The sequence below is a fragment of the Nitrosomonas europaea genome, assembly GCF_900167395.1.
GTDB classification, from domain to species: Bacteria; Pseudomonadota; Gammaproteobacteria; order Burkholderiales; family Nitrosomonadaceae; genus Nitrosomonas; species Nitrosomonas europaea.
This window is the reverse complement of sequence record NZ_FUWK01000017.1, coordinates 1-47,410: the sequence shown is the minus strand read 5'-3', so window position 1 is coordinate 47,410 and position 47,410 is coordinate 1. Positions and strand designations below refer to the sequence as shown.

Sequence of the window (47,410 nt, the reverse complement as noted above, 5' to 3'; positions counted from 1 at the left end):
CGAATATCTTTTCCCAAATACCGGCCTGTGCCCACCGCGTAAAGCGTTTGTGAGCAGTTTTCCATTTGCCATACCGCTCCGGCAGGTCATGCCAGTGCGCACCAGAGCGTAAAACCCATAAAACACCATTTATAAACAATAGATTATCCGCGCCATGTCGGCCACGATCCCCAATTTTACCCGGTATAAACGGCTCTATTCGACGCCATTGCTCCCTGTTCAATTCATAGCGTTTCATACATTCCTCACTGAAAATGTTAAACCTCTTTCAGTAAAGCAAAAATTATAGATGTTGGAAATCCGTAAATGTCGATTTGCCTTAATAATTCTTAAGATAGCAAAGAACGTGATAACAAAAACAGAAATTAAAATTCTTATTTATTTAACCTATTGGTCAGAGCACCATAAAAAACTAAATGTGTGTATATGAAGATCGTTTTATTAAAGATTCAGCAGGGATACCCAGCTCATGGTGAAGTCTCTGAATCATTCTGAGTGTCAGGGAACGTTTGCGGTTTAGAACTTCGTATACGCGATTACTTTTTCCAATCATGGGTTCCAGATCTTTTACAGTCAGGCCTTTCTGTTCCATTTCAAATTTGATGGCTTCAACAGGATCAGGCAGATCAAGTGGGAAATGTTTTTGTTCGTAGGCTTCGATCAGTGTTACCAGAATATCCAGTTTGTCACCTTCGGGTGTGTTGGGTTCTGCAGTCATAAGCATTTCGACTTCCTTTAGTGCTGTGCGGTAGTCGGTGTCTGTTCTGATTGGTTTGATATCCATGGTCTTCTCCATTGAATCAGATAGTTTGCGCATCGATCCGATCATATTGGGCATGGGTGCCTATAAATCGGATATACACAATTTTATAAGGGTAATTAATCCATACCACCAACCGATATTTGTTTCCGGCAATATTGAATACCGCCCTGCCATCTTTAAGGATACTGGCATTCTTGAAGTCTGCTTTGACCTCCGCAGGTAATGACCAGTCAGCCTTCAGTGCATGTCTGTGCCATGCAAGCGTTGGTTGAATTGCATCTGCACGAGACGAGTCGTTTTCCCAAAACACCTTCAACGTAGACAAAGCAATTACTCTCATAAAGGAATATTAGTCCCATTATGGGATTTTGACTATTAATTCGATAAAGGAATCCCACACTCATAGATTTCTCAGATCTGCCTCCAATCTTTATGTCCCATCTACTGAGTGATCCAAAGGGAGCGCTGACTTTTCAGGCTTATGTCTTCGCTCGCCACCCGTTACTCCAGAATCATTTGATGACGACAACCCGAATTATCAGCAAATCAACAAGTCAAAAATCCAGAATCGATGACGCTTGTTATACTTATTTTCTTGATTCACGACTTGACCTCGATCATGCGGGCAGCGCAGCATAACTGTTCTCGTCAGAATAAAGCGGCAAGCCAGTCAGGAAACCGTGGTCTCTCTCCTATTGTTTCCCGCTTTCCTTACGAATGCTTGAGATCGCGATAGAAATTTTCGTGCGATCCGATTGCTTCGAGATACACCAGATACACAGCCTCATCGATACTGTAGCTGAGCAGATATAATTGATCCTGGCTGTGGAATTTATAGACCAGGAGCCTCCGCCAGATCTCCTTTTTTGCGCTCACCTATTGCCGGCCTGGCTGCCACAACCTCAATCGCAGCATCGACATCCCGCGCTACATTATCGTGTCATTTTTGATTTGGGAATGGAATTACTACAAATGTAGAAAGATTGAATCCAGGGGTTAGATTGCTTTGTGCTTTTGGCATATCATGATGACAAAATGGCTGTCCTTGTGAGGAGGCTGCAGACCGACGCAGCAACCTAGTCTCTCACTGTCATTACGAAACGGCGAAGCTGGTGAAGCAATCCAATGCCTTCGTCATCATCACCGCTCGCTTAATTCTGGTGGGTTGATCCCAATAGGTGTCTTGGCGCGATTCATCGCAGCCATGATTTGAAGAAACGGGTGTAATCGGCTACTGCAAACGGAGAGCATGTTCCAAAACCGGGCGGCTCGCACCGCCATGGATTCCTTTACTCACCTGACTCCAGCCGGCTAACGGGTGCCCCCTATTATTACTCAATCTCTTTCTCGTCCCTCACGAACCGCAGAAACGATCTCACGCTGACTCAGATCGAGCGGTACAGCTTCTACCGCCAACGGCGAAGAGCTATCCCCCACCGGCTGGATAATAAAGATTCTCCCATCACGACGCATGATCCGAACCGCACCCTCCTTCTGAGCATTGTCGAGCACTGCAGCAAAGTTTTGCCGGGCCTCAGAGAGTGAATGGACTTTCATGACCTCAACCTCCAGAGTTTCGATATCCAGTGTGCCTCGGCATGGACCTTGAGCACCTCATCCAACGTTCTTCCAGGGCGACAGGCGGAGTCATCGCCGCTTGCTTGATCTTGACGGATATCTCCCATTATTTTCAACGATATCGAGGTGATAAACCGGTTTTTTAGCTGCTACGTTGACTCGCAGAGAGTGCGAATGCGATATCTGGAAACATCCTTAGCAATTTACCGTCCATCGTTACCAGCTTCGCACCCAGCTTTATTGCCAGTGCAACAAATTCGCAGTCATGAGCTGAGCATTCGCTGTCACGCACCAACTCCAGAATACTGAATGAATTCACTTCATACTCAGCGCCAGCGAGTAAATCCTCTGCCTCACACTGGAGATTATATGCCTGCAAGAATGTCAGGCTTCCGCGCCTGAGATACCCGGCCAGAATGTTTCGAAACTCACTTCGCCACAAAACTGGTGCTACCCAATCAGGATCATGTTCAAACAAGGCTTCTGCAGCGGCGGTGTATTCGCCGGGCAGATAAAAATAAGCCAGTACATTTGAATCCACGACAATCATGGGCGCCCCTGTCTTTTCATAACGTCAATATCGCATGCCTGAAATTTTTCGGAGTTCAGCCCAGCCCGTAACTGACGGGCGCGCTCCAGTCGTTCGCCGGGGGAGATTCTGGTTGGCATGAGCACGGTCTCAAGGCACACAATGATTTCACTGTTGAGGCTGCGGCGGTGCATTTCTGCGGCAACTTTGAGCCGTTCGTACACATCATCCGGAATATTTTTCAGTGTTAAGGTTGTAGGCATGGCGTTTCTAAGTTTTCCAATTGAAATGGAACCATAATGGTTCCATTGTATAGTCAACCTCCTGGCCGGGCAAGTTATAGGCTAAACCGATGAAATCAGGTAATAGTGGAAAAGCGGTTGCCCAATGATCTGGCGAAGATTCTGGCGATACTCATACCGTACAAGTATGGATCAAGCGCAATGCGGTCAAATGACTGCTCGATTTCATCCAGAAACCGCGCGCCTAATCGGGATAGGAAGGCACCTTGAATTTTCTCCTCCCACACCACGGGCATACGGATCACGTACCACGGCGCTTCACATAGTTGGGGTCATACATAAAATCCCCGTCTAGGTGCATCGTATTCCGGCTAAAACACCAAACAGGATGGGCTTTGTGGTTCAGTCCGGTGGTTTGGCGCTTCAGAAAATTGCATGGGGTTGTGATCACTTCGCTCAAATCAAGCAATCAAAGGGGCAGATCCAGAATCAATAACGCTTGCTGTACTTATTTTCTTGATACCAGACCTGACCCCAACTATGTGCATTCAACAACCGGCTCATAGCGTGGTTTGCTTTGCAGTCACGACATAGCCTTAACGTTATGTTCGACTTTTCCACTGATGCGGATTTCGGCTGCCATGCATTACCGCAACCACGATGATTGTTGCTTTCTTTACTTGAAAATAGATACCAAAAGGAAACCGTCTGATAACTGCGCGTCTTGTACCGCGATGAACATTCGGGTATGCCAGCGGGGTTTCTGCAATATTCGATAACGTTGTCGTCACTTCATCGAGAAATTTGTGACCCAGTCCTTGCCGCTGCTCTTCATACCAAGCCGCCGCATCTGCCAGATCCTGCTCTGCTTCCGGCCGGAGTCGAACTTCACAGGTCACAAATTACGCCGAATTTCTGCGATAGCCTCCAACGCTGATCGGCCTGGGTTTTTATCGACTTCATAGGCGTTTAGACGTCTATCGAGTTCAGCCTTTTGTTCAGTGGTAAGTCGCAGCATCTTTTGATCAGACGCGATGCTATCCCATAAATCCTCAACAAGCTGTATGCGCTCGTCAATTGGCAATTCGGTGAGCTTTCTATTCATCATGATTGCTTTATCCGACTGTAATACTTTCATAAAGAAATGCAGAATAGCGCATAACGTAAATTTATACGATAGTAGTCAGACAACGAAGATGGGACTGGCAACGAAGATATAATCGTGTAAACCCAATCCACTGACAAAGCAGCACGTCCACCGACGTCAGCATTTCCCGGTAAAGACACCGGACTTTCCGCCCGATTCAGGGAAAATCACAAAAAGCTGTTTCCAGAGAACCCGGAGCCGGGCTTGTTCACCGACCGGTTCATGGCGCAGTTTACTTCGCGCTGCGCGTTCGCAAAGACGTGGCTTTCAGTCAAACGCTCAAACAACCGCCAATTTCCCTTTCAGTTCCCGCCTTCATTGTTTAAAAAAGAAAACCTGTTTTCCCTGCTTATTTTGCTAAACCTTTCCCCGGGTTGTCCGTTTACTGCTCTCAACGGCGGTTGAAAATTCTGCAAACACTGAAAGCAGATCAGAGCCGGAAAACGTCGGTGGCACAGGCGCCACAACACTTTAAAAAGTAGTACCACTCTGAAGGAGAAACTGAAATGCCACAAGTTATCAATACCAACATTGCGTCACTCAATGCACAACGTAACCTGAATGTATCCCAGAACTCATTGAGCACCGCCTTGCAGCGTTTATCCAGCGGCTTGCGCATCAACAGCGCCAAGGATGATGCTGCCGGGCTCGCGATTTCCGAGCGCATGACCTCACAAATCCGGGGTATGAACCAGGCTGCGCGTAATGCCAATGATGGTATTTCACTAGCACAAACGGCTGAAGGCGCACTGGTCGAAATTGGCAATAACTTACAGCGTATTCGCGAGCTGGCAGTGCAATCGGCTAATGCCACCAATTCAGAAGATGATCGTGAAGCGCTACAAAAAGAAGTCACCCAGTTGATTGATGAAATTCAACGCGTGGGTGAGCAGACCAGTTTTAACGGTACCAAGCTGCTGGATGGCTCCTTCGCAAGTCAGATATTCCAAGTGGGAGCCAATGAAGGTGAAACTATCGATTTTACCGATATAGCTGATGTTACAGCGAGCGGATTAAGTGTCGATAGCGTTGATATTACTGGTACTGATGGTACTGCTGCTGCGAGTGTAATTACAACCATAGATGACGCCCTCAAAATCGTCAATAGCACTCGTGCAGATTTGGGTGCTATCCAGAATCGTTTTAGTTCTGCAATAGCCAATCTGCAAACTTCAGCTGAAAATCTGTCTGCTTCCCGCAGCCGGATTCAGGACGCAGACTTCGCTGCTGAAACCGCTGCACTGACTCGTGCGCAGATCCTGCAGCAAGCCGGGGTGGCCATGCTGTCACAAGCCAATGCATTGCCGAACAATGTGTTGTCGCTGTTGAGATAAGCACTGCGTTCGTCATCGCGAGGAACAACATGACGTGGCAATCCAGCACTCTGGTAACTGACTGGATTGCCACGGCGGTTTACAACCGCCTCGCAAGACAGTACCCCTCGTCATCGCGATGATAAGTCAGCCAGGCAAAAACTGATCAGGTAGATTAAAAGGAGATTGACATGAATATCAACGCAGTAACTGCTGAACTATTTCAGGCTACAGCACCCGTTCAGCCGGCAATGCCTGCCGCCCGGACAGGAGAGCGCGAGATGGCGCCTGCTGCCCAGCCTCCGGCTGAAACCAGCGACATCAAACCGGAACAGGTGAAAGAGGCGGTAAATCAGATTCAGCAGTTCACACAAGCATTAACGCAGAACCTGAAATTTTCGATCGACGAAGATACCGGCAAAACCGTGGTCAAGATTGTTGATGCGCAAACACAGGAAGTCATTCGGCAGATGCCTTCGGAAGAAGCAATCAAGATTGCCAGCGCGCTGGGAAAGATACAGGGATTGCTGTTCAACGGCCAGGCCTGAGAAAATGCTGCAAAATTGTTGCAACTCACGCCGCTCTCCAGAGCCTTTCCGGTTATTTGATTATTTTCACACTATTTCTCAAAGTTCACCGCTGTCCAGCCGTAAACAGAAACAACAGGTAATAAATAATTTCACCCACAGACAGGGAAGAGGAAACACATCATGATTTCAGCACCGGGAATCGGCTCAGGACTGGATGTCAGCGGAATCATCAGTAAACTGATGGAGATCGAGCAGCAGCCACTGACGCAGCTCAACACCAAGGAAGCAAAACAGCAGGCGCAGCTCTCTGCCTTTGGCAGCCTGAAAAGCGTGCTCTCAACGTTTCAGGACAGTGTGAAGGCGCTGGCCAAACCTGCGCTGTTCAATGGCTACAAAGCCACACTGGCAGATACGACTGCAGCCACGGTAAGCACTTCATCCAGTGCTTCGGCCGGCACGCATGACATCGAAGTGCAATCACTGGCGCAAGCGCAGAAAATCAAGTCAGAAGCATTTGCTACCACCGATACCGTGATCGGCAGCGGCACACTGACAATCGAATTCGGCACATATAACGAAGATGGCACGTTTACCGCCAATGCAGAGAAAACAGCCAAAACCATCACGATCGACCCGGCCAAATCGACCCTGGCAGATATTCGCAGTGCCATCAACGAAGCGAATGCGGGGGTGACAGCCAGTATCGTCAACGATGGCAGCGGCAACCGGCTGGTGATTTCTTCCAAAGATAGCGGGCTGGCCAATGCGCTGAAGATCAGCGTGAACGATACCGATGGCAACCACACGGATAACGCCGGGTTATCGAAGCTGGCATTTGATGCTTCGACTGGCGGCGTCAGCAACATGACCGAAACCGTAGCAGCCAGAAATGCAGTCATGGTGATCGACGGCATTCCAGTGACGAAGTCATCCAATACCATCAACGATGCGCTGGAAGGGGTGACGTTCAACCTGCTCAAGGCCAACCCTGGCACAACGACCACGCTGACAGTGGAGAAGGACAAAAGCAACGTTGAGGCAGCAGTCAATGCGTTTGTAAAAGCGTATAACGATCTGGAAAAAACGATCGGCAATCTTTCCCGTTACGATGCGGCCAACAAGCAGGCATCGGTGCTGACCGGGGATTCCACCATGCGCATGATACAAAACCGGATGCGCGCCATGCTGGGCGGCAATCAATCCGCTGCCGGCGGAATCAACTCGCTGTCCGAGCTGGGTATCAGCTTTCAGAAGGATGGCACACTGGCGCTGGATAACAACAAACTGAGCGCCGTGCTGAATAATCCGGACAAGAATATTGCGGCGTTTTTCACTACCCAGGGAGGAGATGACACAACCTCTGTCGAAGGTTTCGCTTCCCGATTGAGTGAGCTGATCGATGGCATGACTCGCAGCGATGGCTTGATCAGCAGCCGCATGGATGGCATCAACAGTACGATCAAAGGAATCGGCAAACAGCGTGAAGCGTTGGAATTCCGGCTGGAAAGTGTGGAAAAACGCCTGCGCGCGCAGTTCACCGCGCTGGATACGATGATTGCCAGCATGAACCAGACCAGTAACTATTTGCAGCAACAACTGGCGAATCTGCCAAAGATCGGTGAATAAATAGCCGATAGCGTAACTGCACACTCATTTCTGAAAAGGAGAACTCATGTTTACTGAATCCCCCAGCCGCGCGATCAGCAGTTATCAGCGAGTGGGCGTCGAATCCGGCGTGGTATCCGCCGATCCGCACAAGCTGATCCTGATGCTGTTCGAAGGCGCGCGCCAGGCATTGGACTGCAGCCTGCTGTATATACAGCAGAACAGGATTGCCGCCAAAGGGGAAATGATTTCCAAAGCGATCATGATCATCGACCATGGCCTCAAAGCCAGTCTCGACAAAACAGCCGGCGGAGAACTGGCCAACCGGCTGGAGCAGCTGTATGACTACATGACCGCCCGGCTGCTTACGGCCAATCTGCAGAACGATGCCGTGATCATCGAGGAAATCAGCTGCCTGCTGGGCGAGCTGCATGAAGCGTGGGCATCGATTGGAAATCAGCCTGCCGGAAAAACAGATGTACAGACAGCAACCAGAAATACGATCGAGGACACGGCCGGTACAGGTGCAATGGCATGAAGCCCGACACCTCATCCGGATATTCACCCGAAGACAATAAAAACGGTATGCAGATCATCACCACATATGAAGCCATACTGGCAATCACTGACCAGATGCTGCAAGCGGCAAAAAACAGCGACTGGGACAAGCTGGTAGCATTGGAACAGGATTGTAAACGCCTGACCACCTGGCTGATGGAACAGCACACTTACGAGCAGTTGAGCGAAGAACAGAAGAAAAAAAAGATCAGCCTCATCCACGGCATACTGGAACGTGATGCCGAAATCCGTGCCATTACCGAACCCTGGATGGCACAACTGCAAAACAAACTGACCAGCTACGGCCACAAACGAAAACTGGGACAGACTTATCAAACTGATTCGTAAAACCGGATCACCACGTTTCGCAACACAGCGCTCACTGTCACTCTATGCCTGAACACTCATCTGAATAAACATATTTTAGTCGAGGAAGAGAAGGGATAGAAGCCGGTTCCATCTTTGACTATTGAGGCTGTTCGCAATGTGGATCACCCTTTTCCAGTCTGACCATGAATGGACAGTTCATCACGAGCCCCCGGGGCCGTAGCGATTCAGAAGAGTTGCGCGGCGTCCCGGCACGAATATCATAAGCGAAAATTTATAGAGCCAGGGAAGCGCATGGGGAGTCAGAACAAGGAATTCTTCTTGCAGAATTTCACAGGATGAACAGAAGGTAATTTTCTACCTTCAGCAATATCACTGAAATCTATATGCTCCAGCATCTTCGATACGAATCGTCATCCCTCAATGGTAATCAACTATTTCAACATCAAGCACATCACCTGCCCCAAACCGGGAAAATAGAATTCATACGGTTAACAGCATTCAATATAGTGTGATTAATAATACGTATAATAGCAGCTTGTAACAGACGATTAAAAGGTTATAAATGAATACTATTAATGCAAACGACCTCAAGACCAGAGGAATTGCGGCGATTGAAGCGCAACTGGAGGAACAACCGGAAGCGATTATTGCTGTGCGAGGCAAGGATCGCTATGTCGTCATGCAGCTGGAACATTACTATTATTTACGAGAGTGTGAACTGACTGCCGCACTGGCAGAAACACGGGCAGATCTTGCTGCCGGACGTTGTGAGCAGGAATCGCCGGAAGCGCATCTTGCACGGCTGGATACGCTGAAGTAAAAAATGGGCTATTCGCTGATCTTTACGGATGCTTATAACCAGCGGGCGGCACGCTGGTTGAGGCGTCACCCTGATTTGCGTACACAATATCTGAGAACGCTGCAAATTCTCCAAACTAATCCCTATCATCCTTCCCTGCGATTACATGTATTAAGCGGCAAACTTCAGGGGATATATGCAATTTCAATTAATCTTTCTTATCGGATTACGCTGGAATTCCTGATCGAGGATAAGCAAATTATCCCGATCAATATTGGAAGCCACGATGTTGTTTATTAACTTGCGAATGAGATGGCCCGGTAATTTCCGAGAGACCTGAATCATTCTTTTGTTAATGGTTTGAACAAATAGATAAGCGGTTAGAATCGTTAGCCACTCGATCGATCGCTTTATGGTCTGCTCATTTGCCGCCACGCTGATGGTAAGGGGACTGGTTGTGGCCGCTATCCGGTTTTTACCCTGATCCTGAAAAACACCTGGCGACGTTCACAAAAACGGCAGTAGCGGTGCGGTTGGTTATATCAGCAATCGAGCGGCTAAGAAACCTCTGCAAAACATTGCCATCACTGCGTTTTTCAGAAGTTCCCTAACTGCTGCCTATTTCATGAACCGCTTGACGGTATCCAGCAGCAGTTCATTTTCAGGATGTTCTTCCAGCGCCGACTGCCAGATTTTTTCGGCATCTTCCTTTGCACCGTTCATCCAGAGCAATTCGCCGTAGTGTGCTGCAATTTCAGGATCGGAGCGAGTGTCGAAGGCAAGCTTCAGGTAATTGACCCCTTTTTTCAGATCACCCATACGGTAATAAACCCAACCAAGGCTGTCCATGATGTAGGGATCATCGGGAGAAAGTTCGATGGCTTTCTGGATCAGTGCCAATGCTTCCGGCAGTTGCAGACCACGCTCAGCCAGGCTGTAGCCCAACGCATTATAGGCATGGGCGTTATCCGGTCTCAACTCAATCAGTTTGCGCAAATCCTGTTCCAGTACATCCAGCTTGCCGATCTTGTCAGCCATCAGTGCCCGGTCGTACAGCAGTTCGACCTGATCCGGATACTTTCTGAGATAAGCATCCAGCAGATCATACGCGCCACGAAACTCGCCACTATCCCGCAGCAGCTGTGCTTCAGAAATCAGCAACTGTGTACGCTGCTGTTCATTTTCAACCTGAACGGTTTTCAGATATCTTCTGGCAGCGGCTATTCCATCCCGCTTTGCCAGCAAGAAAGCATAGCGCACCCGGGCAGCAATATAACGTTCCCCACCCGTCACCCTGAGGTAGGCATCCATTGCTTCAGCATTGTGCTGTGCAATTTCATGGATACGCCCCAGATTGAAATGAATTGTGTTGGTGTCCTCAAACCCGAGTTGCAGTGCACGTTTGAAATACTTTTCTGCACTCCCCAGGTCATCCAGCTCGGCAGATAAAAGGCCGATCGCCAGCGCAATATCAGGGTTGGAGGGGTTTACCTGCTCCAGTTTCTGGAACTGCTCACGCCCCCGGTCAAATTCTCTCTCCTCCATGAGCATGCGGATATAGGCAATCCGTATATCATTGGCTCTGGGAAATCGGTCGAGATACTGATCGTAAAAAGACAATGCCTTGTCTTTATCAATTTTCTGCAGAATCTGCCCCTGATGCACGGCGGCCATTTCCCATTCCGGCCGTAATTCGAGCGCTTGATTCATGGCTTTTGCCGCGAGTTTGAATTCATTGGCAGACCATGCAGCCTGGGATACAGCAAAATGGGCTTCCGGCAAATCAGGGTAGGATGCTGCAAGCTGCTGCACCAGTTTCAGCACGGCTTCTCTGTCTGAATGATGAGACAGGAGTTTGTTGATCTGCATGAACGCTTTATCGACGGTTTCCGGCTCCAGCTTCAACAACTGTTCAACGTGGGGACGGACATTATCGAGCTGACCGTTCGCAACGAACAGCGCTACTGCCGCCTGGCGCGCATGCATGGAATCAGGTTCCAGTGCTACCCATAAATCGATGGCCTCTTTTGCCTCCCCGAAATGACGCGTCCGCAGTGCGATATCAGTCGCATGTTCTGCGATCCTCGGGTTGCGTGTTTCTCTTGCCAGCCGGATGAAACTTTCCACTGCAACGTCTGGCATATTTCGCTGCAGGGCCGTTTCTCCCATCAGAAAATCAAAGAGGGAATCAGCAGTCAGTTCCGTGGCGGGTGCTGCACCGGCGGAAGCTGCGGAACCATGAGCAATGGCATCCCCCGTTCTGGGGAGTTGGGTACATCCCGCCATGCTCAGCAATAATGCTAACTGTATCGTCAAAATAACTTTCATTTCGTATGGCCTTCGGCAACCTTTTATCTGTACTGAGACTTCCAAACAACAAATCCGGTTCTTATGTTAGTTACTAATTACGGCATATCCACTGATTTCAAGATATTTCACTCGAGTAAGTCCGGAAAAACCTCTGCACTCATTCGCTATTCTTTCCTCTTTCCAGATTTCCTTTAAAACGCATCATTGCCGGTTGGCGGAGATAGATTCGGAGCAGGCTGGTTTTGTGGAAGCGGATTAAATCCAGTACCCGGCAATCCCGGCATCGACGTATCGCCCTGTATGTTTCCCCGACCTTCCGCCTGCTGTTTTTCCTGCCCTCCTGCAGTACTGGCAGCATGGACAAATTTCCAACCCTGATAATTCCCGGCCTTTTCAAAAGCAATGTAATCTGCCGGAAAATTGGCACGCTTGATCGGCACGCCAGTCGAAAGACTGTAGACACCGGTAATCCCGCCGTCCTGCTGCCTGACCAGCCCCCAGTTGTAGCTGTTCGTCATCGGATCGGGGTAAACTCTTCTGAGATGCCGTTTCACTACCAGAGAACGCTCATCCTTGAGCAACTGTTCAAGAGATGCCGGGTAGCGGCTGGCACCCGCCTCCCCCGCTCTCCCCGACACTTGAGAATCGTTATAGTAGGACTCGATCGCCCGCCGGAACTGGTCACCGGCGAACAGCAGTTCCAGCTCCTTTTCCCGTTTGACTTCTGTCTGCCAGATCAACCCGGCAGCAGCCAGCATCACGCCCGCAAGCATAACAGCAAACAGCATCCAGATATAAATATATCCCCGTTCTTGCCGGCATGACATTGTCACCATTTCTCATAAAATGTCCCGTCCAGCGCCTGCCGGTCGGAAGTCGTATGCACATCGAACACGCCTTCCATTTCAGGATCGGGCGGCGGAATTTCCACCCAGACGTTTTCCTCGGTAATCGGATCGACAGGTATCGCGCGAATATAACGATCCTCGACCAGTTGATGCAGATCGGTCGGATATTTGCCGGTATCGGCAAAATATTTGTCGATCGCGTCGCGCAGAATACTGAGATTCTGCTTGAGTACCGTTTCCTTCGCCCGGTCGACAGAATTGAAGTAACGCGGCGTCACAATCGTGAGGAGGATAGCAATAACGACCATCACCACCAGTAATTCGATCAGCGTGAACCCCCGTTCACGCCAATGGCCACCGGGCCGCTTCAATCGGTTTGATACCGATTGGATCACAGTCTGATCAGCGAGCTTTACCATTGATTGTAGGGAATCCCGTTCAACCCCGCTTTTTCGGAAAGGGAATAAACATCGTAAATGTCATCTCCCTCCTCCGGACTGTCGGGCGGGCTGGCATAACTGCGTTTTCCCCAGGTTTCGGCAGCAGGTACCTCAGTATCCGGAAACATTGGATCGCGCGGCAAACGGCGCATGAAAAAGATTTTCTTGCTGTCAGGGTCTTTTACGTCGTCCATGCCCGTATCCAGATCTTCCAGCCGATGAGGATAGCCGGTTTCATCAGCCTTTTTTTCGACCAATCCCTCATCCGCCGCCTGCTTATAGGCATCGATCGCCGTGCGGATCTGGCGCAGTGCTATACGCAACTCTCGCTCCTTTTCACGTTTGACGACCATTTCACCTAATGGCATCGCCGCGGAAGCCAGGATTCCCATGACTGCCACTACGATCATCAGCTCGATCAGGGTAAATCCGCGGCAAGATGCTGTCTGCAACATATCCGCTCAGAAAAGACGAAGAAATGTCATCACTGAATCCTGATACTCGCTGCCGGTGGCAGATTCACTTCAACCGGCTGCCCTGTCTCATCCCGCACCTGTAAATTCTGTAAAGCAATTTCAGTTGAAGTTGCATTTGTGCTGATCACCTTGAAACGCAGCACCGCTGTCATTCCGGTGGATTGATCCCGGCCGAGCTTCAGGCTGCGCATTCCGGATTTTTCCCCGCCATCCACCAGTTCCAAAGTATCCGGGTCATAGGTCAGGTTCAATTCGCCGGATAGCATGGGATCCTGGGTCACCAGCCTGACAGTAGCGGTAAATTCCCGGCCTCCCGCCACACTTTCCGGCACACGCAACGTCAATGAGGGAGAAGCCTCTCTTGCCTGCGTAACCGCTTCCTCAAACAGATCGGGTGCCGCTCCGAATAACCCGGCAGATCGTGCCCGTCCTAATGACATATATCCTCCATCTGACGCACTGTTCGAGGATTCCATCGCCAGTGAACGCGGTGCCGTTTTCCGTATGGTTACAGGCAGTTTCCCGGCGGCGCTGGCCGTACCGGAATAAAACTCGCTTTCAAAGTGGTTGGGCTGAATGACATTGCGGACGATATGCGGTGTGATCAGCAGAATTATTTCGGTTTTGTTATGTTTTCTGACCTGCTTGGAGAAAATATCACCCAGTACCGGTATATCGGTCAACCCGGCGATACCCGATCTTACTCTGCTCAGATCATCCTGAATCAGTCCGGCCAGCACCTGTGTCTCTCCGTCCCGCAGCTCCAGAACCGTTTCCGCCGTACGTGTGCCGATGACGATGGCCGTGGCTGCATTTTCTCCGCTCCCGGATCTTTTTTCACCGAGATTACTGCTGACTTCCAGCAGCGCTTTCAAGGTGACCTCATTATTGGTTCTGACCACCGGTTCGACTTCGAATTTCAGCCCGACATCGATATAAGTTGCTGAAGCAGCCGATCCGACATTGGCTGTATTCGTGACCGTGAACACCGGCTCCTTGTTACCGATATGGATTTTTGCCTTCTCCCGGCTTTTGACACGAATGCGGGGGTTGGCCAGCACATCCGCGTTGGTCAGGGTCCTGCCGAAATCGATTCTGGCCTGATTGCTGATAGTGAAACTCCGCAACCCTTCGAAGCCGGTATTCTTGATCATGCTCATTTTAACCACGGAATCCGCTGCTGCCTGAGCGGGTGTACCTATACCGGGAACGGCACTGAATGTCACCGAAGTAGGCATATTTGGCCCCAGATCGAGCGTGCTGTCACGTTTCACTTCCAGTACTACCACATCCAGCATCACTTCCGGATCGGGAAAATCGTTGATGGCAACCAGACGTTCCACCAATCGGATCATCTCCAGCGTATCCCGTATCACGAACAGGTTGAGTTTCTCATTGACGTAAATGTCACGTGCCTTGACCAGTCCACGAATCATGGCCACCATCTGTTTGACATCCGTATTGGCAACGTGAAAGCTGCGCACGACCAGCTCCTGATAATCCTTCTGCTTGGCGGGTGTATCCGGATAGATCAGCAGCGTGTTGCTGTTGAGTACCTTGTACGCGAGCTGATTGGTCAGGAGCATCAGTTTCAGCACATCTTCAATCGAATTGTCACGGACGAAGATTGAAGCCGTTGCTTCCTGCTGAACATTACGATCGAATACGAAATTGATGCCGGCCGTGCGCGAGATCAACTCAAACATGGTTTTCAGCGATGTATCGCGGAACTCCATGGTAATGGGCTTGCTGAATTCGGTTATCAGAGACAATTCAGACATCTCGGCTCGTGCAATCTGTTCACTGAGCGCCTTGATCAGTTGTCTCGCTTCAGATTGCATCGGATTATCGGCCAGTACCCCCCTTACGATTTTTTCCGCTCCGTCCACATCACCATGCGCAAGTGCCTCTTTTGCCTGATTGACCAGAACGATATGGCGGCGCTCCAGATCAACCGCATCCAATCCTTCCCGGGCACGTTCACTACTGGCCCTGATATTCAGTACACGCTGATAATTCTGCTCGGCCTGATCCAGATTGCCAGCCAGCCGGGCGTTATCCGCCTCGAACAGAATCTGGCCGATGATGGTGTCACGTTCCCTGGCCAGCGTCGCACCGACTTCTCTATCATCCGGTTCCTCACGAGCGGCCTGTTCCAGCTTGCCCAGACCCTCTTCCAGCCGCCCTTCTGCAATCAACCGTTTTCCTTCCAGAAAAGATGGATTTCGCGTCGTATGCATCGCACAACCGGTGATCAATGCGAGCAGCAGCAATATCAAGATTCTTTTTGTTGTATTCATCCCCACTTTTCCAGATATTTAAGGAACCTCTGATCAAGTCCCAATAGCTACAACCTTTGTCGCGCTTCTTGCGATCATCACGATTTTGCCTGCAATGCGGCTCATGGAGGACTTAATCAAAGGTTCCCTGATCGATAGTCAATGTCTGTCTGATACCCAGCGGAAGATAAGTCAGTTCGATCGTATCTTCCCGGATCCGGTCGATCCGGTATTCAGTGCCGATCCGCTCCCCCGCACCGGCAACATAATTCTGATCTGCCTGGGCGAGAAAGACCCGGATCTTCCCTTCGGAAACGACCCGGCCCAGATATTCGAACTGCAATGGTGGCGCGGATGGCCGCCTTACCACCTCCTCCTTCCGAGGCTGGAAGATCTGCGGGTTAAAATCAGTAGATGCAGTACGTTTGGGCTCCCAGGACGTCACAGCGAATATATCGTCCGCCTTGGCGCTGAATTTCCGTTTTCCCAGCTGATCGACCGGTAATGTTTCGTGTGTTTGCCGTATTTGTCGGGTTTGTCCGGCAGTACGCCTGTCAGCGGAAATATCCACTGCCGGCTGCACCACATCATCCACGGATAACTCAGTCCCCTCATCGACCAGCAACGCAGCCAGTACGGTAGCCGCCAGAGCACCCCAGAGAATCAGTTTCCGGTAAAGTGTGCCGGCCATGTCAGATTCCACTGAAAACCCGGCAATGAAGCAGGTTGGAGAACACGGCCGCCAGGACTGCCAGAAGTGATTTGGATAACGAAGATAAATGCTTAGTAGTCATTCAGATAAAGGTGCATGTTCAGGCGCGCATCCACTCTGCCAGCCTGTATGGTTTCGCGCCTGATGATGATATCAGCCAGCGCGAGTGCCGGCACGGCCTGCAATGCGCTTGCAATGAATGCGCGAATCTGGGGATAGGTCCCGCGCAACGGCAATTGAATCTCATAACGTACCAGTTTCGATTCTTTTTCCACCTTCAGCCGGCAATCACTGCTATTCAGCTCCACACCACTGTCTTTGGCGATCCTGTCGAGTTCACTGATCCAGTAAGGGGAAGAATCACTGCGCGGAAGGAAATCATAAAAAACCTGCAATGCCTGATTATTGTTCAGCTTTGTCTGCCCGGCAGAATCAGGCTGTGCCTGCTGCATTACCTGTACTTTGCTTTTCAGCTCTTTCAGGCGCTCCTTCTGGGGCATGACTGCCGCTATAAAAAATACCAGCGTCAACACGAGCAATCCCGCCCCTGCCCGGCCGACGGTCCCCAGACGGGTAACCTGCCAACGTGCCCTGACCAGCCAGTTTTCTAAAGCGATTCGTGCCACGTTGCAATGATTGAAAAAACAATGGGACGGCGTAGATGATCCTGCCGGGCTTTATAGCTGGCCAAATGCGCATTTTTCAGTACCGGCTCCAGTTCGAGTGCCTGGACATACTCCACCAGAGCGGCAAGATCTCGCGCTTCACCCGTAATACGGATGGTCTGACCGGTAACACTGGGCTGCAGCGACAGCAGTGCAATCTGCTCGCTGGCAGCCAGTTCCAGCGCATCGAACAACGCTTCCCAGGGTAGATTGAGCTGGCGCAGAATATCATCCGCCTGTTTAAGCTCCTGCTGTGTGGCTTTATTGATGCGCGCCATCGGCGTTCGGGGCTGCCTGGTGTGTTTCTGCTGCTGAACGATGCGCGCCTCGCGTGCTTCCCAGTACGTGATTTTCGACATGGTCTGCTTGAGCGTATACATCACTGCAAGCAGCAGCACCATTCCCAGAAACAGCAGCAGATAATCCACCAGTGGAATCTGCTGCCTGCGGTAGGGGAAATTCAGTTTCAGACTACGCATGATTCTGGCTGTCATCCATTCCTGTTACCCCGGGAAAATACGAAGGTGCGGGATGTTTTTCATCTGGCAGGCGTACGAACTGCCAGCGGAGATCATGCACCGGTAACTGTCCGGTCAATTCGGGAGCGAACACATACACCCGCTCTACCGACCGATCCGGGCTGAGAATGATCGATTCCTGTTCCAGTGCTGCCAACAGTTCTTCCTGCAGATTCTCCACGACTCTCTGGTTGCGTGCACAACGCCAGGCGCCCTCGGACAGCACAACCAGGCAGAACCGCCCTGTTTCCACCAGAACAAACCACACCTGCTTTTCAACCAGCCGCTTCGACCAGTGATCCAGCGCCGCAGCAAGATAAGGTTCTATGCACGCAAACCGGGTATCGTATTGCCGGGCGAACATTATCAGCTCTGACTGCAAATCGCGTGCGATGGCCGCACACAATGCGCCGCCATAAGGGTCCCAGGTACTCAGGCTGAGTTCCCAGTCATCGATACGTTCACCGTAAATTTCGCGCATCTGGAAACCGGCATAAGCCATCAATTCATCCGGATTCGCCAGGGAAGGCTGCGGTGCGATGACACCATAGCGAACGAAGTGATTGGATAGCGTGATATGCAACTCGCTACCCCGCCTGAAACGATCATCCATCTGTCCGATCATCTGTTCCAGCAATCGCAGAGGCGCTTTCCACTGCTGTCTTGAATCATTTTCCTGAACACACACGCCTGATTGCCTGAACTGCTGCACAGGCCTGATACCGCGTGCAATCCCCGTCAGATCGACCCGATCCGGAGCCAGAAAAATCTGAATCCGATTACGCCACGACAGTGACACGATTGGCCTCCTGTAAGCTGGTCTGTCCGGTTTTAACCATATCCAGCGCCGCTTCACGCAAGAAACGGGTGCCGTTGAGCCGGGCTGCCTCCTTGATGCGACGAATTGGTGCCTGCGCAATGATCAGCTCACGGATTTCATCATTCAGCAGCAAAATCTCAGCAATTGCGCTGCGCCCGCGATAACCGCTACCCCGGCAATGGCCGCACCCTTTGGCAGAGCGAAAATCGAACTGCTCTGCCTGTTCCGGGGTAATCCCCGAATCTGCGATCATCTGCTGATCCGGCTGTTCTGCAACCATGCAATTCGGGCACAGCAGGCGCACCAGCCGCTGCGCCACGATGCCATTCAGTGCCGAAACAAAACTGTAAGGGTCAACACCCATGTGTGCAAACCGGCCAATCACGTCAAACACGTTGTTGGCATGAACCGTGGTAAAGACCAGATGCCCCGTGAGTGCAGCCTGAATTGCAATCTGTGCCGTTTCGGCATCGCGAATTTCACCCACCATGATTTTGTCAGGATCGTGCCGCAGAATCGAACGCAATCCGCGGGCGAAAGTCAGCCCCTTTTTCTCGTTGACCGGTATCTGCAATACACCAGGCAACTGATATTCGATTGGATCCTCGATCGTAATGATTTTGTCATGGCCGTGATTGACTTCCGAAATGGCGGCATACAGCGAAGTCGTCTTGCCGCTGCCGGTCGGCCCGGTCACCAGCAGCATGCCATACGGCTCCGCGCTGAGCCGGCGTACGCTGGCAATGGAAGTTGCGTTGAATCCCAATTGGTTCAGTGTCAATCCTTCGACATGATCGGTCAGCGCCTGACGATCCAGGATCCGCAACACGGCATCTTCCCCAAAAATGCTCGGCATGACCGATACGCGGAAATCGATTTCCCGCCCCTGGATGGAAACCTTGAAACGGCCATCCTGCGGAATGCGGCGCTCGGCAATATCCAGATCCGACATGACCTTGATCCGGGAAATCACCTGCTCGGCCAGATTCGCCTCCTGCATGGTGCCTATACTGGTCAGCACACCGTCGATCCGGTATTTGATGGACAATGCGCCCGGCGTGGTCTCCAGATGAATGTCGCTTGCCTGCGATTTATGCGCATCGTACAGGGTCGAATGAACCAGACGCACCACCTGACTGGTCCCTTCGTGAATCGTTTTGAGTGATAACTCCTCGATACCACTCTGGATCAGATTTTCCTGAACAGAAGACAGCACATTGTCCATCGCACGCATGGTCTGTTCCTGCTGCACGAAAAAGGCCGCCAGATCTGCCGGATGCACCAGATGCCACAATGCATCCACCGGTACATATTCCTCCACCCAGTCGCGCAGGCCCGTCCGGAAAGGATCACTCACCGCCAGCAGATACGATTGATCCTGTTTCTGCAGCAACATGCATTCACGTTTGGCAGCCAGTGCAAAAGGCAGTCTGTCAAAAGCCGGATGCAATGCATACAGATCATTCATGGTCAGTACCGGCATGCGCAGCACTTCTCCCAGTACAGTCACCAGTTCATCTGGCGTGCCCTGATAAGTTTCTTCCAGTACTCTGATCAGTGAGGTGCTGCGAGCGATGGCCTGTTCACGCGCCTGGCTGAGCATAACCGGATCGATCGCCGGTTTATCCGGCAGGGCGACGTTGGTCTGCATCAGTTGATACTCCCCGCCAGTTCGAAAATCGGCAGGTACATGAGAATGATGATGCCGCCGATGACGGTTCCGATCACTGCCATCAACAATGGCTCGATCAGCTTGGTCATCCATTCGACCCAGCGTCCGATTTCCTCATCGTGAAAATTACCGATGCGTTCCATCATGTCACCCATCATCCCGGTGCGCTCCCCCACACGCAGCATACGGCTTCCCACTGCAGTGGTCAGCTCTGCGCTCTGCATTGCACTGGAAATAGCCTTGCCTTCACGGATGAGTGCAGCAGCTGTTTTCACCCGTGGACGAAAGTGCGGCTGCAACAGGTCGCTGACCATTTCCAGCGCCTGGGTCACGGGAATCCCGCCGCGCAGCAGCATCCCCAGCGTTTTGTAGAAACGGGCAAGCTGATAGACCCGCATCCTCTCGCCGATTGTTGGAATGCGCCATACCGCGCGCAACAGATGAGCCCGGATCTGCGGCCGGGAAAAGGTATAAAACGCTGCTGTCAGAAAGAGCGCTGCCATTCCTGCCAGCATCCAGCCATTCTTCTGCACCAGATGCCCCCACTCGATCAGCAGCATGGACATCCAGGGCAGATCCGTACCCATATCTTCATAAATGGCGCTGAATTTAGGAACGACGAACACCAGCAGGAAGATGGCTACCAAGCCTCCCAGCACCAGCAGCAGAACCGGATAGATGGATGCCCCCACCAGCTTTTTGCGCACCAGATCCATTTGCGACTGATAGACGAGATAACGTGATAGTGCTTCGCCCAGATCCCCCGTCTGTTCGCTGGCACGAATGGTAGCGACATACAGTGACGGAAATACCTGCGGATAGAATTCCAGCGCACGCGAAAACGTTACTCCTTCACGCAAGCGCGCCAGTATCTGCTGGAGTAACTCGCGTGTCACACTGTCCTCTTCCTTCTCGACCAGTGTTTCGATACCCTCTACCAGACTCAAGCCGGCTGTCAGCAAGGCAAGCAGTTCCTGGGAAAAATCAGACAGCGGAAAACGGGAACCCGATCTGGGCAGAAAACCGGAAAAATTCCGCCGTATACTCAGGATCACCCCCCCTTGAGCACTGATCCGGTTGCGTACCTCGGCTTCACTGGCCGCATCGAGTTCGAGCAGCACAGCGCCTTTTCCGGCCAGCAAGGCTCTTACCGTGTAACGCATCAGCGGTATCGAATACGGTTACCAGTTGGTGATATCCGCATCCTCACCACTCCCTCCGGGCTGGCCATCCTTGCCGAATGAGAACAAATCGAAATCGTTCTGCGCACCCGGATATTTGTATTGATAGGGCCTGCCCCACGGATCGGCCGGCAGACGCTTGCTCAAATAAGGTCCCTGCCATCTCGGCTCATTGGCAGGGGCGGTGAGCAATGCATTCAGCCCCTGCTCGGTCGTGGGATAAGTTCCAACATCCAACCGGTACTGATGCAGTGCTTTTTCCAGGGAATCTATCTGAGCCTGCGCCATTTTGACTTCGGATTTACCCACTTGTGAAAAATACTTGGGCCCGACATAAGCCGCCAGCAAACCGATGATGACCATGACGACCAGCAATTCGAGCAAAGTGAACCCGCGTTCATAAACCATACACGGCCGGATGTTTGACGCATACTTCATATTTAGGTGATCCTTGAATTTAGATTTTTCCGGAAAGCTCCCGGGAAGAGTGCAGATGAGCAAAAGGAATATGATCTGGAAACCGGGGATATGGCCAGTTCGGCAGGTTTGTTGACATGCAGGCAGAAGATCGTCTGTTACAGAGCGATGACATACGCATCATACATTGCCTTTGCAACTCGTTCCCATCCCCATATCATCGGTGGCCCGAAATGGAAGGAGAACTACTCCCCACCACGGCCAAGTTTTGACATATTTCAACCCCGGTATAGTAGAGTTGCGTTCCATCCCGGTCAAGCGGGAAAATATGACATCTATTTCCGGGATCAAGCCCTGTTCACCGCCCGGTAACTTGGAACAAGTATGCACATCCTGATCAACCTCAAAGATTCTGCAGATGAAGTTGAAGTTTACGAAAATGCATGGATTGGGTAACGATTTCATCGTGATCGATGCGATCAATCAGTCCGTTTCTCTCGATCCTGCCACGATCCGCCGGTGGGCAGATCGTCATTTCGGTATCGGATTCGATCAATTGCTGGTGGTGGAAAAACCCGGAGAAAGTGGGGATTTCCGTTATCGCATCTTCAATGCCGATGGTGGAGAAGTGGAACAATGCGGTAACGGTGCCCGCTGCTTCGCCCGCTTCGTACGTGACCACGATCTGACCCGTAAAAACACTATCCGCGTCGAAACCGCATGCGGCATCATCATGCCAACTGTAGAGGAGAATGGTGAAGTCTCGGTCGATATGGGCATTCCCCGATTCGATCCGGCCCGGATTCCTTTCATCACGCAGGAACGTGCCCTCACCTACCCGCTGAATGTCAATGACCGGGAAATCGAGATTTCTGCCGTCTCGATGGGTAACCCGCATGCCGTACAAATTGTGCCGGACATCGATCTGGCACCCGTCACGAGCGAAGGACCTGCAATCGAATCACACCCGTTTTTCCCTGAGAAAGTAAATGCCGGTTACATGCAGATCGTGGATCGCACCCATATCCGGTTACGTGTTTTCGAACGCGGAACCGGCGAAACACTGGCTTGCGGGACCGGCGCCTGCGCCGCGGTCGTCAGCGGTATTTCTCGCGGGCTGCTGGATTCCGAAGTACAGGTAACCATGCGTGGCGGCAATCTTCGTATCCGCTGGGAGGGAGAAGATCAGCCGGTCTGGATGACCGGGCCGGCCGTTTCGGTGTTTGAGGGTACGATTGATCTGTAAACACCATACAAACATGACAGGCAGCCAGGAGGATTATCACGGCCGGAAGCTGCCTGTCCGATTGATTTTGCGTCACTGCCAACCCGCCCGCATTTTTCCAGCCCGGATCAACTCACCTGCCCCATCATGCGCACACTGATCACCTATATCATGGTTTTTCCGAAGCGCAGCGCATTCGTACTGGTTGCGCTGCTGCTGGCCGGCATTGCCGAAGCACTCAGCCTGACTGCACTGCTTCCCCTGTTATCCATCGCAGTAGGTGAATCGATCGATTCCAGCATGGGCAAACTGGTAGTCGATACGCTGCATCAGGTCGGGCTGTCACCCACACTGGAAATCATTCTGCTGGTCATCGTCGGCGGCATGTTTCTCAAAGGTGCGATTCTATTGCTGACCAACCAGCAGGTGGGCCATACGGTTGCGCATGTCGCCACTGCGCTGCGGCTGGACCTGATCAAGGCGCTGCTTGCCAGCCGGTGGCAATACTATCTGCGCCAGCCTGCCGGTGCGCTGGCAAATTCAATCGCCACCGAGGCTTATCGTGCCGCCATGGGTTTTGAACATAGTGTCAATGTGCTGGCACTGGCAATCGAAGCACTGGTATACGGCATCGTAGCTCTGTTCATTTCGTGGGAAGCCACGCTGGCGTCACTGTTGATCGGCACTATCCTGTTTGTGGTACTCAATCGCCTGGTCAGAGCAGCCAAACGCGCCGGTAACAAACAAACCCATTTACTGCGTCATCTGCTGACGTACCTGTCCGATGTACTCGGCTCGGTCAAATCCCTGAAAGCCATGGCACGCGATAACGTGGCCGATGCCATACTGCACGAACAGACCCGGATGCTGGAAAAAGCGACACGCAAGGAAGTCACCAACCGGGCAGCCCTACTTGCCCTGCAGGAGCCTATCCTGGCAGCCCTGACAGCAAGCGGCCTGTATCTGGCACTGGTGGTCTGGAAACTGTCATTGCCGGAAGTCATGGTCATGGTCTTTCTACTGACCCGGATTCTGGGATTGCTGAATAAAACGCAGCGCCGTTATCAGCAGCTCGTGGCCCAGGAAAGTGCCTACTGGGCCTTGCGCAATGCCGCTGAAGAAGCGCGCATGGAGGCAGAAAGATCGACTGGTACGCTGGTACCGACTCTGGAACAGGGGTTGAACCTGCGCCACATCGTTTTCGGTTATGAACGAAAAACGATTTTCAGCGATTTGAATCTTGAAATTCCGGTTCACTCGTTCACCGCGCTCATTGGTTCCTCAGGTGCCGGCAAAAGTACACTGCTCGATTTACTCTGCGGGCTGGCTGAACCGAAATCCGGTGAAATCCTGATCGACGGGGTATCCTTGCATCATATCGATCTGCGCCGCTGGCGGCACATGATTGGCTACGTTTCTCAGGATACCGTGCTGCTGCACGATACCATCCTGAACAATATCCTTGTGGGTGAGCCTGCGATCAGCGTCGAAGATGCGGAACGCGCACTCAGACAAGCCGGCGCATGGGATTTTGTCAGTTCATTCCCCGACGGAATCCATACTGTCGTTGGCGAGCGGGGCGGCATGCTTTCAGGAGGACAACGGCAACGCATCGCCATTGCCAGGGCATTGGCTCACCAGCCGAAGCTGTTACTGCTGGATGAACCTACCAGTGCGCTGGATCCGGAAAGTGAACGCATCATCTGTGCAACGCTGCAGAATCTGGCAAAGGAATTCACGATCATCGCCGTTTCCCATCAACCCGCCGTCATCAACGCGGCAAGCCAGGTATTCATCGTTTCCAATGGCAAAGCAGAGTTACTGTCCGATGCTGCTGCCCACCTGCCTGATATTACAGGTGCGAAAGAAGGGAACTGATCCGCTCGACTCGTGCAGCATATACCTGGCGGTTGATTCGCATAGGCAGATCGGCTTTACCGGCGTGTGACTGGTTGAGCTGCATGGCAATGGCACCTGCATCCACGTCAACCGCAACCTGTAATGCCCTGCTCAAATGTTCCTTCTGGGGATAGGGTTTGTCTGCGAAACCCGGTCGCCCGTGAAAATCGCTGGCACACGCCTGCAGAAAGGCCTGGAAACGAGCTTTCTTGCGATAGGCATCCGTTGCCTGCAACATGTCGGCAATGGTTGCGGGGCGTAATTCCAGCGCCCGGTGAACATCGCCGTGAAAACGCGCTACCAGCAGCGCCAGATCCCTGGATTCTCCGGGAACCCGAATACGTTCGCACAACCCCATGACCAGTTCCACACTGCGCGCTTCATGGCCAATATGGCGTGGCCATTCATCAGGAGAGGTCGTTCCTTTTCCCAGATCATGAGTCAACCCGGCAAAACGCACTTCGAGGGGATACTGTTTTGAAGCAGCATGGTCGATGACCATCATGACGTGAATACCGGTATCGATTTCGGGGTGAGCGTGCGCAGGCTGCGGCACACCGAACAAAGCATCCACTTCGGGCAGAATGCGGGCAAGCGCACCACACTCCCGCAAAACGTAAAACATGCGTGAAGGATGAGATTCCATCAACCCGTGAGCTATTTCCTGCCAGACCCGCTCCGGCACCAGTGCCTCTGTCTCACCGGTATGAACGATCTCTTTCATCAGTTCGAGCGTTTCCGGTGCAATCTGAAAACCGAAGCGTGCCGCAAATCGTGCAACCCGTAACACTCTCACGGGATCTTCGACAAACGCCGGACCGATATGGCGCAGAATGCCCGCCTGCAGATCCGCAATTCCTCCGAACGGATCGACGATATCGCCTGCCTCATCTCTGGCCATGGCATTGATCGTCAGGTCGCGGCGCGCCAGATCCTCCTGCAGAGTCACACCGGGAGCCGCATAAACTTCAAACCCCTTGTAACCTCTGGCAATTTTCCGCTCGGTCCGCGCCAATGCGTACTGTTCATGTGTTTCAGGATGCAGAAATACCGGGAAATCCTTGCCCACCGGGCGGTAGCCCAGCCGCACCATCTCCTCCGGAGTGGCTCCCACCACGACGTAATCCTGATCCTTGACGGGCAACCCCAGCAGTTCATCACGTACGGAGCCCCCTACCCGGTAAATTTTCATATCCAGGATCAGCGCTTCGGGGCAACCGTCCCGAGCCGCTGTTTCAGAGTCGGCTTGTTTGGATGACCGAAATTATTGGCGTAATACATCGAATTACTCAGCACCACTTTGACGTAGTCACGTGTTTCGTTGAACGGAATGGTCTCGGCATAGATCGCCCCTTCCAGCGGCCGGATATCTCTCCATTGCCGTGCCCGCCCGGGCCCAGCGTTATAGGCAGCCGCTGCCAGTAATGGCTGATCGTCCAACTGACCCAATACATGCTTCAGATAGTAGGCGCCCAGCTGAAGATTGGTATTGATATCGGTCACCAGGCTGGTATGAAAATCCTGTAAACCCAGTTTGCCGGCAACCCACTTGGCTGTCGCCGGCATCAACTGCATCAGGCCGGTTGCTCCGGCACTGGACTTGATATCCGAGATAAAGCGGCTTTCCTGCCGTATCAGTCCGTATACGAACGCTTCATCCAGCTGATGCTGCTGCAGGACTGTATGCACCTGCTCACGATAAGGCGCCAGATAACGCAGACTGAAGTCATGACGCGCAACGGTTTTGATGGCCGTATTGATCGCCCGGTCATAAATGCCATGACGCTGAGCCACTCTGGCTGCTGCCAGCAGTTGTTCATCGCTGAAATGCTGTATCGTCCAGATCCATTCACGATTTGCCTCTATCCGCTGATCGAGCCGATACAGCGCCAGCGCCCGGCGAATCCCCGGGTTTTGTTCCATGAGACGGATTTCTTCCGGCCTGACCTGATACTCGTCAGCCGGAACACTGAGCATCTCACCCAGTTCTTCCCGGGCCATCTGTCCATAAAAACTATGTTCACGGCTCAGGGAAACGAGCAACGTATTGGCTTCAGAATTCTTTCTGCTGACTTTCAATGCGCGTGCACGCCAGTAACGCCAGACATCCTCCTGCTGCATTGCGGCAGGCATCTGGCCAAGCGTGTCCAGCAACATTTTCCAGTTGCCTTCACGCAATGCTATCCGTGCTTTCCATGCCTGTTTGGTTTCAGATAACGGATAGACATGTCTGCCCGTCGTGGCATCCATGAACCAGTTCATGGCGCGCGAATCCTGTCTGATCGCCGCCCAGTAAGCGAGATTCCCGGCGAAATAAGATCGATCCGCTTCAGGAAATTGCCCGCGGATTTTATGCCAGCGGGCCAGTGCCTGATTGGTTTCACTGCGCAACAGGCGCAACAGCGCAAACAATACGATTTCACGATCGGCACGCGACTGGACGGATACCGGACGATCGAGGAAACGCCGGGCATCTTTGATCACGGCATTCAGTTTTTGTAAATCGAGAGCCTGATGGCGCGGGAGATATTTGTTTATGTTTCTGGCCACACCTGTATTGCCGGCTTCGAAGGCCAGCCTGATTCGGGTCCAGACATCCTCTACCGAGATGGCACCGATCCTGACCAGTGAATCGAATACGGTCACACAACTGGCCGGCATATCACGCCCGGTGAACCAGAGTGAACGAACCTCCCCGTTTGCAGTTTTATCTCCCGTGGCCAGCCGGTGTTGCAATGCATAACACTGCAGGCTCTCTTCCCGATTGACCAGCTTCGGATATTCCTCGGCAAACGTCGCCCACTGCTGGCGTTTGCCGAGAATCTGCAACCAGTCCGCCCGCAGTCTGTCTGCTACGAAACTGCCGTCGTGACGTGCCAGAAATGCCCTGACTGCCCCGGTCTCTGCGGTTACCAGCGACAGGCGCAACCGAAAGTATTCGGCATAAGGCGACAGCACATGGTACTTCATACGTTCGGCGTATTCGGCAACACGTGCTGCATTACCCGCCCGGAATGCTTCCCGTATTTCCAGGTAATCTTCATCCCCCCCGGCAACGAGCAGCTGTGACCAGAACGCCAGTAACACCCCGATAAATATCTTACTCATGACTACCCGTCTATTCATACCATGATCAAAATCAAATCCGGCCGTGCGGCTGACCGGTTGCAACCAACCCAGCCTACAGGGGAAACAACATACTCATGTCATAATAAGAGGGCATATCGTTCATCTATTACCGTCAGAGCCAATCGTTTTTTGTTATGGATCTTCTGAGAAATGCTGCAAGAAACTACAAACTCTTATCAGATCACCCCTTGCGCCAGCATTGCCTCGGCCACTTTCACAAATCCGGCAACATTGGCACCATCCACATAGTTGACCGTACCGTCAGGCTTCTTGCCGTATTCGGTGCAGGAATGATGAATGGCACGCATGATTTCCTGTAACCGCATATCGACTTCTCCGCTCGTCCAGGAAAGTCGCATGGCCTGCTGGCTCATTTCCAGACCCGAGGTAGCCACTCCGCCTGCGTTGCTCGCCTTGCCAGGTGCAAACAGTACTTTCGCATGATGGAATCGTTCCACGGCACCTGCAGTGCATGGCATATTGGCACCCTCGGCCACACAATTCGCACCATTCCTGATCAGTATTGCGGCGTCGTTTTCGTTCAGTTCATTCTGGGTCGCACAGGGCAAAGCGACATCCACCGGCACATGCCACGGTTTTTCACCCGGAAGGAACTGTGCTTCCACCCGTTCAGCAAATTCATTGACACGCCCGTAGAGACGATTCTTGACTTCGGCCAGAATTGCCAGTTTTTCTGGTGTAAAACCGGCTTCATCCACCACCGTACCACTCGAATCTGAAACCGTGACTACTTTGGCACCCAGCGACATGGCCTTGTCAATGGCAAACTGTGCCACGTTCCCGGAACCGGATACGGATACCCGCATGCCTTTCAATGAACAACCGGAGTGATTCAGCATCTCTTCGGCAAAATAGACCAGACCGTACCCGGTAGCTTCCGGCCGCAGCAGCGATCCCCCGAAGGTCAATCCTTTGCCGGTAAATACACAGTCCGAACGGTTGGTCAGCTTCTTGACCATACCAGCCATGTAGCCGACTTCCCGTCCGCCCACACCGATGTCTCCGGCAGGTACATCCGTATCCGCACCGACATGCCGGAACAGTTCGGCCGCATACGCTTGGCAGAAGCGCATGATTTCACCGGGACTTTTACCCTTGGGATCAAAATCCGATCCACCCTTGCCTCCTCCCATCGGCAATGTTGTCAGTGCATTCTTGAAAGTCTGCTCAAATGCAAGGAATTTGAGAATGGAAAGGTTGACTGACGGATGGAAGCGCGTACCCCCCTTGTATGGGCCGATCGCCGAATTATATTGAATGCGGTACCCCCGATTGACCTTGACTTCACCCCGATCATCCACCCACGCCACCCGGAATATGATCATGCGCTCCGGCTCGATCAGCCGATCCAGCAACCCCTGCTCAGCGTAACGAGAATGATCGACGATAAAAGGCCACAAGCTTTCAATGACTTCTGAAACGGCCTGCAGGAATTCGGGTTGCCCTGGATTCCTTTCGGAAACATAATTCTTGAATTCCTCGATACTGTTGTATTTCATTTTTTATCCCCCCCGGTAAATAACGTAAAAATAAATGCACAAAAAATCGGCCACCAACCCACCGCCGATAATAATCGCAAAATTTCACTGGCTCCGGGGAAGATTGTAAGCTATTTCTGAAAAAACCCTGATGCTATACAGACTATTTGCCACAAGAAAGAAATCAAGCTGCCATTATCTCATCGAAACCCGGTTGCACAGTCCGTACTACATCTTATAAAATGTGAATGGTTCTCATTAACTTATTGAATTAACATATGCACTCGCGTGATCACCAGGAGGATGTCGCACCAGCCGCCAACCCTGCAATGCAGCAGGTTCACTTTCTCTACAGCGATCATCATAACTGGCTGTACGGCTGGTTGCGCTTTCGCCTGGGCGATGCGGCCGACCTGGCGCACGATACCTTCGTGCGCCTGATTGCCCGCCCCCGGTGCTTCGACAGCAGCCAGGAAGCCCGCGCCTACCTGCGAACCATCGCCAACGGCCTGTGCATCGACCTGTGGCGCCACCGCGAGATCGAACGTGCCTGGCTGGAGACCCTGGCTACACAACCCGAGGCGTACGCGCCCTCGGCCGAGGAACAGACAGCGGTACTGCAGGCGCTGCACGAAATCGATGGCATGCTGCGCCATCTGCCGCTCAAAGCCGCTCGGGCTTTCGTCCTGGCGATGGCCTGCGGCATGACGCACCAGGAAGTCGCGCGTGAGCTGGGCGTGTCCTCGCGCATGGTCGGACACTACATCACCCGAGCCATGCTCCATTGTATGCAGCTCGAAGCACGCAATCTGGGCCAGGCCGGCGCCATTGCTCCATGAACATTTCACCCACAGGCCAGAGCCCGACCATGCCCTCGCATGAAGCCATGGAGCAGGCCGCCGCGTGGTTTTCGCTGCTGCAATCCGGAACGGCCACCGATACCGACCGCGCGCGCTGGCAAGACTGGCTGGCCCGCACCGAGGATAATCGCGCCGCCTGGGCGTTCGTCGATCGAGTCAGCCAGCACTTCCAGCCCCTGCAGACCGATACCTCCCCGCGCTTGGCCGCGGACGCACTGCAGGTAGCCAATCGCCGGCTCGCCCGGCGCCGAATCGTACTAGGCGTGGCCGTCATGGCCGGTGCGGGCGGCATGCTCAGCTGGGCTGTCTGACAACGGCCTGGCACGATAGACACCCTTATGGCCTGGGGCGCAGACTATCGCACTGCCACCGGCGAGCGGCGCGAAGTCCGCCTGGCGGACGGCACTCAAGTGTGGCTCGGCAGTGCCAGCGCTTTCAATCAGGAATACGACGCTCGCCTGCGCCGACTGCGCCTGTACACCGGTGAAATCCTCATCCAGACCACTGCCGATAACCAGCACGACACGGGTGGCCGCCCCTTTGTCGTCCATACGGCTCACGGCCGTATGCGCGCCTTAGGCACGCGCTTCAACGTGCGCCTGGACGCACAGGGCGGCACGCAACTGACCGTTTACAAGGGCGCGGTTGAAGTCACCCTGGCTGCTGGCGCACCAAGCACCACAGTCACTGCCGGCCGGCAGACGCGCTTCACTGCCGAACACCTGGAAGCACCCACACCAGCCGATCCGGCGCGTGAAGCCTGGTCTCGCGGCATCCTCCTCGCACAGGACATCCCGCTGGGCGAAGTCATCGCCGAACTATCCCGCTACCGCCACGGCCACATAGCGGTGGCGCCCGACGTAGCACAATTGCCCGTTCTCGGCAGCTACCCACTCGACGACATCGACGGCGCGCTAGCCATGCTCCAACAGGCACTGCCCATCCACATCCGCCGCCCGCTGCCCTGGTGGACAAGCATCGAGGCACGCGCACAATAGGGTCCCCGGCAGCCGCAAAAATTTTTTGCGAAATCCGCCAAAACCATTTCCACTTTTTCCCCGCTCATCCGGTTTACATATGGAACCTCTGATTAAGTTCCACATAGCCGCACACTGTGTTTTGCGGATGAAATGCAAGGCGAGTGAGGCAGTGAATGGTGGCCCCTTCACAACGAGCTCAACGCTGCAGTTCGTCTGCAAAACCAGTGCCCCAAAGGGTTGCGGCTCATGGAGAACTTGATCAGAGGTTCCTTAATGAGGATGGACAAGTCGCCATGGCCGCCGCTGCTCCCGGAAGCAAGCGGCGCATATAGCCAACTCGCAAGCCCTTTTTGTCCGCACCGGCGCTCTCTGCATGGACAAGGCCACTTGCCGCACCAGCCAATTCCACGTCCAGGCATGTCGCAAGACGTGGAGGGTGACAAGTCTCGATCCGCCGATGGATTCAATCAAAACGAGGAAAAGGATCAACATGTCACGTCACCCAACGCATCATCGTTCCACCGCTACGCCTCTGCAGCACTTCACTCCACGCCCCTTAGCACTGGCGGCGCATCTGCTGGTGGCTGGCGGCATTGCCGCTGCCAGTGTCGGCTGGGCCAGTCATGCACACGCACAGCAGGCGGCACCCGCATCGAAGAACCAGGCGGGTACCACGAACCTGCGCAGCTACAACATCCCTGCCGGGCCGCTGAACACGGTACTGATACGCTTTCTGTCCGAATCGGGCCTGCTGCTCTCCGGCAGCACGGAACTCGCCCAGGGCAGGAACAGCCCCGGCGTGCAAGGCCGCTTCACGCCTGGCGCAGCGCTCGGCGTTCTGCTGGCAGGCACCGGCCTGAAAGCGGCGCGCAATGCTGAAGGACGATACGCGCTGCAACTGGCCGAAAACGAAGTCACGACACTGCCCCTCATGACAGTCAGTACAGCTTCCCTGAAACAAGGCACAGCGGAAGAAGGTTATCGGGTCAGTAATATCAGCGGAATTGGTCTGTGGGGTGAACGCAGTTTGCGTGATACCCCTTATTCGATGAGTGTTGTCCCTTCTGATTTGATCGAAAACGTCAATGCCCAGAACATGGGCCAGATCTTTAAAATGAACCCTCTAACCCAGGAACCATTCATCGCAAATTTCACTGGTGTTCCCCATCCCACCATACGGGGATTTCAAGTATCTAACCCGATTTATGATGGCGTGCCTCTTGCTTTTGCAAATGGTTCTGCTGTATCAGTGATCGAGATTGATCGGGTTGAAATTCTTAGCGGAACCTCAGGCTTTCTCTACGGCGGTAGCAGAGTGGGTGGAGCGATAAATTATGTGACTAAAAACTCTACTGATGTTCCGCTCAGAAGACTGACATTCGGTAACTACGGTGGGACGCAGTTTTACGGCCATGCCGATATCGGCGGGAAATTCGATGAACGAGGCCGCTTCGGTTACCGAGCCAATCTGCTCTACCAAGGGGGAGATACCGCCATCGATGAATCAGTCAACCAGAAAGTGGCCAATATTGTGCTGGATGGACATCTCACTGATACCCTCTATGCTGATATCAAATATACCTATAACGACTACAGCAAAGAAGCGACACAACCCTTTTTTTTTATGAGGGAAAGAACCTCTATTGATACCAGTAAACGCTATACCCCAAAATGGTCATCCAATGACGTAGAAAGTCATAAAGCCTACACCAGCCTGCGCTGGGATCCCAGTAAGCATTTCACTCTCAGAAGCGTTTTTTTTTTATCAGGATACAAGGATAAGAAATCATTTAATATCTTTCAGTCAACAGGTAGATAAGACTTTCATTCCCAGAACGACAAACTTCCCTTGGGAAAAGTATGAAAATTATGGAGGATATATCTACCTGGATACTCGATTTTCAACTCTTACGATTGATCACAAGCTGACCTTAGGTTATTCATCTACTTTTTTTGAATATTTTGAGCGGGGTAATGTCGCTCGATCTGGCACAAACTTGCCGCTGAGCGAACTTAAAAATATAGCTGAGCCGGATTGGGGAGCATCTTTCGGGAGCAGGGCAATGTCAACTGCCTGGGTTGAACGATATAATAATGTCTTGATTGGAGATGATATTACCTTCAATGATAAATGGTCTGCGATGGTCGGACTCAACTATGCTACTACGGCAAATAAAGCGGCTGGTAGCTATGGTGACAGTAACTATGAAAAATCTGCACTGACCCCCTCCGTTTCACTGTTGTATAAACCGATTGGAGAGGTAACTACCTATGTGTCCTATATGGAGGCACTTGAAAGAGGAACGATAGTGGGTAATATTTATGCTAACCGCGGAGAGGTTCTATCTCCACTGGTCAGCAAACAATATGAAGTGGGTGCGAAATACGATATTAATCCTAATCTGTTGCTGAGCACTGCACTGTTTCGCATTGAAAAAACCAATCAGTATTCAAATCTTGCAACACCATTGCCTACTTATGTTCAGGATGGTTTGCAGGTACATAACGGGGTAGAACTGGTCTTGACCGGGAAAGTAACCGACAACCTGACTGTCATGGGGGGTGGTACCCTGATGGATATCAGCGTAGAAAAAGCTAATAATCCTGCTCTGGAAGGCAAAAAACCAACTAATGCTGCCTCTCGCATGGGGAAGATTTATGCAGAATATGCGCTACCGTGGATTCCAGGGTTGAGCCTAACCGGTGGTATTTACTACACCGGTGAAAAATATGCCAATGCGGCCAATACTGACAAGATCCCAAGTTATACTCTGTACGATATCGGGGCACGATATGCAACTCGTGTACTGGATAAGTCACTGATCATACGCCTGAATGTCATCAATCTGACTGGTAAAAACTACTGGCAAGATGCTACATATCTAGGGGTACCAAGAACTGTCGCGTTTTCCGCCAGTATGAATTTCTAACATTTCGCAAATTCAACTCATAAGCGTAGCTCACAGGATTCAATTGTGACTACGCTATATAGTCAGTACTATGAATTTCCGGCAGAACCTGGGCAAAATTCTCAACCAAGTATAGTACTGCAATGACAGCCGTCATCAGCAAGAACGGCAAGCCAGTCGCAGCCCTCGTCGATGCTGAAATGTTTGCCCGCATCCGGCGCATGCGCGAGCAGCACCGCTGATGCCGGGTCTGAGCGTCGTGCTCGACACCAGTGTACTGGTGTTGGGGCTGGCGTATCCCGCCAGTATCCCGGGACACATCATCAACGCCTGGCGGCAAAGCGCATTGAATGTAGTTCTGTCGCATTACATCCTGGATGAAATGATCAGAGTATTGCCGCGCTTGAGCAGGATTCAGATGACCCCGGCAGAAATCCGCGATTTAGCAAACAGCTTCATGTTTCTGGCCGACGTCGTCGAGCCGCAAGGGTCACAGGACTCAAATCTGCGCGATTCTGGCGATCAGCCTGTACTGCTGACATTGATAACTGCTCAAACCGATTATCTGGTGACTGGCGACAAGGACCTGCTGGCACTGGCGCGCGACTACCCCATCGTCACGCCTGCCGAGTTCTGGTCACGTCACGGAGAATGATAATATGCCGGCAGCCAGTGAAAACATCACCATTCATTGCCTGTCTGAGGGATACACCTGATCTCCGGCCCTGAAGCGGTTAAGGAACCTCTGAGAAACTACCTGTGTTGCCATTTCTACGTTAAAAATCGGCTTAAAATGCTCATTTATTACGTATAAACTCCGCTTTCTCACCGATTTTTGCCTTGAACTGACTGCCTCGTCGACGTTTTTCAGAGGTTCTTTAACGCTCATACGCCAAGACAGGCGCAAGCCACCTTTCTGCTTCTTCCAGCGTCCACCCTTTGCGTCTTGCATAATCCTCGACCTGATCTTTTCCGATTTTTCCAACAGCAAAATAGCTGGATTCAGGGTAAGAGAGATAGAAGCCGGATACTGCTGCAGTCGGCACCATGGCAAATGATTCCGTTATGACGATTCCGCTGCGTTTTTCCGCTTCCAGCAGAGCGAACAATGGCCCCTTTTCGGTATGATCAGGGCAGGCAGGATAACCTGGTGCTGGACGGATTCCCAGGTATTGCTCGTCGATCAACTGTTCATTGTCCAGACTCTCATCTTTCACATAGCCCCAGAATTCTCGCCGCACCCGTGCATGCATGTGTTCTGCAAACGCTTCAGCCAGACGATCAGCCAGTGCTTTCAGGATGATGGCACTGTAATCATCGTTTGCAGCTTCAAAAGCGCGTATGCGTTCATCGATACCGAAACCGGCGCTGACGGCAAACAAACCGATGGTATCGTCCAGTCCGGTTTCACGCGGCGCAATGAAATCAGCCAGTGCCAGATTGGGACGCCCTGCCGGTTTGGCCGTCTGCTGCCGCAAGGTGTGCCAGGTCATGATCACCTGACTGCGACTACGGTCAGCATAAATCTCGATATCATCTCCATTGACGGTATTGGCCGGGAACAGGCCGATAACGGCGTTGGCGGTGAGCCATTTTTGCTCGACGATTTTTCTGAGCATATTCTGGGCATCGCGAAACAGATTGCTGGCTGCTTCCCCGACGAGTTCATCCTGCAGGATGGCAGGATAGCGCCCGTGCAGTTCCCATGCCTGGAAGAAAGGTGTCCAGTCGATGTGCGGCACCAGTGTTTCCAGCGGATAGTTGTTGAGGGTGCGCAACCCCAGGAAATCCGGAGCTGGTGGAGTATAACGAGCCCAATCCGTCTTGAGTGCGTTGGCCCGGGCTTCCTCGAAAGTGAGGAGCTTGGATGGCCCTTTCTTGTTGCGGTGCTGCACCCGGCTCTTCTCCTGCTCGGCCTTGACCTGCCGGACATAGTCATCACGCAGATCCTGTGACATCAGATTGCTGCACACCCCGACTGCCCGGCTGGCATCCGGCACCCATACGGTCACCCCACCGTAATGGGGTGCGATTTTGACTGCCGTATGCATCCGCGAAGTGGTGGCGCCACCGATCAGCAGCGGAACGGTGAATTGTTCACGCTCCATTTCCCGGGCAACATGCGCCATTTCTTCCAGCGAAGGGGTGATCAGGCCGGACAGACCGATCATATCGACCTGTTCACGGCGTGCTGTTTCCAGAATCTGTGCACTGGGGACCATCACCCCCATGTTGATGACTTCAAAGTTATTACACTGCAACACGACGGAAACGATATTCTTGCCAATATCATGCACATCCCCTTTGACGGTAGCGATCACCACCTTGCCCTTGGGCTTGCTGTCGCCGGAAATTTTTTTCTCTGCCTCGATGTACGGCAACAGATAGGCAACCGCCTGCTTCATCACCCGTGCCGACTTGACCACCTGTGGCAGAAACATCTTGCCTGCGCCAAACAGATCCCCCACTACATTCATGCCGTCCATGAGCGGGCCTTCGATCACCTCGATCGGCTTGCCTCCCTGGCTGTCGATCTCCTGCCGGACGAGCTCGGTATCCTCGACGATGTAGGTGCTGATACCCCTGACCAGTGCATGAATCAGGCGCTGCCGCACCGGTTCATCACGCCAGGACAGATCTTCGATCTGCTCCTTTTTCTGTCCCTTGAAATGTTCCGCAAACTCCACCAGACGTTCGGTTGCATCAGGCCGCCGGTTCAGCAGTACATCCTCGACATGTTCCAGCAGATCGGGCGGAATGTCGGAATAAACCCCAAGCTGACCTGCGTTGACGATACCCATGGTCATGCCTGCCTTGACCGCGTGATACAGGAATGCGGTATGAATGGCTTCGCGGATCGGTTCGTTACCCCGGAACGAGAAGGAAACATTGGAAACACCCCCGCTGACTTTGGCATAAGGCAGCGTTTGCCGGATGACGTGTGTCGCCTCGATAAAATCCACTGCATAGTTACTGTGTTCTTCGATACCCGTAGCAATGGCAAAAATATTGGGGTCGAAAATGATATCCTCGGGTGGGAAATCGGCCTGTTCAATCAGTGTATGGTAACAACGCGTGCAGATTTCCACCTTGCGCTGCAAGGTATCGGCCTGCCCGGTTTCGTCGAAAGCCATGACAATCACCGCGGCCCCATAACGACGCGCCAGCCTGGCATGATGTAAAAACTCCGCTTCACCTTCCTTGAGGCTGATGGAATTGATGACCGCCTTACCCTGGACACATTTCAGTCCGGCTTCGATCACCGACCATTTGCTGGAATCGAGCATGATCGGCAGCCGGCTGATATCCGGTTCGGCAGCGAGCAGATTCAGAAAGGTCACCATCGCCTTCTGTGAATCCAGCATCGCTTCATCCATGTTGATATCGATGATTTGTGCGCCGTTCTCCACCTGGCTGCGCGCGATCACCAGCCCTTCAGCATAACCGCCATTGAGAATCAGCCGGGCAAATGCCTTGGAGCCGGTGACATTGGTACGTTCACCCACGTTTACGAACAGGGAATGTTCATCGATATTGAGCGGCTCGAGGCCGGAAAGCCTCAGTTTTTTAGGAATATCGGGCAGTGGGCGCGGAGGGATGTCCCGTACCGCTTCTGCAATGGCCGCGATATGTTTCGGTGTAGTGCCACAGCAGCCGCCGACAATGTTGACGAACCCGGATTGCGCAAAATCCTTGATCAGACGGGCGGTATATTCCGGCGTTTCGTCATAACCGGTTTCCGCCAAGGGATTAGGCAAGCCGGCATTGGGATGGGCGCTGGTGAAAACCTCAGCCACATTGGACAACTCTTCCACGTAGGGGCGCATCAACTCCGCACCCAACGCGCAGTTGATTCCCACCGAAAGCGGACGTGCATGCCGTACCGAATTCCAGAAAGCTTCCGGTGTCTGCCCGGAAAGATTACGTCCCGAAGCATCGGTAATCGTGACCGATATCATCACCGGCAGACGTAATCCATGCGTTTCGAAATACTGATCGATGGCAAACAATGCGGCTTTGGCATTCAAGGTGTCAAAAATGGTTTCGACCAGCAGAATATCCGCGCCTCCGTCGATCAGCCCGCGCACCGACTCGGTATAGCTTTCCACCAGATCATCGAAGGTAATGGCCCGGAATCCAGGATCATTGACATCCGGTGAGAGTGAAGCCGTTTTGGTGGTAGGCCCGATCACACCGGCAACGAAACGGGGCCGGTCAGGTTGCTGCGTTTCCATTGCCCGCGCTTCCTCACACGCCAGGCGCGCACCCGCCACATTCAGTTCATACACCAGATCCTGCATGTGGTAGTCCGCCATCGACGGCGCATTCGAGTTGAACGTGTTGGTCTCGATGATATCCGACCCGGCTTCGAGGTAAGCACGATGAATGGAGCGGATGACTTCCGGTCTGGTCAGGCAGAGCAGATCATTGTTGCCTTTGAGATCATGCGGAAAATCGGCAAAACGTTCCCCCCGATAATCCGACTCGGTCAGTTTGTAGCTCTGGATCATCGTACCCATGGCACCGTCGAGCATCAGGATACGCTCGGCAAGCAACCGTTTCAGCAAATCAGCACGTTCATGCATTGTCATAACAGATTCGGCAATTGAAATTGTTCAGTCAGTAAAAAAGCAGCCTTATCCTTGTAAAGGATAGCCATCTGGTACTTTATGTATTCCATTGTGTACTCGGCCCCAGGCAACCAGAGATCAGGAATGTCATCCAGGAAAAATTTCCATCCGGCCTCGCAAACGATGCAATGTCTCCTCTTTGCCAAGCAGCTCCAGCACTGCATCGATTGCCGGGGTTTGCGCTTCTCCTGTGACCATGACACGTAACGGCATCGCCAGGCTGGGAAATTTCAGATTGTGTGAAGAAACCGTTTGTTTGATTTCGTGATGAATGGTCTCCCGCTTCCATTCGATCTGTGCGAGGCGATCGACCAGGTATTCCAGCACCGGACGTATTTCGGCAGTGAAATACTGCGTCCTGAGTTCTTCAGGAGGCTCGATCGTCCGGAAAAAATAAGCGGATGCATCGGCCAGTTCTTCGATAGTGCTGGCACGATCTTTCAGCAGATTGACGATCTTGAGCAAGTTCTCTGTCGCTGGCAGAGGGTAGTTTCTCTCCAACAGAAAAGGCATGACCAGCTCCACCAGCCGCGCATCATCAGCCATTTTCAGGTAATGCTGGTTCAACCACGTCAGTTTCTCGGGATTAAACTTCGCCGGTGAACGACTGATCGCAGCCAGATCAAACCATTCGACCAACTGCTCCCGGCTGAAAATTTCCTCATCCCCGTGTGACCAGCCGAGTCGTGCCAGATAATTGATCAGTGCTTCCGGCAGATAGCCCTGATCGCGGTAATGCATCACCGATACCGCACCGTGCCGTTTGGAAAGCCGTTCACCATCCGCACCCAGGATCATCGGCACATGCGCATACTGTGGGATGGCTGCACCCAGCGCCTTGAGAATGTTGATCTGACGGGGAGTATTGTTGACATGATCGTCACCGCGGATGACATGCGTGATTCCCATGTCGAGATCATCGAGCACCACACCGAAATTATAGGTGGGCGTACCATCACTCCTCAGCAGTACCAGATCATCCAGCTCGTGGTTGGCGACGCTGATTTTACCTTTCACCAGATCATCGAATACTACATACCCATGCTGGGGTGTTTTCAACCGCACGACCGGCTTGACACCCGCCGGAGGAGTTTGTCTGCTGTCGCGCCAGCGACCGTCGTAACGCGGTTTCAACCCGGCCAGGCGCTGCTGCTCACGCAATGCATCCAGCTCTTCTCTGCTGGCATAGCACTGATAGGCAAGGCCCTGGGTAAGCAATTGCTCTGCCACTTCCTGATAACGATTCAACCGCTGCATCTGGTAATACGGCCCTTCATCATAATCGAGTCCCAGCCAGGCCATTCCATCGAGAATCGCCTGTACGGATTGCTGCGTCGAACGTTCAAGGTCAGTATCTTCGATTCTCAGAACGAATTTCCCTCCCTGTTTTCGGGCAAACGCCCAGGAAAAAAGGGCAGTACGCGCACCACCGATATGAAGATAGCCGGTAGGACTGGGGGCAAAGCGTGTTTTTACCATCTGATTACACTAAAGTTGGAAGTTGTGATACGCGGTCGTATCTGTCTCCGGGAATCCCGGTGGATACGTGCAGGCAAAAAACCCCCGGCTGAGCCGGCATGAAGCAGGTTGATACCACCATCCCTGCAACCCTTGTTTTTTGCTGACGGTACATTATGTTACCATGAACGGCGTATTTTCCTGTCGCCCCCGGGTGGTACGATATTTAGCCCCACTGAAGGTATATTGGTATGGTGCGCTACCAACGCAGGAAAAGTTATGAAACGGATATTACACAGCACAGGCGTGCCGGAAAACTCGACCGGCATCTCGTACGTGAGCAACAGCCAGCTTTGAGCCTTCTCCATTTGAACAAATTTAATAAAATTACCGTAACATAATTTACATTGTGTTTTACTATTGTCCCGTTGAGTGGTTCACATTGAAATGATCTCGACCGCTATTTAGGACTTGTGTATAGTGAAGATAAGGAGATGGTGTTCCTCCTTTTGAAGAAACCGCAGCCGTTTAGCGCTGCTGATGACGCCTACAGGACCTGACCTTCGTTAGGGCTGTAGGCGTTCGTGTTTACATCCTTTAGCATTGTCAGCCCGATTGTTTCGAGCGAATGACCAAAATGTCCGATGCAGATAGACACCGACCAAGACGGAGACTCCAATGACGACGTCTAGTACTCAAACCCTCCATACGCGTGAAATCCTAGACTCGCACGGCAATCCCACTATTGAGGTTGACGTTCAACTGGAAGGTGACGCAACAAGGCATACCACGGTGCTATACGGTCTGGAAAACATTTTTTCACACGCTTTTCTGGGTTAAGCCGAGGGTTGATTTGGTAAACGTTTTTTACGAGGAAGCAGGTGCGCTCAAGGTCGGCAGCATTCTGACCGACAATACGACCTCTCTGCAGATCGAATCTGCACATGGAAAGCGCTCCAAGATCAAGGCCGCATTGGTTCTGTTACGCTTCGAGAACCCGCCCATGCATGGATTCATGCAGCAGGCGCAGGAAAAAGCGGCCGACATCGACGTGAATTTTCTATGGGAGTGCTGCGAAGAGAACCGGGAATTCACCGGACAGGAGCTGGCTGGTGATTATTTCGGCCACACGCCTGATCCTCTCGAAACTGCCGCCATCCTGATTCTGCTCAGCCAGAATCCGATTTATTTTCATAAGAAAGGAGTGGGGCGTTTCAAGGCGGCCCCGCCGGAAATTCTGCAGGCTGCGCTTGCCAGCCGTGAAAAAAAACGACTGGCCGAGGAAAAACAGGCCGGTTACGTGCAGCAATTGATGGCATTCGAACTGCCCGATACCTTCCGGCCGCTGCTCGATGACCTGTTGTACAAACCGGACAAAAACACGATCGAATGGAAAGCACTGGAAACCGCGTGCGACGCTACCCGGTTGAGCGTGCCCAGGCTGCTGGAACGATGCGGTGCCATTCCCTCAACGCATGATTACCACTATAACCAGTTTTTGTACGAACACTTCCCGGAAGGTATCGACACAGACGCATACCCTGCCGACTTTCACCTCTTGGACCCGGAAGATTTGCCAGTGGCCGGCGTCAAGGCATTCAGCATCGACGATGCCACCACGACTGAAATCGATGATGCCTTTTCAGTCACCCCGCTGAACTTCGGCAGCTTCCGGATCGGAATACACATTGCCACCCCTGCTTTGGGAGTGGCACCGCACTCCCTGCTCGATAAATTTGCGGCAAAACGCCTGTCCACCGTCTATCTGCCCGGCCGTAAAATCACCATGCTGCCGGAAAGCGTGATCCAGCACTTTACACTGGGAGAAGCACACCACCGGCCGGTACTCTCGCTCTATCTGGAAGTTGCGGATGATTTCACCGTTACTCGTACCTTCAGCCGGATCGAAACCATCGAGGTTTCCACCAATCTGCGCCTCGATTCGCTTGAACGGCAATTCAACGAAATCACGCTGCGCGAGAATCAGACGGATTATCCCTTTGCCCATGAGCTGAGATTGCTCTGGAATTTCTCCTGCAAAATGGAAAAATTGCGCGGCAAGGATCAGGACATCAACAGCGAAAAGATCGACTACAGTTTTATCATCGATCAGGATCGTGTTTCGGTTTACGAACGCCGCCGGGGAGCGCCCATCGATAAAGTGGTATCGGAACTGATGATTTTTGCCAACGCCGAATGGGGCAAACAACTGGCAGATGCCGGTTACGCCGGGATTTATCGCAGCCAGGGAAACGGCAAGGTGAAAATGAGCCTTTCCCCCGCACCGCATCAGGGGTTGGGCGTATCCCAATACGCCTGGAGCAGTTCACCCATGCGACGGTATGTCGATCTCATCAACCAGCGCCAGTTGATCGCGCTGGTATCGGGCAATCCACCTCCCTATACCCGCGAGGATGATACGCTGCTGATCGCCATGCGCGATTTTGAAATGGCGTATGCAACCTATGCGGAATTCCAGCGCGGCATGGAACGCTACTGGTGCCTGCGCTGGCTGCTGCAGGAAAACATCAGCACATCCGGTGCCATCGTCATCAAGGAAAACATGATCAAACTGGACCGCCTGCCGCTGATCGTACGTATACCCTCGTTACCCGAACTGGCACCCGGCACATTGGTGGCCGTCGGTGTCTCACAGATCGACCTGATCGATCGATCACTCAATGCCAGCTTTCTTGGTAAAAGTGAAGGCTGATGATCGATGCAAATCACCGCGGTTTTCAACTCTCCCATGCAGCCCGACTACAGGATTTTTCCGGCACTGCTGATCTCGCTGCTCTTGCATACAGCCATCATTGCGGGCGTATCACTCAGCCCGCCTGAACAGAAAACGACCAAGGTCGCCAAATCCATGGATGTGATTCTGGTCAACAGCAAATCTCAAACCAGACCCGTGGATGCCAAAGTGCTGGCGCAGGCCAATCTCGATGGCGGCGGGAATGTAGCAGAAGATCGGCGAGCGAAAACCCCCCTGCCGGTTCTGCCAGGTGTGAAGCCGGTGACAAGCCTGTCCGAAGTTACCCGGAAAACCAGACAGCTGGAAAAAGAAGTCAAAAAACTGCTGACTGCAGCTGAAAGCAAAGCCAAGGTCGTACAACCCCTGCCCCACACAAAACCGGGGCAGGATAAGCCCGTACAGAATCAGCCTGCCGCCCTCAATCCGGACAACCATGACAATCTGTTGCAGCGCAGCCTCGAAATCGCCCGTCTGGAAGCACAAATCGCGAAAGACCATGAAGCCTACCAGAAACGGCCAAAACGAAAATTCATTGGCGCACGCACTCGCGATTACCGCTTTGCCCGCTATCTGGAAGACTGGCGGCTCAAGGTCGAACGCATTGGCAACCTGAATTACCCGGACGTCGCCAGAAAACAAAAGCTGTACGGCAGCCTGCAACTGACGGTCGGCATCCGCTCCGATGGCAGCCTGGAATCGATCGGGATCGACCGCTCCTCGGGAGTACAGGTACTGGATGATGCAGCCATTCACATAGTGCGGCTGGCCGCACGTAACGGGTTTTCACCTTTCCCGCCCGATATCCGCCGCGATACCGACATCCTGCATATCACCCGCACCTGGGTATTTTCCCGTGCGGATAAACTACTGAGTGAATAACGCAATTTTTCCGGATACCTGAGGTAAAGCAGAATGGATACCTACGCAGTCATCGGCAACCCGGTTGCGCACAGCAAATCGCCCTTCATTCATGCCCGGTTTGCACAACAGACCGGCCGGATCATCCATTACACCGCCCTGCTCGCACCACTGGACAGGTTCGAGCAGACTGTTCTGGATTTCCGGAAAACCGGCGGCAAAGGCATGAATATCACTGTTCCCTTCAAATTCGAAGCCTTTACACTCGCCAGCCGGCTGACCGATCGCGCCAGTGCTGCACGTGCAGTCAACACTTTCCGGTTTGAAGAAACAGGAGAAATACTCGGCGACAACACCGATGGTGTCGGATTGATACGTGATATCGAGGTTAATCTGAATTTCCCGCTGGCAGGCAAGCGCATTCTGCTGATGGGTGCAGGTGGTGCCGCAAGTGGCGTCATCCTGCCACTGTTGCAGCAGCAGCCTGACCTGCTGGCCATCGCCAACCGCACGCCAGATAAAGCAGTGTCATTACAACGCCAATTCGCCAGTTACAGCAATATCACAACCGGGCATTACCATGATTTTGCCGGGCAGCATTTCGATCTCATCATCAATGCCACTTCAGCCAGCCTGCACAACGAACTCCCCCCCGTACCGGCAGATCTGTTCCGTAACGCTTTTGCCTACGACATGCTGTACAGCAGCAGGCTGACACCGTTTCTGGAGCTTGCCAGGGTGCAGGGAGCTGGATATCTGGCAGATGGTGCCGGCATGCTGGTAGAACAGGCTGCAGAATCCTTTCTGCTATGGCACGGGATCCGCCCGGAAACGCAGACCGTCATCAGACAGCTCAGGGATAATCTGCGCCACCCTACCTCGTGAAATTGGCACAAGCACGCCGGCCTGCCACCTCTAAACCGAGGCTGATCAGTACCTGGCTGTTACGGCCGCTGTTGCTGCTCCTGACAGCCGCCCTGCTCTACCAGTCCTGGTTCCTGCTGCATATTGTCTACTGGCGTTCATATTCCCCGACCACCAGCGCGTTCATGCAGGATCGCCTGAAGATCATGCGCCAGCAAAACCCTGCTGCAAGCTTACAGCACCAATGGGTCGATTATGAACAGATTTCCAGCCATCTCAAGCGAGCAGTCATTGCTGCCGAGGATGCCCGCTTCCTGCAGCACCAGGGGTTTGATTACAAGGCGATTGAAACTGCCTGGAAAAAAAATCTGAAGCAACGCAAATGGGCAGCCGGCGGATCAACCATCAGCCAGCAACTCGCCAAGAACCTGTTTTTATCCACTGAAAAAACTGTGTGGCGCAAATCCCGGGAAACCCTCATCACGCTCATGCTGGAAGAATTTCTGACCAAGCGTCGTATTCTGGAAATCTATCTGAACATCATCGAATGGGGTGATGGTATCTTCGGAATCGAGGCAGCCGCCCGTCATTACTTCGGCATATCCGCTGCATCACTCACACCCGCACAGGCGGCCTGGCTGGCATCGATCATCCCAAACCCGCGTTTTTACGACACCCGCCGTACATTACCGAAATTGCTCAACAAATCCAGGATCATTCTGTCACGCCTGCCGGCAGCAAAAATTCCATGACAAAACAGAAAATGGATACGAACCGGCTTCTGCCGCGAATGGATCCGCCTTATTCGCCTGCTTACCCCGCCCTCACCTCACTTATCCTGATCGATGTATTTCATAATAATGTCACCCAATCTGCGAGAAAATTCGAGCGGCTGGAATCATAAGGACGTAACAAAGATATCAGAATGAAAAACACACAACCCTATTCATGGTGGCTGCTTCCCTGCCTGCTGACCACGCTTCCGGGCTGCCTGTCACCGATCACACTGCATCACGCGGTAAGCGCCTACGATGATGCCATCACCAGTACGATTTCCAGACAACTGCTGACGAATATTGCCCGTGCCCGCCATCACCAGCCGATCCATTTCACCGGGGTCTCAAATGTGGCGGCCACTTTCGATTTTCGTTTCAGTGCAGGCGCCACTCCCGCACTGGGTGGGCTGGCCGGAACAACACTGATGCCGCTATTTGGTGGCAGTGTGGCGGAAAATCCCACAATCAGCATCGTCCCGATCGAGGGTGAAGAATTCACCAGACGGCTGCTGACACCTTTCCAACAAAACAAATTCATGCTGTTACTGCGCCAGCGTTTCGACATCGACCTGCTGCTGAGACTGATGGCGCAGGAGGTACGCATTCAGGAATCGACATCACAAACGACTTATCGTAATACCCCGTCCGATATGACAGGCTACGAAACATTTCGCAAGGTGGTACTGCATCTGTCGGCAATCCAGGATCGGGATCAGCTCTATGCTGAACCGCTGAATCTGGAATACGACTGGACCCTGCCTGCGGCAGCGGTATCCGCCGAAGGCTTCCATACGCTGGCAAAGGAATTCGTCGTCCACCACGATCGGCAGAATGATCTGTTCATTCTTCACCAGAAAAAACAGGGGCCGATCCTCATCACCAACTACGATCCTGGCATCCTGTCCGAAAAGGAACGTGCACAGTTGAGCAAAGAGGCGGAAGGATGGGAGCCGAATGATGTGGCGTTCGACATCCGTCCTGGTGGAATGGGGGGAGAATGGCCCATGAAGGGTATTTTCCGGTTAAGAAGTTTTCACGCAATCATCAGCGCTCTCGGCCGTTCACTGAGCGATGAGCCGGAATACCACGTAGAAAAAGATCTACGCACACTACCTGTCTCCCGTGATGAAAATCCTGTTGCCACGATGGCGCTTCTCGTGACGGATACCCCCTCGCCGAATACCGATCTGTCAATCCGTTCACATGGCAGGCATTACGCAGTGGATACCCAAGGGCAGCAGGCCCGCTGGAATCGCGATGCATTTCAGATGCTGTACCTGCTGTTTCAGATGACGGTGACCGACTTGCCGCGCACAGGTGCCCCCGGTATCACCATCGCCAAATGAACGGTATCGTACCGGATACTTTATCCACCAGTGACGAGGCATCAGGAACAGCCCACCATCGTACCCAAGCCGGGTGCAACTGCACTACCACCTTCACCCACAATAGGATGAATTCGGTCGCATTGTCTACCTCCCGCTTGAAGGTACTAGGGCCTGTTAACACTATTTCTGTTAGAATTACCGAATGGAAATATCCGCATCGCAATTCAAGCTTATTGAAAATCTACTGCCGATACAACGGGGTAACGTCACACTCTCGAATTTGGAAGTGCTCAACGCGATTCTGTATGTTGCAGAGCACGGCTGTAAGTGGCGTGGTCTGCCTGTGAAATTTGGCAATTGGCACAGCATTTACACGCGCGCCAACCGTTGGGCCAGGAATGGCGTCCTGGATCGGGTTTTCCTCGCGCTTCAGCAAAACAAGCTGATACAGCTGGAAGTGGATCACATGTCGCTGGATAGTACGATAGTCAAAGTCCATCCTGATGG

At 52.6% G+C, this 47,410-nt stretch carries 53 protein-coding genes and 1 riboswitch; of the genes, 25 read left to right on the top strand and 28 right to left on the bottom strand.

Annotation, left to right across the window (positions count from 1 at the left end; genetic code table 11):
• The 11 genes from B5D58_RS06875 to B5D58_RS06830 all read right to left on the bottom strand — a co-directional run.
• The coding region (locus B5D58_RS06875) for a transposase (RefSeq protein ID WP_143779554.1) at window positions 1-238 on the bottom strand (238 nt) is incomplete at its 3' end.
• Between the two features lie 174 nt (window positions 239-412).
• A complete protein-coding gene (locus B5D58_RS06870) occupies window positions 413-784 on the bottom strand; it encodes a helix-turn-helix domain-containing protein (protein ID WP_011112151.1) in 372 nt (123 codons plus the stop codon).
• A gap of 16 nt (window positions 785-800) precedes the next feature.
• A complete protein-coding gene (locus tag B5D58_RS06865; RefSeq protein WP_011112152.1) occupies window positions 801-1,103 on the bottom strand; it encodes a type II toxin-antitoxin system HigB family toxin in 303 nt (100 codons plus the stop codon).
• Window positions 1,104-1,474: 371 nt separating this feature from the next.
• Window positions 1,475-1,555: a type II toxin-antitoxin system RelE/ParE family toxin gene (locus tag B5D58_RS14310; RefSeq protein ID WP_256335808.1), complete on the bottom strand. Its 81-nt coding sequence runs from the start codon at window positions 1,553-1,555 to the stop codon at window positions 1,475-1,477.
• A 40-nt stretch (window positions 1,556-1,595) separates the two neighbouring features.
• On the bottom strand, window positions 1,596-1,670 hold the full coding sequence (locus tag B5D58_RS14305) for a type II toxin-antitoxin system RelE/ParE family toxin (protein ID WP_371937210.1): 75 nt from the start codon (window positions 1,668-1,670) through the stop codon (window positions 1,596-1,598).
• Between the two features lie 428 nt (window positions 1,671-2,098).
• A complete protein-coding gene (locus B5D58_RS06855) occupies window positions 2,099-2,320 on the bottom strand; it encodes a type II toxin-antitoxin system Phd/YefM family antitoxin (protein ID WP_041356787.1) in 222 nt (73 codons plus the stop codon).
• A 163-nt stretch (window positions 2,321-2,483) separates the two neighbouring features.
• The gene (locus tag B5D58_RS06850; protein ID WP_011112153.1) at window positions 2,484-2,891 is read right to left on the bottom strand and encodes a type II toxin-antitoxin system VapC family toxin; all 408 of its coding nucleotides are present in this window, start codon (window positions 2,889-2,891) and stop codon (window positions 2,484-2,486) included.
• Window positions 2,888-3,133 carry a FitA-like ribbon-helix-helix domain-containing protein gene (locus B5D58_RS06845; RefSeq protein WP_041356788.1) on the bottom strand — a complete coding sequence of 82 codons (246 nt, stop codon included), beginning with the start codon at window positions 3,131-3,133 and terminating at the stop codon, window positions 2,888-2,890. The genes B5D58_RS06850 and B5D58_RS06845 overlap by 4 nt, the downstream gene beginning before the upstream one ends.
• A gap of 95 nt (window positions 3,134-3,228) precedes the next feature.
• Entirely contained in the window at window positions 3,229-3,408 is a 180-nt protein-coding gene (locus B5D58_RS06840; protein ID WP_041356789.1) for a hypothetical protein, read from the bottom strand.
• A gap of 306 nt (window positions 3,409-3,714) precedes the next feature.
• Window positions 3,715-4,011 carry a type II toxin-antitoxin system RelE/ParE family toxin gene (locus B5D58_RS06835; protein ID WP_011112155.1) on the bottom strand — a complete coding sequence of 99 codons (297 nt, stop codon included), beginning with the start codon at window positions 4,009-4,011 and terminating at the stop codon, window positions 3,715-3,717.
• Complete coding sequence (locus B5D58_RS06830) at window positions 4,008-4,250, bottom strand: addiction module protein (RefSeq protein ID WP_011112156.1); 243 nt, start codon at window positions 4,248-4,250, stop codon at window positions 4,008-4,010. The genes B5D58_RS06835 and B5D58_RS06830 overlap by 4 nt, the downstream gene beginning before the upstream one ends.
• A gap of 213 nt (window positions 4,251-4,463) precedes the next feature.
• Between B5D58_RS06830 and B5D58_RS13645 the strand changes: the two genes are divergently transcribed.
• The 8 genes from B5D58_RS13645 to B5D58_RS06795 all read left to right on the top strand — a co-directional run bounded on the left by B5D58_RS13645 (window position 4,464) and on the right by B5D58_RS06795 (window position 9,694).
• A complete protein-coding gene (locus tag B5D58_RS13645; RefSeq protein WP_143779553.1) occupies window positions 4,464-4,664 on the top strand; it encodes a hypothetical protein in 201 nt (66 codons plus the stop codon).
• Window positions 4,665-4,765: 101 nt separating this feature from the next.
• Window positions 4,766-5,593 (top strand): flagellin domain-containing protein, encoded by an 828-nt coding sequence (locus B5D58_RS06825; protein WP_011112157.1) that lies wholly within the window; start codon window positions 4,766-4,768, stop codon window positions 5,591-5,593.
• A gap of 170 nt (window positions 5,594-5,763) precedes the next feature.
• Window positions 5,764-6,120: a flagellar protein FlaG gene (locus B5D58_RS06820; protein ID WP_011112158.1), complete on the top strand. Its 357-nt coding sequence runs from the start codon at window positions 5,764-5,766 to the stop codon at window positions 6,118-6,120.
• A gap of 162 nt (window positions 6,121-6,282) precedes the next feature.
• Window positions 6,283-7,728 (top strand): flagellar filament capping protein FliD, encoded by a 1,446-nt coding sequence (fliD, locus tag B5D58_RS06815; RefSeq protein WP_011112159.1) that lies wholly within the window; start codon window positions 6,283-6,285, stop codon window positions 7,726-7,728.
• Window positions 7,729-7,774: 46 nt separating this feature from the next.
• Window positions 7,775-8,245 (top strand): flagellar export chaperone FliS, encoded by a 471-nt coding sequence (fliS, locus tag B5D58_RS06810; RefSeq protein WP_011112160.1) that lies wholly within the window; start codon window positions 7,775-7,777, stop codon window positions 8,243-8,245.
• Window positions 8,242-8,613, top strand: coding sequence for a flagellar protein FliT (locus B5D58_RS06805; RefSeq protein ID WP_011112161.1), 372 nt, complete (start codon window positions 8,242-8,244; stop codon window positions 8,611-8,613). The genes fliS and B5D58_RS06805 overlap by 4 nt, the downstream gene beginning before the upstream one ends.
• 544 nt (window positions 8,614-9,157) lie before the next feature.
• On the top strand, window positions 9,158-9,415 hold the full coding sequence (locus B5D58_RS06800; protein WP_011112162.1) for a hypothetical protein: 258 nt from the start codon (window positions 9,158-9,160) through the stop codon (window positions 9,413-9,415).
• A gap of 3 nt (window positions 9,416-9,418) precedes the next feature.
• Entirely contained in the window at window positions 9,419-9,694 is a 276-nt protein-coding gene (locus B5D58_RS06795) for a type II toxin-antitoxin system RelE/ParE family toxin (RefSeq protein ID WP_011112163.1), read from the top strand.
• Between the two features lie 318 nt (window positions 9,695-10,012).
• Here B5D58_RS06795 and B5D58_RS06790 read toward each other — a convergent pair whose 3' ends face one another.
• The 12 genes from B5D58_RS06790 to gspG all read right to left on the bottom strand — a co-directional run bounded on the left by B5D58_RS06790 (window position 10,013) and on the right by gspG (window position 21,753).
• Window positions 10,013-11,710, bottom strand: a complete 1,698-nt coding sequence (locus B5D58_RS06790; protein ID WP_234989027.1) for a tetratricopeptide repeat protein — start codon at window positions 11,708-11,710, stop codon at window positions 10,013-10,015.
• 185 nt (window positions 11,711-11,895) lie between these two features.
• Window positions 11,896-12,531, bottom strand: a complete 636-nt coding sequence (locus tag B5D58_RS06785) for a type II secretion system protein (protein WP_180371800.1) — start codon at window positions 12,529-12,531, stop codon at window positions 11,896-11,898.
• Window positions 12,532-12,533: 2 nt separating this feature from the next.
• Window positions 12,534-12,971: a type II secretion system protein gene (locus tag B5D58_RS06780; protein ID WP_011112166.1), complete on the bottom strand. Its 438-nt coding sequence runs from the start codon at window positions 12,969-12,971 to the stop codon at window positions 12,534-12,536.
• Complete coding sequence (locus tag B5D58_RS06775) at window positions 12,965-13,447, bottom strand: type II secretion system protein (RefSeq protein WP_011112167.1); 483 nt, start codon at window positions 13,445-13,447, stop codon at window positions 12,965-12,967. The genes B5D58_RS06780 and B5D58_RS06775 overlap by 7 nt, the downstream gene beginning before the upstream one ends.
• 29 nt (window positions 13,448-13,476) lie before the next feature.
• Entirely contained in the window at window positions 13,477-15,768 is a 2,292-nt protein-coding gene (locus B5D58_RS06770) for a FecR domain-containing protein (RefSeq protein WP_011112168.1), read from the bottom strand.
• Between the two features lie 112 nt (window positions 15,769-15,880).
• Complete coding sequence (locus tag B5D58_RS06765) at window positions 15,881-16,438, bottom strand: hypothetical protein (RefSeq protein ID WP_041356790.1); 558 nt, start codon at window positions 16,436-16,438, stop codon at window positions 15,881-15,883.
• A 92-nt stretch (window positions 16,439-16,530) separates the two neighbouring features.
• Window positions 16,531-17,085 carry a type 4a pilus biogenesis protein PilO gene (pilO, locus tag B5D58_RS06760; RefSeq protein WP_011112170.1) on the bottom strand — a complete coding sequence of 185 codons (555 nt, stop codon included), beginning with the start codon at window positions 17,083-17,085 and terminating at the stop codon, window positions 16,531-16,533.
• Window positions 17,067-17,603, bottom strand: coding sequence for a PilN domain-containing protein (locus B5D58_RS06755; protein ID WP_041357200.1), 537 nt, complete (start codon window positions 17,601-17,603; stop codon window positions 17,067-17,069). The genes pilO and B5D58_RS06755 overlap by 19 nt, the downstream gene beginning before the upstream one ends.
• On the bottom strand, window positions 17,596-18,441 hold the full coding sequence (locus B5D58_RS06750) for a hypothetical protein (RefSeq protein WP_011112172.1): 846 nt from the start codon (window positions 18,439-18,441) through the stop codon (window positions 17,596-17,598). The genes B5D58_RS06755 and B5D58_RS06750 overlap by 8 nt, the downstream gene beginning before the upstream one ends.
• Complete coding sequence (locus tag B5D58_RS06745; RefSeq protein ID WP_011112173.1) at window positions 18,422-20,113, bottom strand: GspE/PulE family protein; 1,692 nt, start codon at window positions 20,111-20,113, stop codon at window positions 18,422-18,424. Before B5D58_RS06745 ends, B5D58_RS06750 begins: the two co-directional genes overlap by 20 nt.
• The gene (locus tag B5D58_RS06740) at window positions 20,113-21,297 is read right to left on the bottom strand and encodes a type II secretion system F family protein (protein WP_011112174.1); all 1,185 of its coding nucleotides are present in this window, start codon (window positions 21,295-21,297) and stop codon (window positions 20,113-20,115) included. The genes B5D58_RS06745 and B5D58_RS06740 overlap by 1 nt, the downstream gene beginning before the upstream one ends.
• A gap of 18 nt (window positions 21,298-21,315) precedes the next feature.
• Window positions 21,316-21,753 (bottom strand): type II secretion system major pseudopilin GspG, encoded by a 438-nt coding sequence (gene gspG / locus B5D58_RS06735; RefSeq protein ID WP_041356791.1) that lies wholly within the window; start codon window positions 21,751-21,753, stop codon window positions 21,316-21,318.
• A 397-nt stretch (window positions 21,754-22,150) separates the two neighbouring features.
• Between gspG and dapF the strand changes: the two genes are divergently transcribed.
• Window positions 22,151-22,978 carry a diaminopimelate epimerase gene (dapF, locus tag B5D58_RS06725; protein ID WP_011112176.1) on the top strand — a complete coding sequence of 276 codons (828 nt, stop codon included), beginning with the start codon at window positions 22,151-22,153 and terminating at the stop codon, window positions 22,976-22,978.
• Between the two features lie 126 nt (window positions 22,979-23,104).
• Window positions 23,105-24,835 (top strand): ABC transporter ATP-binding protein, encoded by a 1,731-nt coding sequence (locus B5D58_RS06720; RefSeq protein ID WP_011112177.1) that lies wholly within the window; start codon window positions 23,105-23,107, stop codon window positions 24,833-24,835.
• On the opposite strand, the gene B5D58_RS06715 is transcribed toward B5D58_RS06720, so the two are convergent.
• The 3 genes from B5D58_RS06715 to gdhA all read right to left on the bottom strand — a co-directional run bounded on the left by B5D58_RS06715 (window position 24,810) and on the right by gdhA (window position 29,505).
• Window positions 24,810-26,048, bottom strand: a complete 1,239-nt coding sequence (locus B5D58_RS06715) for a multifunctional CCA addition/repair protein (protein WP_011112178.1) — start codon at window positions 26,046-26,048, stop codon at window positions 24,810-24,812. The two genes, B5D58_RS06720 and B5D58_RS06715, sit on opposite strands and share 26 nt — an antisense overlap.
• 8 nt (window positions 26,049-26,056) lie before the next feature.
• On the bottom strand, window positions 26,057-27,964 hold the full coding sequence (locus B5D58_RS06710; RefSeq protein ID WP_011112179.1) for a transglycosylase SLT domain-containing protein: 1,908 nt from the start codon (window positions 27,962-27,964) through the stop codon (window positions 26,057-26,059).
• A gap of 197 nt (window positions 27,965-28,161) precedes the next feature.
• Entirely contained in the window at window positions 28,162-29,505 is a 1,344-nt protein-coding gene (gene gdhA / locus B5D58_RS06705) for an NADP-specific glutamate dehydrogenase (RefSeq protein ID WP_011112180.1), read from the bottom strand.
• Between the two features lie 257 nt (window positions 29,506-29,762).
• Here gdhA and B5D58_RS06700 point away from each other — a divergent pair, with 257 nt between their 5' ends.
• The 7 genes from B5D58_RS06700 (at window position 29,763) to B5D58_RS06680 (ending at window position 34,888) form a co-directional block, all read left to right on the top strand.
• Window positions 29,763-30,323, top strand: a complete 561-nt coding sequence (locus B5D58_RS06700; protein WP_011112181.1) for a sigma-70 family RNA polymerase sigma factor — start codon at window positions 29,763-29,765, stop codon at window positions 30,321-30,323.
• Between the two features lie 29 nt (window positions 30,324-30,352).
• On the top strand, window positions 30,353-30,655 hold the full coding sequence (locus B5D58_RS14085) for a DUF4880 domain-containing protein (protein ID WP_234989026.1): 303 nt from the start codon (window positions 30,353-30,355) through the stop codon (window positions 30,653-30,655).
• Window positions 30,656-30,682: 27 nt separating this feature from the next.
• Window positions 30,683-31,342, top strand: a complete 660-nt coding sequence (locus tag B5D58_RS06695) for a FecR family protein (protein ID WP_234989025.1) — start codon at window positions 30,683-30,685, stop codon at window positions 31,340-31,342.
• Between the two features lie 472 nt (window positions 31,343-31,814).
• A complete protein-coding gene (locus B5D58_RS14080; protein ID WP_050731261.1) occupies window positions 31,815-33,143 on the top strand; it encodes a TonB-dependent siderophore receptor in 1,329 nt (442 codons plus the stop codon).
• A complete protein-coding gene (locus B5D58_RS14075) occupies window positions 33,049-34,254 on the top strand; it encodes a TonB-dependent receptor (protein ID WP_307777397.1) in 1,206 nt (401 codons plus the stop codon). The genes B5D58_RS14080 and B5D58_RS14075 overlap by 95 nt, the downstream gene beginning before the upstream one ends.
• Window positions 34,255-34,376: 122 nt before the next feature.
• Window positions 34,377-34,475 carry a type II toxin-antitoxin system prevent-host-death family antitoxin gene (locus tag B5D58_RS06685; RefSeq protein WP_198407845.1) on the top strand — a complete coding sequence of 33 codons (99 nt, stop codon included), beginning with the start codon at window positions 34,377-34,379 and terminating at the stop codon, window positions 34,473-34,475.
• Window positions 34,475-34,888 (top strand): putative toxin-antitoxin system toxin component, PIN family, encoded by a 414-nt coding sequence (locus B5D58_RS06680; RefSeq protein ID WP_011112182.1) that lies wholly within the window; start codon window positions 34,475-34,477, stop codon window positions 34,886-34,888. Before B5D58_RS06685 ends, B5D58_RS06680 begins: the two co-directional genes overlap by 1 nt.
• 223 nt (window positions 34,889-35,111) lie before the next feature.
• Here the strand turns inward: B5D58_RS06680 and metH are convergent, their stop codons facing one another.
• Window positions 35,112-38,825, bottom strand: a complete 3,714-nt coding sequence (gene metH / locus B5D58_RS06670) for a methionine synthase (RefSeq protein ID WP_011112183.1) — start codon at window positions 38,823-38,825, stop codon at window positions 35,112-35,114.
• Between the two features lie 126 nt (window positions 38,826-38,951).
• Window positions 38,952-40,343, bottom strand: a complete 1,392-nt coding sequence (gltX, locus tag B5D58_RS06665) for a glutamate--tRNA ligase (protein ID WP_011112184.1) — start codon at window positions 40,341-40,343, stop codon at window positions 38,952-38,954.
• A 460-nt stretch (window positions 40,344-40,803) separates the two neighbouring features.
• Window positions 40,804-40,879: riboswitch (Fluoride riboswitch) on the top strand.
• A 121-nt stretch (window positions 40,880-41,000) separates the two neighbouring features.
• Here gltX and B5D58_RS13640 point away from each other — a divergent pair.
• The 8 genes from B5D58_RS13640 to B5D58_RS06635 all read left to right on the top strand — a co-directional run.
• A complete protein-coding gene (locus tag B5D58_RS13640; protein WP_143023725.1) occupies window positions 41,001-41,162 on the top strand; it encodes a hypothetical protein in 162 nt (53 codons plus the stop codon).
• Window positions 41,163-41,175: 13 nt separating this feature from the next.
• Window positions 41,176-43,035: a ribonuclease catalytic domain-containing protein gene (locus B5D58_RS06660; RefSeq protein WP_011112185.1), complete on the top strand. Its 1,860-nt coding sequence runs from the start codon at window positions 41,176-41,178 to the stop codon at window positions 43,033-43,035.
• Window positions 43,036-43,041: 6 nt separating this feature from the next.
• Entirely contained in the window at window positions 43,042-43,956 is a 915-nt protein-coding gene (locus B5D58_RS06655) for an energy transducer TonB (protein WP_011112186.1), read from the top strand.
• A gap of 33 nt (window positions 43,957-43,989) precedes the next feature.
• Window positions 43,990-44,820: a shikimate dehydrogenase gene (gene aroE / locus B5D58_RS06650; RefSeq protein WP_011112187.1), complete on the top strand. Its 831-nt coding sequence runs from the start codon at window positions 43,990-43,992 to the stop codon at window positions 44,818-44,820.
• Complete coding sequence (mtgA, locus tag B5D58_RS06645; protein ID WP_011112188.1) at window positions 44,817-45,551, top strand: monofunctional biosynthetic peptidoglycan transglycosylase; 735 nt, start codon at window positions 44,817-44,819, stop codon at window positions 45,549-45,551. Before aroE ends, mtgA begins: the two co-directional genes overlap by 4 nt.
• Window positions 45,548-45,703 (top strand): hypothetical protein, encoded by a 156-nt coding sequence (locus tag B5D58_RS13875; protein ID WP_158297466.1) that lies wholly within the window; start codon window positions 45,548-45,550, stop codon window positions 45,701-45,703. The genes mtgA and B5D58_RS13875 overlap by 4 nt, the downstream gene beginning before the upstream one ends.
• Before the next feature lie 21 nt (window positions 45,704-45,724).
• Window positions 45,725-46,921: a hypothetical protein gene (locus B5D58_RS06640; protein ID WP_011112189.1), complete on the top strand. Its 1,197-nt coding sequence runs from the start codon at window positions 45,725-45,727 to the stop codon at window positions 46,919-46,921.
• 184 nt (window positions 46,922-47,105) lie between these two features.
• The coding region (locus B5D58_RS06635; RefSeq protein WP_078737650.1) for a transposase at window positions 47,106-47,410 on the top strand (305 nt) is incomplete at its 3' end.

What these genes read in the sequence shown, in the direction of transcription:
- B5D58_RS06820 (WP_011112158.1), top strand. Translation starts at nt 5,764, where the DNA reads ATGAATATCAACGCAGTAACTGCTGAACTATTTCAGGCTACAGCACCC.
- B5D58_RS06755 (WP_041357200.1), bottom strand. Translation starts at nt 17,603, where the DNA reads ATGCGTAGTCTGAAACTGAATTTCCCCTACCGCAGGCAGCAGATTCCA.
- B5D58_RS14085 (WP_234989026.1), top strand. Translation starts at nt 30,353, where the DNA reads ATGCCCTCGCATGAAGCCATGGAGCAGGCCGCCGCGTGGTTTTCGCTG.
- B5D58_RS06775 (WP_011112167.1), bottom strand. Translation starts at nt 13,447, where the DNA reads ATGTTGCAGACAGCATCTTGCCGCGGATTTACCCTGATCGAGCTGATG.
- B5D58_RS06720 (WP_011112177.1), top strand. Translation starts at nt 23,105, where the DNA reads ATGCGCACACTGATCACCTATATCATGGTTTTTCCGAAGCGCAGCGCA.
- aroE (WP_011112187.1), top strand. Translation starts at nt 43,990, where the DNA reads ATGGATACCTACGCAGTCATCGGCAACCCGGTTGCGCACAGCAAATCG.
- B5D58_RS06780 (WP_011112166.1), bottom strand. Translation starts at nt 12,971, where the DNA reads ATGGTAAAGCTCGCTGATCAGACTGTGATCCAATCGGTATCAAACCGA.
- B5D58_RS06855 (WP_041356787.1), bottom strand. Translation starts at nt 2,320, where the DNA reads ATGAAAGTCCATTCACTCTCTGAGGCCCGGCAAAACTTTGCTGCAGTG.
- B5D58_RS06655 (WP_011112186.1), top strand. Translation starts at nt 43,042, where the DNA reads ATGCAAATCACCGCGGTTTTCAACTCTCCCATGCAGCCCGACTACAGG.
- metH (WP_011112183.1), bottom strand. Translation starts at nt 38,825, where the DNA reads ATGACAATGCATGAACGTGCTGATTTGCTGAAACGGTTGCTTGCCGAG.
- B5D58_RS06715 (WP_011112178.1), bottom strand. Translation starts at nt 26,048, where the DNA reads ATGAAAATTTACCGGGTAGGGGGCTCCGTACGTGATGAACTGCTGGGG.
- B5D58_RS06680 (WP_011112182.1), top strand. Translation starts at nt 34,475, where the DNA reads ATGCCGGGTCTGAGCGTCGTGCTCGACACCAGTGTACTGGTGTTGGGG.
- fliD (WP_011112159.1), top strand. Translation starts at nt 6,283, where the DNA reads ATGATTTCAGCACCGGGAATCGGCTCAGGACTGGATGTCAGCGGAATC.
- B5D58_RS06785 (WP_180371800.1), bottom strand. Translation starts at nt 12,531, where the DNA reads ATGTCATGCCGGCAAGAACGGGGATATATTTATATCTGGATGCTGTTT.
- B5D58_RS06740 (WP_011112174.1), bottom strand. Translation starts at nt 21,297, where the DNA reads ATGCGTTACACGGTAAGAGCCTTGCTGGCCGGAAAAGGCGCTGTGCTG.
- B5D58_RS06845 (WP_041356788.1), bottom strand. Translation starts at nt 3,133, where the DNA reads ATGCCTACAACCTTAACACTGAAAAATATTCCGGATGATGTGTACGAA.
- gdhA (WP_011112180.1), bottom strand. Translation starts at nt 29,505, where the DNA reads ATGAAATACAACAGTATCGAGGAATTCAAGAATTATGTTTCCGAAAGG.
- B5D58_RS06865 (WP_011112152.1), bottom strand. Translation starts at nt 1,103, where the DNA reads ATGAGAGTAATTGCTTTGTCTACGTTGAAGGTGTTTTGGGAAAACGAC.
- B5D58_RS14080 (WP_050731261.1), top strand. Translation starts at nt 31,815, where the DNA reads ATGTCACGTCACCCAACGCATCATCGTTCCACCGCTACGCCTCTGCAG.
- B5D58_RS06765 (WP_041356790.1), bottom strand. Translation starts at nt 16,438, where the DNA reads ATGGCCGGCACACTTTACCGGAAACTGATTCTCTGGGGTGCTCTGGCG.
- gspG (WP_041356791.1), bottom strand. Translation starts at nt 21,753, where the DNA reads ATGAAGTATGCGTCAAACATCCGGCCGTGTATGGTTTATGAACGCGGG.
- B5D58_RS06870 (WP_011112151.1), bottom strand. Translation starts at nt 784, where the DNA reads ATGGATATCAAACCAATCAGAACAGACACCGACTACCGCACAGCACTA.
- gltX (WP_011112184.1), bottom strand. Translation starts at nt 40,343, where the DNA reads ATGGTAAAAACACGCTTTGCCCCCAGTCCTACCGGCTATCTTCATATC.
- B5D58_RS13640 (WP_143023725.1), top strand. Translation starts at nt 41,001, where the DNA reads ATGACGACGTCTAGTACTCAAACCCTCCATACGCGTGAAATCCTAGAC.
- B5D58_RS06800 (WP_011112162.1), top strand. Translation starts at nt 9,158, where the DNA reads ATGAATACTATTAATGCAAACGACCTCAAGACCAGAGGAATTGCGGCG.
- fliS (WP_011112160.1), top strand. Translation starts at nt 7,775, where the DNA reads ATGTTTACTGAATCCCCCAGCCGCGCGATCAGCAGTTATCAGCGAGTG.
- B5D58_RS06745 (WP_011112173.1), bottom strand. Translation starts at nt 20,113, where the DNA reads ATGCAGACCAACGTCGCCCTGCCGGATAAACCGGCGATCGATCCGGTT.
- B5D58_RS06640 (WP_011112189.1), top strand. Translation starts at nt 45,725, where the DNA reads ATGAAAAACACACAACCCTATTCATGGTGGCTGCTTCCCTGCCTGCTG.
- B5D58_RS06685 (WP_198407845.1), top strand. Translation starts at nt 34,377, where the DNA reads ATGACAGCCGTCATCAGCAAGAACGGCAAGCCAGTCGCAGCCCTCGTC.
- B5D58_RS13875 (WP_158297466.1), top strand. Translation starts at nt 45,548, where the DNA reads ATGACAAAACAGAAAATGGATACGAACCGGCTTCTGCCGCGAATGGAT.
- B5D58_RS06825 (WP_011112157.1), top strand. Translation starts at nt 4,766, where the DNA reads ATGCCACAAGTTATCAATACCAACATTGCGTCACTCAATGCACAACGT.
- B5D58_RS06770 (WP_011112168.1), bottom strand. Translation starts at nt 15,768, where the DNA reads ATGAATACAACAAAAAGAATCTTGATATTGCTGCTGCTCGCATTGATC.
- B5D58_RS06850 (WP_011112153.1), bottom strand. Translation starts at nt 2,891, where the DNA reads ATGATTGTCGTGGATTCAAATGTACTGGCTTATTTTTATCTGCCCGGC.
- B5D58_RS06695 (WP_234989025.1), top strand. Translation starts at nt 30,683, where the DNA reads ATGGCCTGGGGCGCAGACTATCGCACTGCCACCGGCGAGCGGCGCGAA.
- B5D58_RS06805 (WP_011112161.1), top strand. Translation starts at nt 8,242, where the DNA reads ATGAAGCCCGACACCTCATCCGGATATTCACCCGAAGACAATAAAAAC.
- B5D58_RS06795 (WP_011112163.1), top strand. Translation starts at nt 9,419, where the DNA reads ATGGGCTATTCGCTGATCTTTACGGATGCTTATAACCAGCGGGCGGCA.
- dapF (WP_011112176.1), top strand. Translation starts at nt 22,151, where the DNA reads ATGAAGTTGAAGTTTACGAAAATGCATGGATTGGGTAACGATTTCATC.
- B5D58_RS06830 (WP_011112156.1), bottom strand. Translation starts at nt 4,250, where the DNA reads ATGAAAGTATTACAGTCGGATAAAGCAATCATGATGAATAGAAAGCTC.
- B5D58_RS06700 (WP_011112181.1), top strand. Translation starts at nt 29,763, where the DNA reads ATGCACTCGCGTGATCACCAGGAGGATGTCGCACCAGCCGCCAACCCT.
- B5D58_RS06840 (WP_041356789.1), bottom strand. Translation starts at nt 3,408, where the DNA reads ATGCCCGTGGTGTGGGAGGAGAAAATTCAAGGTGCCTTCCTATCCCGA.
- B5D58_RS06710 (WP_011112179.1), bottom strand. Translation starts at nt 27,964, where the DNA reads ATGAGTAAGATATTTATCGGGGTGTTACTGGCGTTCTGGTCACAGCTG.